Annotated in this window: 37 protein-coding genes and 1 other RNA gene (2 of these 38 only partly in view); 11 read left to right on the forward strand and 27 right to left on the reverse strand. The window is 42.5% G+C overall.

Annotation, left to right across the window (positions count from 1 at the left end; all coding sequences use genetic code 11):
- The 7 genes from DW036_RS25900 to DW036_RS03350 form a co-directional block, all read right to left on the reverse strand.
- Positions 1–312: the 5' portion of an alpha-L-fucosidase gene (locus DW036_RS25900; protein WP_233560274.1), read on the reverse strand. It extends 3,822 nt beyond the left edge of the window; only the first 312 of its 4,134 coding nucleotides appear in the window; it begins with the start codon at positions 310–312; its stop codon lies beyond the left edge, outside the window.
- Positions 313–324: 12 nt separating this feature from the next.
- Positions 325–3,309, reverse strand: a complete 2,985-nt coding sequence (locus DW036_RS03325; RefSeq protein WP_118462008.1) for a glycoside hydrolase family 2 protein — start codon at positions 3,307–3,309, stop codon at positions 325–327.
- A gap of 204 nt (positions 3,310–3,513) precedes the next feature.
- Positions 3,514–5,232 carry a RagB/SusD family nutrient uptake outer membrane protein gene (locus DW036_RS03330; protein ID WP_118461278.1) on the reverse strand — a complete coding sequence of 573 codons (1,719 nt, stop codon included), beginning with the start codon at positions 5,230–5,232 and terminating at the stop codon, positions 3,514–3,516.
- 7 nt (positions 5,233–5,239) lie between these two features.
- Positions 5,240–7,999, reverse strand: coding sequence for a SusC/RagA family TonB-linked outer membrane protein (locus tag DW036_RS03335; RefSeq protein WP_118461280.1), 2,760 nt, complete (start codon positions 7,997–7,999; stop codon positions 5,240–5,242).
- 31 nt (positions 8,000–8,030) lie between these two features.
- Positions 8,031–9,836 (reverse strand): RagB/SusD family nutrient uptake outer membrane protein, encoded by a 1,806-nt coding sequence (locus DW036_RS03340; RefSeq protein WP_118461282.1) that lies wholly within the window; start codon positions 9,834–9,836, stop codon positions 8,031–8,033.
- 13 nt (positions 9,837–9,849) lie between these two features.
- Positions 9,850–13,011, reverse strand: coding sequence for a TonB-dependent receptor (locus tag DW036_RS03345; RefSeq protein WP_118462010.1), 3,162 nt, complete (start codon positions 13,009–13,011; stop codon positions 9,850–9,852).
- Positions 13,012–13,075: 64 nt separating this feature from the next.
- On the reverse strand, positions 13,076–14,275 hold the full coding sequence (locus tag DW036_RS03350) for a glycoside hydrolase family 88 protein (protein WP_118461284.1): 1,200 nt from the start codon (positions 14,273–14,275) through the stop codon (positions 13,076–13,078).
- A 219-nt stretch (positions 14,276–14,494) separates the two neighbouring features.
- Between DW036_RS03350 and DW036_RS03355 the strand changes: the two genes are divergently transcribed.
- From DW036_RS03355 to DW036_RS03365, 3 genes are all read left to right on the forward strand, one after another.
- Entirely contained in the window at positions 14,495–18,550 is a 4,056-nt protein-coding gene (locus tag DW036_RS03355) for a hybrid sensor histidine kinase/response regulator transcription factor (protein ID WP_118461286.1), read from the forward strand.
- Positions 18,551–18,651: 101 nt separating this feature from the next.
- On the forward strand, positions 18,652–21,090 hold the full coding sequence (gene galA, locus DW036_RS03360; protein WP_233560277.1) for a beta-galactosidase GalA: 2,439 nt from the start codon (positions 18,652–18,654) through the stop codon (positions 21,088–21,090).
- A gap of 93 nt (positions 21,091–21,183) precedes the next feature.
- Positions 21,184–23,634: a hypothetical protein gene (locus DW036_RS03365; RefSeq protein WP_233560318.1), complete on the forward strand. Its 2,451-nt coding sequence runs from the start codon at positions 21,184–21,186 to the stop codon at positions 23,632–23,634.
- 196 nt (positions 23,635–23,830) lie between these two features.
- Here DW036_RS03365 and DW036_RS03370 read toward each other — a convergent pair whose 3' ends face one another.
- The 3 genes from DW036_RS03370 to DW036_RS03380 all read right to left on the reverse strand — a co-directional run bounded on the left by DW036_RS03370 (position 23,831) and on the right by DW036_RS03380 (position 26,482).
- A complete protein-coding gene (locus tag DW036_RS03370) occupies positions 23,831–25,492 on the reverse strand; it encodes a glycoside hydrolase family protein (RefSeq protein ID WP_187374557.1) in 1,662 nt (553 codons plus the stop codon).
- 192 nt (positions 25,493–25,684) lie between these two features.
- Positions 25,685–26,081: a transfer-messenger RNA gene (gene ssrA / locus DW036_RS03375) on the reverse strand.
- Between the two features lie 86 nt (positions 26,082–26,167).
- Positions 26,168–26,482, reverse strand: coding sequence for a helix-turn-helix domain-containing protein (locus DW036_RS03380; RefSeq protein ID WP_118462012.1), 315 nt, complete (start codon positions 26,480–26,482; stop codon positions 26,168–26,170).
- Positions 26,483–26,670: 188 nt separating this feature from the next.
- On the opposite strand from DW036_RS03380, the gene DW036_RS03385 reads away from it, so the two are divergent.
- The 3 genes from DW036_RS03385 to DW036_RS03395 all read left to right on the forward strand — a co-directional run bounded on the left by DW036_RS03385 (position 26,671) and on the right by DW036_RS03395 (position 32,174).
- Positions 26,671–29,499, forward strand: a complete 2,829-nt coding sequence (locus DW036_RS03385) for a beta-glucosidase (protein WP_118462014.1) — start codon at positions 26,671–26,673, stop codon at positions 29,497–29,499.
- Positions 29,500–29,606: 107 nt separating this feature from the next.
- Positions 29,607–30,722 (forward strand): lactonase family protein, encoded by a 1,116-nt coding sequence (locus tag DW036_RS03390; RefSeq protein ID WP_118461294.1) that lies wholly within the window; start codon positions 29,607–29,609, stop codon positions 30,720–30,722.
- Between the two features lie 390 nt (positions 30,723–31,112).
- Entirely contained in the window at positions 31,113–32,174 is a 1,062-nt protein-coding gene (locus tag DW036_RS03395; RefSeq protein ID WP_118461296.1) for a DUF4831 family protein, read from the forward strand.
- Here the strand turns inward: DW036_RS03395 and DW036_RS03400 are convergent.
- The 16 genes from DW036_RS03400 to ndk all read right to left on the reverse strand — a co-directional run bounded on the left by DW036_RS03400 (position 32,154) and on the right by ndk (position 48,779).
- Entirely contained in the window at positions 32,154–32,507 is a 354-nt protein-coding gene (locus DW036_RS03400; protein ID WP_118461298.1) for a PqqD family protein, read from the reverse strand. The two genes, DW036_RS03395 and DW036_RS03400, sit on opposite strands and share 21 nt — an antisense overlap.
- Before the next feature lie 18 nt (positions 32,508–32,525).
- Positions 32,526–33,917, reverse strand: coding sequence for an MFS transporter (locus DW036_RS03405; protein ID WP_007666182.1), 1,392 nt, complete (start codon positions 33,915–33,917; stop codon positions 32,526–32,528).
- Between the two features lie 141 nt (positions 33,918–34,058).
- Positions 34,059–34,445, reverse strand: coding sequence for a preprotein translocase subunit SecG (gene secG / locus DW036_RS03410; RefSeq protein WP_007666184.1), 387 nt, complete (start codon positions 34,443–34,445; stop codon positions 34,059–34,061).
- A 4-nt stretch (positions 34,446–34,449) separates the two neighbouring features.
- Positions 34,450–35,349 carry a tetratricopeptide repeat protein gene (locus tag DW036_RS03415; protein WP_118461300.1) on the reverse strand — a complete coding sequence of 300 codons (900 nt, stop codon included), beginning with the start codon at positions 35,347–35,349 and terminating at the stop codon, positions 34,450–34,452.
- Positions 35,350–35,357: 8 nt separating this feature from the next.
- On the reverse strand, positions 35,358–35,885 hold the full coding sequence (locus DW036_RS03420) for an LptE family protein (RefSeq protein WP_022392049.1): 528 nt from the start codon (positions 35,883–35,885) through the stop codon (positions 35,358–35,360).
- Entirely contained in the window at positions 35,872–37,116 is a 1,245-nt protein-coding gene (locus tag DW036_RS03425) for a sigma-54-dependent Fis family transcriptional regulator (RefSeq protein WP_118220814.1), read from the reverse strand. The genes DW036_RS03420 and DW036_RS03425 overlap by 14 nt, the downstream gene beginning before the upstream one ends.
- 1 nt (position 37,117) lies before the next feature.
- Entirely contained in the window at positions 37,118–38,215 is a 1,098-nt protein-coding gene (gene pdxA, locus DW036_RS03430; protein WP_118461302.1) for a 4-hydroxythreonine-4-phosphate dehydrogenase PdxA, read from the reverse strand.
- A gap of 174 nt (positions 38,216–38,389) precedes the next feature.
- Positions 38,390–39,451, reverse strand: a complete 1,062-nt coding sequence (locus tag DW036_RS03435) for a DUF4837 family protein (protein WP_118461304.1) — start codon at positions 39,449–39,451, stop codon at positions 38,390–38,392.
- Positions 39,452–39,520: 69 nt separating this feature from the next.
- Positions 39,521–40,561 carry a 23S rRNA (adenine(2503)-C(2))-methyltransferase RlmN gene (rlmN, locus tag DW036_RS03440; RefSeq protein WP_118461306.1) on the reverse strand — a complete coding sequence of 347 codons (1,041 nt, stop codon included), beginning with the start codon at positions 40,559–40,561 and terminating at the stop codon, positions 39,521–39,523.
- A gap of 156 nt (positions 40,562–40,717) precedes the next feature.
- A complete protein-coding gene (locus DW036_RS03445; RefSeq protein ID WP_118461308.1) occupies positions 40,718–42,856 on the reverse strand; it encodes a SurA N-terminal domain-containing protein in 2,139 nt (712 codons plus the stop codon).
- Between the two features lie 121 nt (positions 42,857–42,977).
- On the reverse strand, positions 42,978–44,234 hold the full coding sequence (locus DW036_RS03450) for a hemolysin family protein (RefSeq protein ID WP_118461310.1): 1,257 nt from the start codon (positions 44,232–44,234) through the stop codon (positions 42,978–42,980).
- Between the two features lie 2 nt (positions 44,235–44,236).
- The gene (gene lptC / locus DW036_RS03455) at positions 44,237–44,899 is read right to left on the reverse strand and encodes an LPS export ABC transporter periplasmic protein LptC (protein ID WP_118461312.1); all 663 of its coding nucleotides are present in this window, start codon (positions 44,897–44,899) and stop codon (positions 44,237–44,239) included.
- Between the two features lie 11 nt (positions 44,900–44,910).
- Positions 44,911–46,230 (reverse strand): tetratricopeptide repeat protein, encoded by a 1,320-nt coding sequence (locus DW036_RS03460; RefSeq protein WP_118461314.1) that lies wholly within the window; start codon positions 46,228–46,230, stop codon positions 44,911–44,913.
- Positions 46,231–46,268: 38 nt separating this feature from the next.
- On the reverse strand, positions 46,269–47,531 hold the full coding sequence (locus DW036_RS03465; protein ID WP_022392040.1) for a hypothetical protein: 1,263 nt from the start codon (positions 47,529–47,531) through the stop codon (positions 46,269–46,271).
- On the reverse strand, positions 47,518–48,249 hold the full coding sequence (locus tag DW036_RS03470; protein WP_118461316.1) for a type III pantothenate kinase: 732 nt from the start codon (positions 48,247–48,249) through the stop codon (positions 47,518–47,520). Before DW036_RS03470 ends, DW036_RS03465 begins: the two co-directional genes overlap by 14 nt.
- A gap of 65 nt (positions 48,250–48,314) precedes the next feature.
- The gene (gene ndk / locus DW036_RS03475; protein WP_118461318.1) at positions 48,315–48,779 is read right to left on the reverse strand and encodes a nucleoside-diphosphate kinase; all 465 of its coding nucleotides are present in this window, start codon (positions 48,777–48,779) and stop codon (positions 48,315–48,317) included.
- Between the two features lie 497 nt (positions 48,780–49,276).
- Here ndk and DW036_RS03480 point away from each other — a divergent pair, with 497 nt between their 5' ends.
- From DW036_RS03480 to DW036_RS03500, 5 genes are all read left to right on the forward strand, one after another.
- Positions 49,277–50,494, forward strand: a complete 1,218-nt coding sequence (locus DW036_RS03480; protein WP_187374543.1) for a DUF4105 domain-containing protein — start codon at positions 49,277–49,279, stop codon at positions 50,492–50,494.
- Complete coding sequence (locus DW036_RS03485) at positions 50,495–52,063, forward strand: alkaline phosphatase family protein (protein WP_118461320.1); 1,569 nt, start codon at positions 50,495–50,497, stop codon at positions 52,061–52,063.
- Between the two features lie 189 nt (positions 52,064–52,252).
- Positions 52,253–55,549 carry a preprotein translocase subunit SecA gene (gene secA, locus DW036_RS03490; protein ID WP_118461321.1) on the forward strand — a complete coding sequence of 1,099 codons (3,297 nt, stop codon included), beginning with the start codon at positions 52,253–52,255 and terminating at the stop codon, positions 55,547–55,549.
- Between the two features lie 130 nt (positions 55,550–55,679).
- Positions 55,680–56,789 (forward strand): DUF6340 family protein, encoded by a 1,110-nt coding sequence (locus tag DW036_RS03495; protein ID WP_118461323.1) that lies wholly within the window; start codon positions 55,680–55,682, stop codon positions 56,787–56,789.
- A gap of 66 nt (positions 56,790–56,855) precedes the next feature.
- Positions 56,856–57,302, forward strand: coding sequence for a hypothetical protein (locus DW036_RS03500; protein WP_118461325.1), 447 nt, complete (start codon positions 56,856–56,858; stop codon positions 57,300–57,302).
- Between the two features lie 160 nt (positions 57,303–57,462).
- Here the strand turns inward: DW036_RS03500 and DW036_RS03505 are convergent, their stop codons facing one another.
- Positions 57,463–57,671: the end of a valine--tRNA ligase gene (locus DW036_RS03505; RefSeq protein ID WP_118461327.1), read on the reverse strand. Its footprint extends 2,422 nt past the window's final position; 209 of the gene's 2,631 nt are visible here — the last part of the coding sequence; its start codon lies off the right edge, out of view; the stop codon is at positions 57,463–57,465.

Genomic DNA, 57,671 nt, shown 5'->3' on the forward strand with positions numbered 1-57,671 from the left:
AATATATTTTGCACCAGCTTGCTTGGCTATCTGCACCCAAGTTTCAGGCTTGCATTTACTTAAAGTAAAATCAGACAATAATTTTTCATATTCACGATTCGGCACCTTTGCAAAATTCTGTATCCACTCACCAATTCCTTCCACTTCTTTCCCATTCCATTCTCCGGCAGCTGCAGAGTATAATCCCAAGTGGATAAACATTCCAAAACGGGCCTCACGCCACCAATCCATACGCGAGGTGCTACTCTGCGCTTCAGTTGATAAAGCAATCCAGCTGAACAACAAAACATAGACTATTCTTCTCCAAATCATATTTAATTATATTTATAAGACAATTGTTAGTTTTCCAAAGCAGGGAGATGCCTCCAAAGTTTTGCAATAATTTCCCCAAGCTATTTCCGGATAATCCCACTTACTCATTATATACAAAACCAACCGCTCATCTGCCCCTTTACTCGTTCTGCAGGCCAATGAAGCATCAGGAGATATCACAGACAGATGAAGACCGGAACTATCTTTCTGTTGAGATAGTGTATAATAATAGATATTCTCCTTCAGTCCCTTAGCTATCTGCGTCAATGGTTGGTGACAATTAGCACCAGCATCAGCCCAGTAATAATAATTATGAGTATCCAGTTGCCACGCCTGCTGTGGATTTTCCCGATAGGCTACGCGATGGTTATTGTATAGAGGCGCACAACCATTATTACCTGCAAAAGCCCCTTCTTGGTAGTAGTCCCAATATCCCTTACGTTCCCATCTCAGATAATTGTAAATGTCAGGAAGAAGGAAAGAAAGTCCGGACTCACGTACATAGCCATTGGGAGCATCCGATACAATATAGTTCATCTCTATTTGTCCCTCCGGAAGAATTAGCATTTGGAAGTCAATCTTAACTCCACCATATTCTCCGGACAATGCGATCTCCGCTTTACCATCTTTCAATTGACACACAAAATCCCTTTTGACCCAGTTCTCTTTTGGAAGAATGAATTTCTTCGCGGCTTTTCGTACCTCGGCACCGGTCAGGTGATTTAAATTTGTATTCAAATTCAGAAAAGGTCCTGATTCCAATACTACCTTGCCGGCAGAAACGGCATTACAGATAAGCCCTGTATGCCTACTGAATGGGATTGTAAAATTATCACCTTCAACAATGACAAACTCATCCGTTTCTGTCACCCGCAACGCTCTTTTGTGACCACTATTGTAGGGAAGCGGAACTTTCTTCTCTCCTATAGTTATCAGATTGGCATCGATTAATTGGTCACCGGCAGTATAGAACTCCACCAAAATCCGATCACCATCCTGCCAATCTTCATCCGGTAAGATTAAATTCCCCTTCTCATGTGGAGCCAAATTCAGAGAAATCGTTTTCGGGACATTACCATTACGAGTATAACGGATATTTATTTCACTCAGGTTGGTGTGGTCAAAACGATTATGAACGGGAATTATCAACCGTTCTCCGGAAGTGATACTGGAAATCGGTTCAACCGACAATCTGACCGGAGAATATGCTTTTTTCGTAGACCAGAATTCCGGTTTTTCACGTCGCCACACATCTACAATTCCCCATTCTCCATAACCGACACAATTACCCTGAAACTCTTCCGGCTTTGCCGTTCTTGCAAAAGTCTTCCAGTAGGGTTCTCCTACTTTCAGTTCAGGAACCATAAAGGTTTCATCAATATATCCCCAAATAGCTCCTCCAAGTCCGCCGGAAGTATTAAATAATTTACTCCACATTTTATCCAATGAAGCTCCCCAAAATTCTCTGATATTAGGATCTTCCCTTAAAGTTTCATACGTATAGCATGCCGGATGTGCCCATTCATCAAACAAGGCAGGCACCCCATATCCTTCAAAGTTCTGTACAGTCATCCCGAACTGATTTAAACTTCCGTTTACGTTTGGATAGTGCATGCTCAATATGTCATAGATCTTATCTTCTCCTTTCACAGTACCCGGCCAGCTGAAAATAACAGGACGCGCCGGATCAGTCTTCTTCATCCAATCCCAGCTTGCTCTGAAATTATCGCCATATCTGCTCTCATTCCCTATCGACCAAAATATAATGGAAGAGTGTGACCGCAAGGATTTCACCATTTCCATACATTGCGATAAATAACGATGAGTAAAATCAGCATCATCCTGAGATTTTCCCGGTTTATAGTTCTTCTGACGATAGGTATCTACAAAGCAAACAGCCGTTTCACATTCCACATAAAGTCCCAGTTTGTCACAATATTCCAAGAACCTTTCAGTGGGAGGATAATGCGAAGTACGTACAAAATTCATATTCGCACGCTTAAACAAAACAGCATCCAGACTGTCCAGTTCTTCAGTCGTTGTCCGTCCCAAAGTGGGATGTATATCATGCCGGCAAGCACCGCGCAGCTTTATTGGCATACCGTTCACCAACATACGCTCTTTTACTATCCTCACCTCACGGAAACCTATTTTTTTGCAAAAACGGCTTATCTCCCTCCCCTTCTGCCAAATAGAAACAGTCAATGAATAAAGATTAGGATGTTCCGCATCCCATTTCAATACATTACTGACAGGAAGTTCGTCCATAACTTCCATATTTTCTCCTTTTTTTAATGGAAAGACCGATACAGGCAATTCTACACGTTTTCCCTGCGGAGATAAAAGCGTATATCTGATCTCCGCCTCCTCACTTGCAAACGCCGAATAACCGAGTTTAAGCACAGCATTCTTATAAGAAGCATCTAAAACAGTCTCAGCATAAAAATCAAAGATATGAGTTTCCGGCAGAGCAAATATAGTAACATCCCGCAAGATGCCTCCAATGGGGTGGTGAGCATAACCGGAAGCATAAGATATGTCATCCAAGCGATCAGTCACTTCCAGTTCTATTTCGTTCTTCTTTCCTATTTTTACATAAGAAGTTATATCCGTCTCCCAACGAGTAAATCCTCCAAAATGTTCTCTGACTTTCTTTCCATTCACCGCCAGACAAGCATGACTGTATACTCCGTCAAAACGGAGTATAACCCTTTTATTCCTATAACTATCCGGCAATACAAACGATTTACGATACCGAAAAGCCTGGTCGTGCTCAATGGCATAACCTTGCATCACCACTTCTCCGGGAACCTGAATGGTAGTCCACCCGCTTTTCAAAGAAGGCTTGAAATTCCAAGCTCCATTCAATAATGTTTCTATTTGCTCCATTCCCGGTGCTAACTGAGGTATCACATAACTCCGCTCTCCAGCAGAAAGTTGAAGTAGCATCAGACAGCTCAACGCATGTGCAAGCAATAATTTATAATAATTCCTCATTATTTTATCCATTAATTTAAACTCTATAACGAATCGTGCGGATAGCTTTGAAAGGCCTTAAATAGCATTTAAACGTCATTCACGAAACCTACCCGCACGAAGCGTACAAGAGACAAAAATACAATTTCTTTTTTACGAAAATTAGATCCAGGCATAATAAATACTACCTGAATCTAATTAAGAACTACATGTTATCCATTCTTTCTACCATCCTGTATTTTGTTTCAAATTAGAATTCTTAAAGACTTCTTCCTGAGATATGGGATATAGATACATCTTATCTTCCCATTTGCGCTCTTGTACTTTGCTCTTCTTGTACAAGAATCCGTCTGCTACCTTCTGTATGGTTACTCCATAAATATCTTTAACCACTTCTCCTGTTTTCCACCGGCGAATGTCCCAGAAACGATGATCCTCAAATGCCAGTTCTACACGGCGCTCACTACGAATACGTTGTGTAAAAGCCTCCCCTTGCTCCGTTACAGATGGCATATTAGCAGCAAAACGTATCTGATTGATAACTTCACGTGCCGATATAGGATGTGCGCCGTCTGTATAGTCCGGACCTTGCCATTCATTCATGGCCTCAGCATAATTAAGTAATATTTCAGCGTAGCGGAATATAACAAAATGATGGGGTTGCGAAATCGGTTTGGCAGGTGACAATGACACAGTCTCATTCATATATTTTCGTAAATAGTACCCGGTCAAAGAAGCACCTTCGATAGGATATGCATTCTTTCCGCCTATAAAAGTTTCTATCGCATTCTTCATGAAAACAGAACCATTGTAGAGTATGGTTGTATACAAACGAGGATCACGGGTCTTTTGTCCTTCCGCATCCATATACATATTCTGAACATGTTCCGGATTGTTCCAATCAAAAGGTGTTCCATCTGCCATTTCAAATGCATCCACTAAATTCTGGGTTGGAGTGTTTCCACTGTTTCCCCCCTCAAAACCAATGGGTAAGTTGTACCCCTCAAAAGAACTGGTGTTTCCATTGCGTTTCACAAATATGAGTTGCTTAGACTTAAGTACATCATGACCACCTCGGACATCGTATAATGGATCGTCTTCTATATTCGGCAATGAGTACCAATTCTCTTTGATAATGTCATAGGCTGCCGTAGCAGCTTTCTCCCATTTGCTTTTATCCCCTTCTGGATTATGTAACTTACTTGCTGCATACAAAAGGGCACGTGATTTTAAGGCTCTCACCATCCCACGGGTTACACGTCCTGTTTCGCCCAGACCATAATCATTCCATTCGGATTCGGGGACAGTAGTCCCCGGTGCATCCTGTGTAATAGGAAGCTCAGGAGCAACGTCGTCACACTCCCTGATAATGAAGTCAATCACATCCGCAAATCTCGCCTTCTCTACAGAGTTGATTTCCTCAATCGTATAAGTACGAGTCAGGAGAGGAATATCTCCGTATCTTTTGCATAACTCAAAAAAATAAAAAGCACGAAGTGCGCGTACCTCATATACGTAGCGTTTGGCACGTCTCAGGTTTTCTTCATAGTCCTCATTCCATTTAAAGTATTCAAGCTTTTCCAAGGAGTAATTTTCCAGAAATGAGTTGGCAGAACGGATGGCAGTATAAAAATCGCCCCACACATCATCTATGGTGTTAAGCGGTCCCCACGCGTTATCATAGATATCATAAATCTTGCTATTGCTCCAAGTGAACACAGCATTGTCCGTTGCTGCTTCGCGTAAAGCGCCACCTCCCATTACTCCAAAGTCCTGTGGCAAGAAAGAATAAACATAAGCCACCAATTTATTTACATTATTAAAATCATACGTATAAGCCCCTTCCTTCGTGATGTCCGTAGCTTCTTCCAAATCTAAGAAATCACAGCCGGACAGCGAAAGTGATATACATATAAAAGCAATATATTTCTTAAACATAATCATGTACTTTTTAGAATTTTACATTAAATCCGAAATAGACAGAAAGCATATCCGGATAGTTAACACTCAGATCCTCACAATTCGAGTACTTCACATGATCCAATGAAAACACATTGTTAGCACGTGCAAATATCTGACAGGCTTCCATCTTCGCCTTCTTTATCCACTGTTGCGGCAAGTTATAATATACATTCAGATTACGTAGCTTCAAGTATGAGCCATTAACCAACCACTGAGTACTGTTCTGAAAATTATTACTTGTATTCAGAGTTGTCAGACGGGGAAGATTGGCTATATCTTTCGTCTCTTCCGTCCAGCGTATATTGTCGTCCATATACCAGGTGGAAATATTGGTATTATTGCGCAAAGGCCAATATACATTTGCCGTATTCAGCATTTTGCTATATCCGCCAACACCCTGAAACAGCATATCCACGCCAAAACCCTTATATTCGAAACCCAAATTGATGCCATAATATAATTTAGGAATCGTAGAAGAGTGCCCGATGGCAATCCGGTCATTATCATCTATCTTCTGGTCATTGTTCTGATCTTTATACTTGATGTCACCGGGACGCACATCCGAGAATGTTTGTGTAGGGCTCTTCGCTATATCCTCTGCATCGCGAAAGTATCCAATTGCTTCCAAGCCAAATATCTGGCCGACAGGATAGCCCTTAGCGGATAAATAAGAATAAGGTTTATATCCTTCTCCATTTTCCACTATTTCCGTTTTGGCATAAGACAAATTGGCTCCAGCATGATAGCTGAAATCTTTCTTTGCACCATTCCAGTTCAGTGCCAATTCAAATCCCTTGGTATCGACAGCTCCCGTAAAAGTCTTGGCAATTTCTATACCCAATGCCGAAGATACCATATTGGCACCGTCAACCAGAATATTCCTTCTACGATCCATAAAATAATCGGCTGTGAAAGTCAAGTTCTTAAACAGACGCATGTCCAAACCTACATTGTATTTGTCAGAAACCTCGCATGACATATCCGAAATGGCCAACCGACCTTCTTTCAAACCACTTTGCGTACCTCCTGCATCATTCGTCACAAAACCGGCACCACCTACCCAGTACTGACGGTCTAAGTAATAATCAAAACCATCATAACCGGATCGCCCCCACGATGCACGGAGTTTTAGCAAATCGATGAAAGACGCAGACTCCATGAATGATTCGTTTGAAAGAAGCCAACCGGCCGAAACTGCCGGATAAGTACGAAAACGATCTCCTTTAGGTAATACGCTGGTTCCACTATGATTCACTACCACATCCAATAAGTAGCGATTGTCATAGCTATAACCTGCAGCAGCTGTAATATACTGACGATAACGGGATTGTGCCTTACCTGTAGGCGTCAACGACTCCTGACGGTACAGACCTGATATAGTAACAGCATGTTTCCCAAAAGTACGGTCATAAGCAACTTTAGTTTCCAGATTAGCACGTATGTATTGGTCAGCCAGTCCTTTATTATCAACTGTCAAAGCCTTATCATCTCCGAAACGTTCTGTATTAATCTGGTATTCGCCAGTTTCCGGATTCAATACCGAGGAATTTATCTCGTAGAGAAAGTTCTTGCTTCCGGTTTCCTGATAAGTTGCACTATTATCATAAGAAACAGCTATCTCTGCACTCAATCCTTTCGTTATTGCCGACAAATTCTGTATAATCCGCAAATCAGCCTGCAACATACGCTGATTCTCTTTATAATATCCGACATCGGCAATACGCGCAATCGGATTATCATTATACACAGTGTTACTACCCCAATAACCATTACTTGTTCTGACGGGAAAAGCAGCAGAAGGGGTTTTATATAAACCTGAAAAAATCTTATCTTCTGCCGTATTGGGACGTTTTCGCTCATATAGCATTCCCAGCATAGTCAACTTAACCATTGTTGTGGAAGTGACCTCCACATCCAGATTCATCCGAAAATTCAGATTATACTTCTTCATTTGTGTATTATAACGATCAGAATAATCAGTATAAGCCGAATTTAGTATGCCATAATCGTTTTTATAACTCAGCATTGTGAAATACCGGAGGCGTTTACCTCCTCCCTGAAACGTAAAATCCGCCTGGTTGTTAAAAGACTGGTTTCTCAATCCCTCACTCAGCCAATCCGTATCAGCATAGAGATCGCGGTTACTCCCATTCCTAAAAGCCTCTAAATGAGCATCGGTATACTGTGGTTGCAACCCATCCAGCAACAGCGCTTCATTCTTAGCCTGAGCGTAAGTATAAGCATCGACAAACTTGGGCTGATTTATAGGAAGTCCCATACCAAACCGATAGTTCACATCAATACTCATTTTAGCTTCTTTTCCACGCTTTGTGGTAATAACGACCACTCCATTCGCTCCGCGCGGTCCCCATACCGCTGTAGCCGCACCATCCTTCAATACGGAAACAGACTCTATTTCCGCTACATTCAGATACTCTAACGGACGGGGAAATCCATCGACTATTATCAATGGCTCTGCCCCATTCAGCGAGCCTCTGCCACGTACAATCAATTTAGCATTATCAGTCCAACCAGTCTGTTGCAGTACACTCAATCCCGGTAATAAACCATATAATGTATTATAAGGATTAGGAGTAGAATTCTTTTCCAATTCTTCTGATGTCACAGTAGAAACAGCCGACGTCTGACGTTCGTCAATATTTGATTTTGTTTTAATATCGCCATCAGCCATTGCCGAAACAGCATACAATAAAGCTATTCCGACTATATATACATTTTTCCTATTCATAAGTTTTCAATGTTTCTAATTAGATTTATTCTTATTCCCAACCCGGATTCTGCACGAGTCCATACTTCTTGTTTATTTCACCTTGAGGAATAGGAATCAGAAAATAACGATTATCCCAGCGTTCTATATATACACGTTTATGCAACATATCATATCTCACCTCATACGAAAGCTTATCATTTTCTTTGGTAATTCTTAATCTATGAAGTTTGGCTTTCAGATAGTCGTCTCTCTTCCACCGGTTTATATCAAAATAACGTATTTCCTCAAATCCAAACTCAACGGCACGTTCATGCAGAATAGCTTCGCGCAACTTCTCACCCGGCGTAACGATGCTTTCATCCAGTCCCGGCATATCCACACGATTACGTACCAGTTTCACATAATCATAGGCAGTTCTTCCGAATTTATCCGGAGTTGTGGCAAGTCCTAATTCGTTCATCGCTTCGGCTATATTCAAGTAAATTTCAGGCAAGCGCAACAATGGACAGGAATAGAATTTCTTCCTCATTTCAGTGCTCAAATCACGCTGAAATTTACGCATGCCATACCCGTTATATGCATTTTTCTGGAAAGAAGAAACCTTGGAGCCTTCACATGATTCACGACCACCCAACCAAACTTCAGCTGTACGCGATTGCCATTTATCACCATTTACAATCAAAGTTTCATACATCCGGATGTCTCGAACCGGCTTTCCGTTATCATCAAAAAACGGATGTGCTCTATGCACCGGATTATCCCAACTGAATGGAGTTCCATCTGCCATCTCAAACATATCCGCATAATTTCCAGTAACTCCGCTTGTTCCAAACTTAATTTGCTGGAAAGACTTACTGTTAGCATCATATGTGACGAAACGATGGGAAACAATAATGCACTCTCTATTGCAGCGATTGAAGTATGCCGCCGCAAAATCATCTCTCGGATTACCTGTATCGACTAAACGATAATAATTACCCTTAGCTTGGTTTGCTTCCAAAAAAGCCAATCCTGCATCTAAAGCATCTTTCCAGCGTGAAGCATCATAATTACCATACCAGGTATACAACTTATCAGACGCTTCTCCTTCCCTGAAAGGAGTTGCAAAATTAAACAACGGGCTTGCGGCAAACAATCGAGTCCGTGATTTTAGAGCCAGAGCGGCGGCGGCAGTCATACGGCCTTCGTCAGCCTCTTCCACACTCCACGGAAGAACTTGAGCCGTGGCATCCGCTATTGAATCTATTTTGGCAACCGTTTCTTCAACAGTCATACGAGTACAAGTCATATCATCATCTGCTTTAAAAGCATGATCAATCCATGGCATTCCTCCATAGTAGCGTAGCATTTGAGAATAATGAAATGCTATAATAAGGGCTGCCTCAGCCTTACGGACTTCTTTCTCCTGAGCAGACATATCCGGTACTTTATCCACATTTTCCAAATAAATCCATGCTTTGCGAATGCCATACATGGGCGAACATGCAGCGGCTTCCTCAGTAGTGCCCGCCGGATCTAGGCGATAAGGAAACTGACCGGTGTCTATCGCAGTCAACGTACCATTATAATATCCTTGTGCACCAGCTGCCTTTGTGTTTTCTCCCAAGTCGGTTATTGTTTCCAAAGTACCCCATGATAATCTACCATCGGTAGGCAAATAGTCCGGTAATGAGTGATATACTTCTGCCAAAGCTTGTTCTGCATACTTCTTGGAAGAAAAGACCGTATCAATAGTCACATCCGTACTAATAGGCTTTTCCAGGAAAGCATTACCAAACTTCAAATCTTCACATCCTGCTAATATGGATAAGAAACAAGCAGGAAGAAGTCCTATATATTTAAATTTCAATTTCATGTTATTCATTTATTTAGAAAGTAATATTAACACCTAAATTATAAGTCTTGGTAATAGGATAAGTATCTTGATTATTGGGTTTACATTCCGGGTCCATGATACCAAATTTATCGAAAGTCAGCAGATTATACCCCGACAGCTTAAGTCCCAGTTTACTGATACCTATTTTCTTCAATACTTGTATATCTGTAAACTCATACCCAATTGTCACAGATTTTAATCTTAAATAAGAACCATCTTTGACCCACAAAGTAGATTGCTTACTATTATGCGACAAGCTATTCTCTGAGAAACGGGGCATAGTTGCCGTCTCTGCCGTTTCGGGTGTCCAACGATTTTCTACATGATAAGAGAATAAGCCTAATGATTGTCCGCCTCCGTTACCGAAAGGTGTTCTGAACTCATTGGCCAGCACCAGCGAACGGTCCGTAACTCCCAACCAGTTCATTGTGAGGAACCATCCTTTGTAATTCACTCCGTAATTCAAACCGAATGTATAAGTGGGACGGGTCGGATATCCTATTTCGCATTGATCGTCCGTATCAATCACATCATCGCCGTTCAAATCTTTATATTTCACATCGCCTGGATATACAGGTACTTTTGGATCCGGCAATCCATCAATCAGTGTCTTTCCATCTTCTTTAAAATCAGCAGCCGAATAAAAGCCTTCGGATACATAACCGAAAATGGCACCTACAGATTTTCCGGTACGCCATAAATAAGGTTCATTGGGTTCTACCTCATCTTGTTCTATAATTTTATTCTTTGAATAAGATACATTACCATTGGCCCAATAACGAAAATCATTAATTCTATCTTCCCATTTCACTTCTACTTCATAACCATGATTCTTCACACGTCCCATGTTCACTACCGGCAAAATGCTTGATGTTAAACTAGAGATCATAGGAATAGTGGAACGACTGATTAAGATGTCCTTACGATCTTCAAAGAATATATCGGCCGTAACTTTAAGACGGCTCTTCAGAAAGTGAACATCAATACCGTAGTTTTGCTTCAAAGCTGTTTCCCAAGTCACGTTCCGGTTTCCAAGGCGTCTTTCTATCGCAGCGGGCGTCCAATAGGTCGAATTATAACCAAAATTATAACCATGAGGATATCCTTTCCACGCCGTTTGACTACCTTGCTGGTCCACCAAATAGGCATCCGACAGATAAAGAAAACGGTTATTATTCATATTGTCATTTCCGACCAATCCAACAGAAGCACGCAATTTTAAATAATCAACCACCTTTTGTTTCTTCATAAAAGGTTCTTCCGAAATTATATAACCAATAGAACCGGCAGGAAAAGCACCGAAACGTTTGTCCGGAGCAAAATTCTCCGAACCGTTGTAACCGAAATTAAACTCTGCCATATAGCGCGACTTATAATCATATGTCAAACGTCCGACAAGTCCTACGTAAGCAGCAGGAACATCAGAGTATTGAGCCGGATAGTATTTCTTACTTTGATTATACAGCAATAATCCGCCTACATTATGATTACCAAATTTACGATTGTAACGCAGACTTGCCTCCAGATACCAGTTACGCCCTCTTGTTGTCTCTTCGTCAAAGGCCAGAAACGGAGTAGCATAATCATTCAGCACTCTATAAACAACAGTCTTATTATAATTGGGATCATCAGTCAGCGGGTGGTCAGCTCCCGGCTGATATCCCTCCAACTCTGACTGGTAATGGGGTTCATATCGAATGGTTTGCGAACGTGTTCTGCTCTTCGAATAAGAGTAGGATGTATTATAGGCCCCTTTTACTTCAACAGAAAGCCCTTTGGTTACCATATCCAGTTTCTGAACCAGTGTCAAGTCCATATTCATGGTGTTGGCCGTCTTATCTTTATAACCTAAATCATAAAAACCCTTTAATACATTGTTATTCATCAAAACCCCTTCATATTTTTGAGAATTCATCACAATCAATTTCCCATCAATAACTCCCGGGCTACAGAAAGGCTGTGACAAATTGCCAAAACCTGCTCCCTTAGGTTCATGAGTCATACCAACAATTCCACCAAGCCCCAACTTTAAAACAGTAGACTTCGTCAAGTCCAAATCCAGATTAGCCAGATAATTATAACGGTTATAGGTATAATTATTCTTGTAGTCCAGTTCCTCAAATTGACGGAACAGACCATTCTGGTACAGGAATCCCAATGAAATAAAATAGCGTACTCTCTCCGTCCCCCCTGAGATATTGAGATTATGCTGTGTCTGAATGGATGTCTTATTCAGCAAATAATTCCTCCAATTCACATTGGGATACATGATAGGTTCATCATTTAAGCGAAATCTCTCTAATACATAATCATCAAATGAAGGTGATTTTCCGTCATGTGCTTTCATTTCATTATGGCATAAAGCATACGTATAACTATCCGCCATCTCCAACAAGCGCGTAGGTTGTGTCAAACCAAAAGAAGAAGACAGAGATATTTTCGCTTTTCCCTCTGCCCCTCGTTTAGTGGTTACAAGCACTACTCCATTAGCGCCACGCACGCCAAACACGGCTGTAGCCGAAGCATCTTTCAAAACGCTGACACTTTCTATCTCATTAGGATCCATCTGGAAGAAAGAACGCTCTACGCCATCTACCAATATCAATGGCTGCGAACCGGCTTCGGTCAACGAACCTACTCCACGTACATAAATGGAAGGATCTTCCGCACCCGGTTGCCCGCTTGTAGACACTGAAGAAAGACCGGTGATCTGACCAGCCAATGCATTGGCGACACTTGCATTGGGCGAACGTAACAAAGCTTCATTCTTTACAGATGAAATGGCTCCGGTCAATGTTTCCTTTTTCTGCACGCCATAAGCAACAACAGTTACTTCATTCAATTCATTCGCAACTTCAAGTAAAGTCACTTTTACATCTTTCTTGCCTTTCAAAGCCACTTCCTGCGTTTGATAGCCAATAAAGGAAATCACCAAAACCGCCTTCTCCGGGTTAGGGACACTCAGTCTGAATTTCCCGTCAAGGTCAGTAATTACTCCTATAGAGGAGTCTTTTAATCTTACGTTTGCTCCTATTACTTCCAAACCACTTTCATCGTATACAATACCTTGTACTGTAGTAACCTGAGCATGTCCTACAAGTCCGATACTGAGTAGAATCAGTAACCAGACCCATTTAAGAATCATTTTTTGCATCATAAAATTAGATTATGTATCTACCGCTTATGCAATAGACACGGTTAGTATTAAGATCAATTTTTCACTTTTCCAGATCACGCTTTCTCATCAATGCTTCCAAAAAATAATAATCTGCATAATTCAAGGGAACATCTATCTCTTGCCCATGAGGGATGCTTCCTACTGAATGTTTCAATAGAAAGAAACCATTCGTCCCTTCTTCAGCCCGATAAGCGGAAGTACTCAACGTTTCTATTATCAGATCGGCGGTTTCTTTGTATTTCGTACCGGGAAGATAGGTGTCCAGTTCATAGAGGGCAGAAGCTGTGATTGCCGCTGCTGAAACATCACGAGGTTCATTGGGGATATTCAATGCGTCATAATCCCAATAGGGTATTAAATCCGTCGGCAGATTTTTATTAGTGAAAATAAAATTGTAGATATTCTGTGCTTGCATCAGGTATTCAGTGTTATATGTATAGCGATAACACATCGTGTAGCCATAAAGAGCCCAAGCCTGTCCTCTGGCCCAAGCAGATTCATCTGCATATCCCTGCGCAGTTTGTTTGCTTCTCACTTCACCGGTTTCCGGGTCATAATCAACTACATGGTAACTACTGTAGTCGGCACGAAAATGATTCTGTAGAGTCTTATCTGCATGACTGACCGCCATAGTATAATAGATGGAATCCCCAGTCAGTCGTGCCGCTTCAAACAGGATTTCCAGGTTCATCATATTATCAATGATAACCGGACATTTCCAGCCCCGCTTGGCTTGCCAGCCCTTATCCGCATCCCATGATTGAAATACCCCTGCTTTTCCACGAAAGCGAGTGGAAAGCGATTTTGCCGCCTGCACAATTACCGAACGATAATCCATTCCTCCTACCCTCATACCATTCAAAAAGCTGCATCCTATCATAAACCCTACATCATGATGCCAGGTCAGGTATTGAGCAGAATCCAAAGCTTCAGTATACTTCACTGCCAGAGTTTTCCACTCCTCATCTTCTGTCAGATTATATAAATGCCATATACTACCCGGAAAGAAACCGCTGGTCCAGTCACTATAAGAGACATACACTATGTTTCCTTCCTTATCCAGCGTACGGGGATTCAAAATCTCTTTAGTATTCTCTATTAATTTAACTTGCGAAGAGTACTGCGCTACTGCATTTCCGATATTATCAGAAATAATATCGCTTACTGCAACGGGGGTCGGTCTACATCCCCCTAACACAAATAGCAGAAATCCGACTAATGTTAACAAAGAGTTTCTCATATACAAATTATTAATTAAATGCTGCTGCAAAAGTAGATCACTCGTAAAAAACAGAACCGTAGCCGCTATACAGAAAACATACATTGTCAGTACATGCGCCCTCAATACAAATAATGTACTCAGGAAGCACCTATTTTGTACATAAACGACAGCTGCGACATCTTTATTTTTAATTAAAAAGAAGTACATTTGCATTATTGTCTAATACTCAAAAAATACATGATGAAATTAAAAAGCTTCTTTCTTCTAATTTGCTGTTGCATTTTAGCTCTATCCGGCAGCAAAGCACAAGATATTTCTTTCAATCATCTGACCATAAACGAAGGATTGGCACATAACTCCGTCATGTCCATTTATCAAGATCCAAAAGGATTTATATGGATTGGCACACGCAATGGGGTCTGTTCATACAATGGCAAAGAGTTTACCACATACAAATATCGTAAAGACACCCCCAACAGCCTTATTTACAATAACATCTCTCAAATCACCGGCAATGGTGAGGATGAGATTTACTTCATGACTTCCAAAGGTATATCTGTTCTTCAGCTAACAAAGAACCAGATATCAACCCTGATTCAGGGAACTGTGCGTTCCATGTATTATCATAAGCAACTCTACATTACCCTGAATAATATAATCTACCGCTATGATGGCAAGCAATTCAAGGAGTACTATAAAATAAAAGAATTAGATAGCTATATCACTTCTTTGTACATTTGTGATGAATTCATGCTGATAGGTACTGTAAATCAAGGACTCTTCCGCTTAGATTGCCACAATCAAAAGCTTAGCAGGCTCTTACCGGAAATTTATGTTGAAGATATATTTAAAGACTCTACCGGTAAGTTCTGGATTGGCACCATGAACCATGGCATTTATATAATGAAAGAAGATTCATTTACCAACTTCCAACATAAACAGGATGACCCTTCCAGCATCAGCTCCAACTTCATCCGATGCTTTTGCGAAGACAAGCAGGGCAACGTGTGGATTGGCACATTCAATGGGCTCAATAGATATAATGCTTCCAGCCAGACGTTCACCAACTATCAAAAACAAAATAAAGAAAGAAGTCTTACCCACTCTTCCATCTGGGCTTTACTATGCGATAAGCAGGGTAGCATTTGGATTGGAACCTATTTCGGAGGCATTAACTATTTTCATCCGGAAAATCAGGTATACCGTCATTACCAGATTTCATTTCGAGAAGGAGAAGGACTCAGCTCTCCTATTGTAGGCAGTATTACCGAAGACAGTCAACAGAACTTGTGGATTTCAACAGAAGGAGGAGGAATAAACAAATACGACCCCAAAAGCGATAAATTTCAATGGTACAAACATACTGAACATTCAAACAGCATCTCGCACGACAATGTAAAAGCCATATATTATGACAAGAACAAGGAAGCTTTATGGATAGGCACTCACATGGGAGGACTCAACAAATTAAATATTCAAAACGAACGCTTCACCTACTATCCTTTCGAGAATACTCAATCGGAATCCTCTCTTTCAAGGACAATTCGAGATATTATACCTTATAAGGACAAGCTTATTCTAGCTACACACGGTGGAATAAGCATATTTAACACGAAGACCGGCCAATACAAGCCTCTTTTTCAAGATAAATCCAATAAAATTCATTTTGCCACTTCTGTATGTGTGGATCATCACAACACTCTTTGGATTGGCGGTGATGGAAAAGCTGTATACAGATATTCATTCACTAATAAAGCTTTACAAACCTACAAGCATAATCATGCTTTAAAGCAAAGCATCAGTAGCAATAGCGTCAACCGAATCTATGAAGATAGCCAGAAACGCTTATGGTTCTGCACTAATGAAAGTGGCATAGACTTATATCGATATGAAACAGATGATTTCGAAAATTTTGATGAGCAACATCATGGATTAGGGAGTAATTATGTATATGATGTATGCGAACTCTCACCTGACAAACTGCTATTCATTACCGATTCCGGTTTTTCCATATTGGATTATCCCACCCGCAAATTCCAGAATTACAATAAGAAAAACGGTATACCGCTATCAGCACCTAATGAACGTTCCGTTTATAAAGCAAGTAATGGAAACATATTTATTGGAGGTGTAGATGGTATGATCTCATTTAAAGCCGAAGCTATTAACTACATCCCACAAAGTTATGATATTTATCCCTTCCGTTTATTAGTAAACGGTGAAGTAGTCCAAGTAAATGACAAGAGTCAAATACTCAATAAAGATTTAACGTATTCACCCAAAATTACATTGAAATCCAGTCAATCCATGTTCAGTATTGAATATACCACTACAAATTATATACCTTTCAACCAAGATAAAATAGAGTATTTCCTAAAAGGATTCTCACAAAACTGGACTCAGATGCGTAATCAACAGGCTATCACGTATACAAACCTGAATCCAGGTAAATATACACTCATTGTACGCGCCAAGGGTAACCCGATTGTTTCAGAGAGCAGGTTGGATATTGAAATTCTTCCCCCTTTTTATCGCACGGCATGGGCCTATCTATTATATACACTATGCATATGCAGCATCCTCTATTACCTGATCCGCATGTATAATAACCGCATCAAACTACAGGAATCTCTGAAATATGAAAAGAGGCATGCTGAAGATATAGAAAGGCTCAACCAAATTAAACTGCGCTTCTTTACCAACATTTCACATGAATTCCGTACCCCACTCACGCTAATTATCGGACAAATGGAAATGCTGTTACAAATGCGGTCTTTTGTCCCAACTGTCTACAACAGGATATTAGGAGTCTACAAGAGTAGCCTGCAGCTAAGAGAGTTGATTACCGAGTTACTTGATTTCCGCAAACAAGAACAAGGCTATATGACAATAAAAGCCAGTGAATCAAACCTTGTCGATTTCGTATACGAAAACTTCCTACTTTTTCAAGAGTATGCCATACAGCACAAAACATCCTTCCATTTCCACAAGACACATGACAATATCCCTATCTGGTATGACCCGAAACAGATGCAAAAAGTGATGAACAACCTTCTCTCAAATGCGTTCAAGCACACGAAGGAAGGTGGTTGCATTTCGGTATCTGTAAGAAAAGGAAATCATGAAGCCATCATTGAAGTAACTGATAATGGAACCGGAATCCTGCCTCAGGACATCGATAAGATTTTTAACCGTTTCTACCAAACCGAGCAAATAGAATCGCCCACTTACACAGGAACCGGAATCGGTCTTTCACTGACTAAGGGCATTGTGGAGCTACACCATGGTACAATAGAGGTTTATAGCGATCCGGGAGAAATAACAACTTTTAGTGTACATCTGCCCAGTGGCAAAGAACATCTGACGCCTGAGCAAATGAACGAAAAGAAAAGTGACTTGCAACTTACTTTACCAAACGACACTAATCCGGCTTTTTTTCTGGATGAACATGAATTTGACATACTGAATACAGAGTCGGCCATCGAAAAGAACAAAGAAGCCAAAATATTGATCATAGAAGATAATGCCTCCTTACGTGAAATGCTTAAGAAACTATTTGAAACATTCTATAACGTAATGACGGCTTCTAACGGAGCGGAAGGTTGGACTATTGTTCAAGCAGAGCACCCTAACCTTGTATTAAGCGATGTAGTGATGCCTATTTTGTCAGGAACGGAACTGTGCAAACTGATCAAAGAGAACATCGATACCTGCCACATCCCGGTTGTCCTGCTGACTGCGCAAACTGCTGTCGAACACAATCTGGAAGGACTACGCATTGGAGCGGACGACTATATTACCAAGCCATTCAACATTAACATCCTGCTATCCCGCTGCAACAATCTTGTCAACAACCGGATTATGCTGCAAGAGAAATTCAGTAAACAGCTTCAAGCAATGCCGCAGATGCTGGCGACAAACCCTTTGGACAAAGCACTCATAGACAAAGCTATGAGTATCATAGAAATACATCTCGATGACACCAATTTCAATGTAGATGTCTTTGCACGCGAAATGGGAATCGCCCGCACCAAACTATTCAATAAATTAAAAGACATTACCGGGCAAACGCCTTACGACTTCATAATCACCGTTCGCCTGAAACGGGCAGCACTCATGCTGAAAAATAATCCGGAACTAAACATATCGGAAATTGCAGACCATTTAGGTTTCTCTTCACCCAGGCAATTCACCAAATGCTTTAAGGCTAAATACCACATCATCCCACAAGCATACCGAAAGAATAAAACGCCCGGTGACGAAAAGGATGTAGAAAACGGAGAAGAAGAGTAATATGTACTCAACAAGCATGTTTCATGTATAGTGAATACACGTCTCCATAAGAATGTTTTCATTCCTTTGCCGGTGATAAAAACTTAACCGGTAATATGAATATGAGAACATTTTATCTAATAACTTTATTGTTATGCGTATCTCTTGCCAATGCGCAAAACATGCGAAAAAGAATTTCGCTTAATTCGGACTGGCGCTTCGCCAAAGGACATGCTGCCAATCCCGAAAAAGATTTCAATTACGGGCGAGCACTCTCTTTTTCAAAAATAAATTTCCTGCAAGAAGCTACTTTGCTTCAAGCCGATCAGAAAGCTCGTTTTACGATTCCTCACACCGAGATTTATGACGATAGCCAATGGGAAAAAATATCCTTACCTCACGATTGGGGAATGACACTGGGCTTTGCTCAAGATCAATTAAAAGTAAAAGGCTATCGTAAACTGGGAGGACTTTCGCCGGAAAACAGTGTGGGCTGGTATCGGAAAAACTTGAAGCTTCCACTCGTTAAAGGCTGCCGTTATCACCTGGAATTTGAAGGCATATTCAGAGATGCACAAGTATGGATGAACGGCATCTACCTTGGAAGAAACGAAAGCGGCTACACACCTCTGTTATTCGACATAACAGAGTGCTTAAACTATGAACCGGAAAAGGAGAATGTGATAACCGTGCGAGTAGATGCCACTCAGTCGGAACTATGGTCTTACGAAGGAGCCGGTATTTATCGTAATGTATGGTTGACCCAAACGTCCTCGGTATATATCCCTCAATGGGGCACCTTCGTCACCAGTGATGTAGACCTCACAAAACGACAAGCTGTTATAAAAGCATCAATTGAAGTTGCCAATGAATCAGACAAGACCGTAGATGTTTGCATAAAAAACAGCATTACAGACACAGAAGGGAAACAAATAGCTTATACAGAAAAACATCTAAACATTCATTCGCTCGAAAAAAATGAGATAAAAACTCAAATGCAGGTAAATAATGCACACCTGTGGTCACCGGAAACACCCCATCTCTATACACTACGCACAGAAATAGAAATAGGCAATACGGTTATTGACAGCTATATTACCCGCTTCGGAATCCGCACCATTGCTTTTAGTCCCGACCAAGGTTTCCTTCTGAACGGCAAACGCGTACAATTGCAAGGAGTATGCTGCCATCAAGACCATGCCGGAGTAGGCATAGCAGTTCCAAACCGCTTAAATGCCTGGCGCATTCAGAAATTAAAAGAGTTCGGTACCAATGCTTATCGTACTTCCCACAATCCTCCTACAGTTTCCCTGTTGGATGCATGTGACAGTTTAGGAATGATGGTAATAGATGAAATGCGTATGATGAGTTCCAGCAATGAGGGACTTCAGCAGATGAAAACCATTATCCGACGTGACCGGAACCATCCTTCTATCATCCTTTGGAGCTTAGGGAACGAAGAGCCAGCTATCCAAAAAACAGAAAAAGGAAGAATGATAGCCGAACGTATGAAAAACATACAACATAAACTCGACCCGACCCGCATGTGCACAGCAGCCATGAACGGCGGCTGGGGAAGCGGCTTCTCTTTAGCCGTAGATGTACAGGGGGCCAACTATTTCAAAATAGGAAACTTAGATGATGTACACAAAAAACTACCCCAACTTCCCTGTATACTAACCGAAGAAGCCAGTACACTAACTACTCGGGGAATTTATAGTACAATAAAAGAAAAGGATCATCATCAGTCTTATGATCATGACCGGCCTAACTGGGGAGCTACTGCACAAGAATGGATGCGTTACGTAGATACGCGCAAATATATCGGAGGTGCATTTGTCTGGACAGGCTTTGACTATGGTGGCGAAGCCTTGATGCACTATTGGCCGGGCGTCGTCTCCAATTTTGGCATTCTAGACTATTGTGGTTATCCAAAAGATGCATTTTGGTACTATAAAGCCTGGTGGACAAATGAACCTGTATTACATATATTACCTCATTGGAACGGAATAGGTACCGATTCAGTGGATGTACAACTATATACCAACATGAATGAAGTTGAACTATTTCTTAATAATAAAAGCCTCGGAAAGAAAACAATAGGTAAATATGATATACCCACATGGCGGGTGAAATATACACCGGGAAAACTTACTGCCAAAGGTAAAATGGGCAGCAAAAAGTATGTAACAACTGTAGAAACAACAGGAAAAGCGACATCATTACAACTAACCAGCGAAACCGGAAACTCCATAAAGGGAGACGGCAACGACATAGCTATCATTACAGTAAAAATTGTCGACTCAAAAAAGCGTTTAGTTCCTACTGCCAATCATCGCATTTGCTTCAAAGTAGAAAATGGCATTGTACTGGGCGTAGGCAATGGTAATCCTTCCTGTCATGAACCCGACGTCTTTCCACAGGGAGTACTGGTAGAAAGGAGTGCTTTTTCTGGATATGCACAATTAATCATCAGATCCGATCGTTCAGGGAAACCTATAAATATAGTTGCCACTTCCGAACACTTGAACGAGAGTCAGATTCAAATAAGTATTCGATAAATCCCCAAAGCAATAAAACTAGATATGAAAGATTATAATTTTATCAAAACACTGCTTATTACCGCAAGTTTCCAGCTATGTCTATCAACTTCTATGTCCGCAAGGCCATATCTATGGAAATCTGATAATGAAAAGAAAACAATTCCGGCTTCCTTATCCGGCATCTACCCACATCTTGCCTATTATAATAATGAAGGTGAATGTGGCACAGGAGCTGTCGTTCCCTGGTCAGGGCATTTATGGATAATAACCTATGGGCCCCACTTGCCCAATGGCTCATCAGACAAGTTATATGAAATCAGTCCTGAATTGATTTTGAAAGTTCATAAAGAAAGTATTGGGGGAACTCCAGCCAACCGTATGATACATCAAGAAAGTAACCAGCTTTTCATAGGTCCGTATGCCATTGACGGAGATAGAAAAGTCAGAACTATCCCTCATACCATCATGCCCGGCCGCCATACGGGTAATGCACGTCATCTGACTGATCCCGCTAACAAAATTTACTACGGAACCATGGAGGAAGGATTCTATGAAGTAGATGTACATACATTATCCGTAAAAACACTCTACACTGATGGAAATTTATTACCCAAAAACTCGGACAGGCAAGCGGCAGGTCCACAAAATCCGCTGCTTCCCGGTGTACACGGCAAAGGGCTCTATTCCGGGCAAGGAGTTATGTTGTTTACCAATAATGGAGAAGGTACTAAAGAAGCACTGGAGAAATTTGACATACCAGCCGGAGTTTTGGCCGAATGGGATGGAAAAAACTGGAAAGTAGTCCGCCGTAACCAATTTACGGAAGTGACTGGTCCCGGAGGCATTTATGGAAATCCCAATCCGGCAACAGACCCGCTCTGGGCTACCGGTTGGGATCATAAATCCGTCATTCTCGGCACACGTGATGCCAAGAAAGGCTGGTCATTCTATCGCCTGCCCAAAGCCAGCAACACCTACGACGGAGCACATGGGTGGAATACAGAATGGCCACGCATCAGGAATATTGGTACTGAAGACAAGAAAGATTATCTGATGACTATGCATGGCATGTTCTGGCGGTTCCCGAATGACTTTTCCATTGATCATACAGCCGGTATACGTCCACGGTCTGCTTATCTGAAAGTTATAGGTGACTTTACCCGCTGGCAAGACCGGCTTGTTTTCGGGTGCGACGATTCTGCTCAAAAAGAATTTTTGAATAAACGGCAGGCAAAAGGAGAAATCGTCGGACCTGGACAGTCTAATTCAAATCTATGGTTTACCTCATTGGCTACTCCTGATGAATTGGGGCCGACCACAGCCAATGGAGCCGTATGGATTAAAGAAAGCATCCCAGGCAATACTTACTCAGAACCTTTTCTCTTTGCCGGTTGGAACTACCGTACAAGCTGGTTGAAAAATGATGGAGAACAAGATGTTACCTTTACTTTCGAAATAGATAAAGAAGGAAAGAACCAGTGGAAAGAATTGAAGCAGATAAACGTAACGGCAGGAAATACTGCTTTCATAGAGTTTAGCTCTTCAGAAAAGGGAGAGTGGATTCGCGTTAAGTCCGATAAAGCAACAATAGCTACCGTCAGTTTTAATTATAGTGCCAAGGAAAAACGAAGCACAAAAACTCACAAAATGTTCAAAGGATTAGCCCTTGTGGAAAAGAGTGACCCGATAGGAGGGCTGATGTACAGTTTAGGCGAGAACAAGCGTTCATTGGGCATTGTTTCACAGTCTTTTGCAGATGATAAAGTAATAGAAAATGGCTATTATGAAATGGCCGACTCTTTCCGATTAGTACGCAAAGAAAATCAGAATATGAGTGCTGAAATAAAAATGAAAGTACCCATTCCCCAACAAGTAGTCACCGTGGAAAAAGGCTCTATTCTAATTGTTGATGAACAAAAAAGACGTTGGAGGCTTCCTTTGGGCCATAAAGCATACACAGAGTTGACAGGATCTCTCACTCTCCGCATTTGTCGGGAAGTGGCAACAGAAAGAGATTTATTCAATTGCCATGGCACATTTTATGAACTCCCTGCCGAGAATGCCGACGGATATGCTAAAATCAGGCCTATAGCCAGCCATTCTTTCCGTATTCATGATTACGCATCGTATCGCGGACTGTTAGTTATGACCGGAATAGACATCAAAAAGGCAAAAGGTAACAAACATATCATTGTTTCGAATGACAAGAAAGCTGCCATTTGGGCCGGTGCTATTGATGATCTATGGAAAATGGGAAAACCAATCGGTTCTGGTGGTCCTTGGATAGACACTGATGTGAAAGCTTGGGAGAAATCAGACCCCTATCTCATCAGCCACTATGACAGAAAAGAACTCTCACTATCACATAGAGGAAACGATATCGTGAAGTTTACTATAGAAGTAGATGCTACAGGAAATGGTGACTACATGGAATATAAATCTTTTAATGTCGCACCGGGCAAAACATTGAACTATACTTTCCCTAAAACATTCCATGCCCGCTGGATACGTTTCTTTACCAATAAGAATACTACAGCCACAACTTGGCTAAACTATAAGTAATAATCCCCTCTCTAATTATATGTCCGCAAAAAAGAAAGATCTTTCATAGACGAACTGTCTGTTTAAGAAAGGGATTATTAATCAACACATTACACGGTCTTAACTTCTTGTCAACAAAGTCTTAACTTCTTGTGAGCAGGAAGTTAAGACCGTGTTGAGAGAAAGTTGATATCCTCCCACACATACTTCTTCCAAACTATTCAACGACCTTCTTTTTCTGATAAAATGTAGATATATTTTTTTTGCCGGAGTATATTGTCACCACTTGTTCATACTCTTTTCCTTGTTCAAATACACCCTTACCGGAAAGTTGCAAAGTCATTTTCTCATAAGGTTTCAAAGGCGGAACAATGCCGGAAGCTACTTTTATCGTTTTCCCATTCTTTTTATATCCTATTGTTATCGAAGCCTTTTGCGAACTGACCTGCCCAAAGTTCTGCACTTCTATATCGCAAATTAAGCCTTTACCAGATGCAGAGAAGACAGGTGCACGAGCAGAAAGGATGGGTTCTATATAATCAATGTATGGCAAACGCGCATATCCGTAAAGCATCTTTCCATTTTTATACTTCCCAATCAGTTTCGGGGCAAATTCATTCTCGGTAATGCCATTCCCTTTACCTTCAAAAGTTACAATCAAGTCATTACCATCATTCTCCGTTTTCAGTACTTTGCTTCCTCTACCATAATTAACTTCTTCAGAAGCGCCAAAACGCAATGAATTTATGTCCATATCCGTCTGCGGATGAAAGCCTTCCTCTGCCTGTACTCTCACACGAATGGTTTTGGTACCGGCAGTAATGGGCTTTTTATCCAGAATAGTCAGTAACAATCCCGGATTCAAGGGGATGCTGATATTCTTCGAACTATGGTGATCAAAAGGTTTATCTTCGTGTTTAAGCGTATCAATTACTGCAAAGTTGGCCTGAATGGCACGTCCGTATTGATCCTGGTACACTTTAAGGCGTTCATATTTAAACCAGTCTTCCGCATGTCCATCCTCGTGTATAGCGATTCCAGGCATATAGGCTTCACCCGGATCAACCACCCAGTTCACCCCGTCTTTTGAACGAAGATAGAAAGCGATACGCCCCAGCCAGTCGTTTACAATCATGTGATACTGAATATGATCGCGCCAGATTACGGGATCTTCAAAACGTCCGTCCACATCCGGATAAACGCGTTGGTCAGTCAGCTGGTTATATTCTGATAATCCGTCCTGACTGATCCAGATGCCACCACCACGACAAACCATCACATACGAGCTGTCTTCGCGCTGGGCAAACGAAAGGTTGGACAAACCTTCGATGATACGGCGGTCGCGTGCATTGAAATCGAACTTCCCGTATTTCCATTTCCCGTTCAGATCATCGGAGACATAACGTCCGCCAATCACATAGACAACATACCGCCCGTCCTTTGCCCGGAATATTTCAGGATTATGCCCTTTACCGATTATATTGACAGGTTTGAAAGGACCCGTCAGATTATCGCTTACGGCATTAAATACATAAGAGTTGGGCCATTCCATATGTCCTTTTGGGGAACATCCCAGCCAACCGCATACAAACAAGTGATATTTACCGTCTTCACCTTTTCTGATGTTTCCACCCCAATAGGACCAGATACCATCTTCGATGCCATTATCAACGTAGCGCGGACGCACACAGCCGGCCCCCCAAGTATCCGATGAAAGCACTTTGCCTTTCATGGGCAGAAAGCGATCCATAAAGCGGGCTCCTTCTGTCAGTTGATTCCATTCCTTAGGACGCTCACGTTCTGTGACTTGTGAGAACATGAAATTACTCATTAGAAGCATAACTCCCATCAAGGTTAGTTTAAATAGATTCTTTTGCATATTCATAGTTTCAAATCTGTTTATACTGCCAAAAATAGGAGAATTATGCGGATGAAGAATAAGGATGTGGTCGGAAAAGGTACGTAAACCTTTACGTAAATAGTTCTTATATGTTATTCATATAAAGATGTACCGGTCAGTATACAAAGAAAAAGAGCCCCCTGTTGTACGAGGACTCTTCTAATTCTTTTTTTGTGGAGCTGGAGGGAATCGAACCCTCGTCCAAACGAGGAAATCATAAGCTTTCTACATGCTTATCTTTGCCTAATTTTTCGAGCAACGGCAGAACCAAAGCCATCAACCATTGCCTTATCCTTTAAAGTTTCATTCTCGCCTCAAGGCCGACAAGAACTATCCCCGATGTAACTGCACCACTGGATCGGAATGCTTCGGAGCAACAGCTTCCGAGTGATGTCTCGTCCCAGCACCTAGTGCCGGGATTAAGCTAATCTACTATGATTCGATTAAGCAGCAAGAGCGTATTGTCTTTCGCCAGATAAAATTTTGAAGACTGAGATTAAAGTGCAAATCAACGACGCACTGCATGCTTACTTACTATTTCTACCCGCTGTCAAATCCAGTCAACCCCAGAATACATACGGTTTTTAGAAATCGTGGGGCAAAGATAAGAATTCTTTTTTTATCGAATGCTTTTTCTTTGCAAATATTAAAGCCTTAACACAAAGCTATCTTTCCCAAGCTATCTACTTCTAACCTGGCACTCAATCCCATTGCCTTGAAAAGCTTTATTACTGTAGCAAAAGTTAAGTTCTTACCATTTTCAATCCTTGATATTTGGGCTTTCTGTACACCAACAAGTTTACCTAAATCTTCTTGAGTTAAGTTCTTGGCTTGTCTCGCTTGCTTAATGGCTTCTCCGATGAGGAATAGATCCAGCTGTTCCTCATACCTGTCACGCTCCGGAGTACCTCTTTTGCCTATCAACTCATCCTCAATCTCCTCTTGCGTATAAAATTTCATTTCTTTCATGTGTTTATGATTGAACACCGCAAAGGTAGCAAATGTTTCCATAAATAGAAACTTCACAAGTCTTTTTTAAAATAAGACAAGCCGTCCGGACAATAAGGGCCATTGTAATGAACAATATTACCCTCTCGCCTTAGACAAAAACCGTACCTTTGGCAACAGAAGATAATATACACAAAAATATAAATATCATGAAGAAGCTGATTGCAATGACACTGCTGCTCGGAGGCAGTACTCTGCTCTGCGCACAAAAGACCGTGAAGATACCAGCTGTGTACAAACCCGTCAAAAGCGAGATGTACAAGAAAGGCTGGATTGATTTCAACAAAAACGGAGTGAAGGATGTATACGAAGATCCGAATGCCTCACTGGATGCACGTATCGAAGATCTGCTCAGCCAGATGACGCTGGAAGAAAAGACTTGCCAGATGGTAACCCTCTACGGTTACAAACGTGTGCTGAAGGACGACCTCCCCACCCCCGAATGGAAACAAATGCTTTGGAAAGACGGCATCGGTGCCATCGACGAACACCTGAACGGTTTCCAACAATGGGGACTTCCCCCATCGGATAATCCCTATGTATGGCCGGCATCCCGCCATGCTTGGGCACTGAATGAAGTACAACGCTTCTTTATAGAAGAAACGCGCCTCGGCATCCCCGTAGATTTTACAAACGAAGGCATCCGCGGAGTAGAAAGTTACCGTGCCACCAATTTCCCCACACAACTGGGATTGGGACATACCTGGAACCGCGAACTGATACGCCAGATAGGATTAATCACCGGACGGGAAGCCCGTATGTTGGGATATACCAATGTGTATGCTCCCATCCTCGATGTCGGTCGTGACCAGCGTTGGGGACGCTATGAGGAAGTATATGGAGAATCTCCTTACCTCGTTGCCGAACTGGGTATTGAAATGGTACGCGGCATGCAACATAACCATCAGGTAGCAGCAACCGGAAAACATTTCGTTGCCTACAGTAACAACAAGGGCGCCCGCGAAGGTATGGCACGTGTAGACCCGCAAATGTCACCACGCGAAGTGGAAATGATACACGTCTACCCTTTCAAACGGGTGATAAAGGAAGCGGGACTATTGGGAGTGATGAGTTCGTACAATGATTACGACGGTGTCCCCATACAAGGCAGTTATTATTGGCTGACTACACGCCTGCGTGGCGAGATGGGTTTCCGGGGATATGTGGTTTCGGACAGTGACGCCGTTGAATATCTCTATACCAAACACAGCACCGCCAAAGATATGAAAGAAGCCGTGCGCCAAAGTGTAGAAGCCGGTCTGAATGTACGTTGCACCTTCCGGTCACCGGATTCATATGTATTGCCTTTGCGCGAATTGGTTAAAGAGGGCGGACTAAGCGAAGAAGTGATTAACGACCGTGTACGCGACATTCTGCGTGTAAAATTCCTCGTAGGGCTGTTCGATGCTCCCTATCAGACTGACCTTGCAGGAGCCGATAAAGAAGTAGAGAAAGCCGAGAATGAAGCTCTTGCACTGCAAGCCTCACGCGAAAGCCTCGTCTTGTTGAAGAATGAAAACAACGTGTTGCCATTGGATATCAACAACGTGAAGAAGATAGCAGTTTGCGGCCCCAATGCAGACGAAGAGGGATATGCACTGACACACTACGGTCCTTTGGCAGTAGAAGTAACCACAGTACTGGAAGGCATTCGCCAAAAAACTGAAGGCAAAGCAGAAGTGCTCTATACCAAAGGCTGTGACCTTGTAGATGCCAACTGGCCGGAAAGTGAACTTATCGACTATCCGATGACAGATAGCGAACAAGCTGAAATCGATAAAGCAGTAGAAAACGCACGCCAGGCAGATGTAGCCGTAGTCGTATTAGGAGGCGGACAACGTACCTGCGGTGAAAACAAATCGCGCAGCAGCCTTGACCTTCCGGGACGACAACTGAAACTGCTTCAAGCCGTACAGGCAACCGGAAAGCCCGTCGTACTGGTGCTGATTAACGGTCGCCCGCTATCCATCAATTGGGCAGACAAGTTCGTTCCCGCTATTTTAGAAGCATGGTATCCGGGCTCCAAAGGTGGAACAGCAGTAGCCGATGTGCTCTTCGGAGATTATAATCCGGGCGGAAAACTGACAGTCACTTTCCCGAAAAGCGTTGGACAAATCCCGTTCAACTTCCCCTGCAAACCCTCTTCACAGATTGATGGTGGAAAGAATCCGGGACCGGATGGAAACATGTCACGCGTCAACGGACCACTCTATTCATTCGGCTACGGTCTGAGTTACACCACCTTTGAGTATTCCGACATCGAAATCAGCCCGAAAGTGATTACACCAAACCAAAAGGCAACTGTACGCTGCAAAGTAACAAATACCGGAAAACGTGCAGGCGATGAAGTGATTCAGCTGTATGTTCGCGACATCCTGAGCAGCGTTACCACTTACGAAAAGAATCTGGCAGGCTTTGAGCGTATCTACCTGCAACCGGGAGAAACGAAAGAGGTAGTCTTCACCCTCGACCGCAAACAACTGGAATTACTGGATAAGCACATGGAATGGGTGGTGGAACCGGGAGACTTCAGCATTATGATAGGTGCTTCTTCCGAAGACATCCGACTGAGTGGAAAATTGACAGTAGAAGATCCCAACGCCCCCATGCAAGCACAGGCAAAAACGGATGCTCCCGTAACTGCCAGCACCAATCCGGAAAGTGCAATGAACGTGCTCGATAAAAAAATGAATACTGTTTGGGAAGGAAATAAAGGAGATTATATTACCTTTGCCTTGGAGAACGGCTCCAAAGTAGACGGTGTTTCCATTGCATTCAGCAGAGGCAACGGTCTGCCCGCGGAGTTTGAAATCCAGCTTTCAAGTGGCGGCGGACAATTCCTGACAGTTTATTCGGGTACAGTCAGCGAGTACGGAAAGCTGATTTCATATACGTTCAAAGGAACTACTGCCAGCGACTTGCGCATTGTGCTGAATGACGATCGTGTAGGAGTGGCAGAAGTGAAAATTAACAGATAAGTGATTAGTGATTAGTGATAAGTGATTAGTACCGTGTACAAAACGGAGCCAACCAATTATCACTTATCACCAAATACTAATCACTAATCACTAAACACTAATCACTAATGAAATCTCTTCTTTTCTGTATGCTTGGATTAGCAATGACAGCCTGCGCACCCCGCAAAGCGGGAAACGTAAACAACGGAAGTGACGAACTTGCCATGCTGGTAGGTACGTACACCGATGGAAACAGCAAAGGTATTTACACCTTCCGCTTCAACCAGGAAACGGGACTTGCCACTTCGCTCAGTTCCATCGAAGTGCTCAACCCGTCTTATCTCATCCCTTCGGAAGATGGAAAGTTTGTCTATGCCGTCAGCGAAATGAACGACACAACAGCTGCTCTCAATGCTTTCTCCTTCGATAAGGAAACAGGGAAACTCAGCTTATTGAACCGCCAGCCCACTATGGGAGCCGATCCCTGCTACGTTGCCACCAATGGAAAAGAAGTACTCACAGCCAACTATAGCGGAGGTAGCATGTCCATCTTCCCGCTGAAAAAGAACGGTTCATTAGAACCTGTCGATACGCTTTTTGAAGGCAGTACCGGCGGACCGGACACTGAAAGGCAGGCAACACCCCACGTGCATTGCACTGTCTTCTCTCCGGATGGAAAATATATCTTTGCCACTGACTTCAGTGCCGACCGCATCCTGCGCTTTGTCATACATCCGAAGAGCATTATCCCCCACCCTTCTGCCGAAGCCATTGACGTAGATCCTAATTCCGGTCCACGTCATCTCACCTTCAGCCCGAACGGCAAGTACGCGTATCTTATCAGCGAATTATCCGGCAACATCACCGCTTTCAGTTACTTGGACGGCAAACTGGAAAAGATACAGACCATTGCAGCCGACACACTCCGTGCACGTGGCAGTGCCGATATACATCTCAGTCCCGACGGGAAATACCTGTATGCCAGCAATCGCCTGAAAGGTGACGGCCTTGCCATCTTCGAAGTAAATCCGGAAAACGGCATGTTGGCAAAAGTAGGCTACCAGTTGACGGGAATTCATCCGCGTAACTTTATTATCACCCCGAACGGGAAATATCTGTTGGCCGCCTGCCGCGACAGTCATGTCATTCAGGTATTCCAACGGGATTCCGTAACAGGTTTGTTATCAGATACGCATCAAGACATCAGCATCGATAAACCCGTTTGCATCCAATTCGTAAAATAACCGGGTAAAAGCTTGACTTCCGGTTTTTAATTTCGTATATTTGGCATCGTAATCCTGATTTAGATTCGGGTTCACAGATAGTAACAGGGAAAAGCATTTGCTTCTCCCTGTTTTTTTATATCCGATACCTTTTCAGGCGAAAGATAAGATACTTTGAGGCAAAATACATCATCTATTGAGGTAAAACAAACCATCTATCGAGATGAAACATACCATCTAATGATACAAAAGAAATGATCTATTGGGACAAAACACACCATCTCATGGAGCGAAAAGAGCCGCTAACTCACCCAGACAGCCTATTCTGTTAATATTCTATAATCTTACTCTTGACAAAAATAACTTCATTAACTTTGTCCCTCAACCGAAATTGTTTAAACAACGCGACTTATGAAGAAAAAAAATATAGTATTACTCTCAGCACTGTTGTTCTCCGTTTCTGCCATAGCGCAAACAGAAGTGACAATAGGTATCATGCGTGGCAAAGACTACGGCGTTACTTATGTACTTCCGAAAACAGAAATCGAACTTACCGTGCAAGCCACTAAACATATCTATACTCCCGGAGAATTTTCCAAGTATGCTGACCGTTATCTGCGATTGAATAATGTCTCTTCCGAACCGGAAACTTACTGGACATTGGACAAGATACAAACAGCAGTAGTCGGTATACCTGATAAAGAGAATATATATTTCGTGAAGATGAAAGACAAAACCGTGGCTCCTCTTATCGAATTGAGCAAAGACGGCATCGTCTACTCCATCAACATGCCGTTGGGCAGCGGACAAAAGAAAGCAACTCCTGCCACTCCCAAGGCAGCAGACAATACTCCTAACGTCAATCCCCGTAGCTTCTTGACAGAAGAAATCCTGATGGCAAATTCAACGGCAAAAATGGCGGAACTGGTTGCAAAAGAAATCTATAACATCCGTGAAAGCAAAAATGCCCTGTTGCGCGGTGAATCGGACAACATGCCCAAAGACGGTGCACAACTAAAGCTTATGCTGGATAACCTGACCTTGCAGGAAAATGCTATGACCGAAATGTTTGCAGGTAAAGTGACCGATGAAGAGAAAATATATACTATACGCATCGTCCCCAAAGAGATGAAGAATGAAGTTGCTTTCCGTTTCTCTAAGAAGTTGGGTATTGTAGCTAACAATGACTTGGCAGGCGAACCTATTTATATCACGGTAACTGACCTTAAAAGCATAAAAATCCCTGAAGTCGATCCAAAGAAGAAGGTGAATGAAGGGGTTGCCTACAATGTACCGGGCAGAGCTCACGTTACATTAAGTTATAACAATAAAGAATTGTATAATTCAGAAATCCCTGTCACACAATTTGGTGTAGTCGAATATCTCGCTCCTGTACTGTTCAATAAGAATTCCACAATAAAGGTATTATTCGATCCTGAAACAGGGGCTTTATTAAAGGTTGACAGAGAGTAATTTTATAAATCCATCCTTTCGTAATTGCATCACATAAGTCGTGACTCGTGAAGCATAATTCTCATCAGGATGGAAATGATCGGCAAGCTGGGAAACAATCTCCCGTACCGTACGCCGCCCGTCTATCAGACGCCACACTGCACTGCCGTGTTCTTCAAGGCGGACATGAATATCAGGAGACATGCTTTTCGGTAACAAAAGCCGGCGCATCCACTCATACTTGAACCGGGGATAGGAGATTACAGCGTAATCTCCCTCCCATTCGGTCAAGATGTGGTCACAACGAACCGGAACAGCATCCAACAGACTGACTTTTCCTTCTGGTGTTTCCATACTCGCATCAGTTTATACTTACTTCTGAATATTGGGTTCTTCTAGTTGATAACCAAACTTTTTATCGGCCCTCTTCAGCATAAAGGCTACCACAAGAGACAAGCAGGCAATACCTGTAAATATACACATAGGTATCGTATAGTCATACAAATTCGTTCCATCCGCCTTCTTGCCCACGATACAATAAAGATCAAGTACCTTACCAATCAGCGTAGGAATACCCCACAAACCAATATTCTGAATAAAGAAAATCAATGCATAAGCTGTACCCAACTGGCTTACAGGGAATATCTTAGCAACCGCAGGCCACATAGCAGAAGGTACCAACGAAAAAGCAATACCCAGAATAATCATCAAACCAATAGCCACTAACCAGTAATTAATGGCAGGAATGGCATAAATAAAGTGCACACCTATCAGCATTGCAGCACCCAGTATCATAATAGAAGCTGACTTACCGCGTTTATCTATAAATCCACCGAATATTGGAGTAAGAATCAAAGCACCCAAAGCCGGCAATCCGGCAAAAGTACCCGCTACATTCTCATTAATACCATATTTGATAATCATCAACTCGGAAGCAAACTTCTGGAAAGGGAATACACAAGAATAGAATAATACGCACAGCAAAGCTATCAACCAGAAGCCCGGGTTTACGAGGATATTCTTCACATCTTTGAAAGAGAATTTCTCTTCCTCCCCTTCTGTACCTGCTGCTATGGCTTCTGCTTCCATCTGTCTGTCAAGCTTCTTATCCATTACTGAGAAAATAAAGAAAGCAACCAGACCACCTAAGAGAAGAATCAACCCTACCAATACCGGAGTAGTGATACCGAAAGCACGTGCCAAAGGAATAGCCACTGCATAACCGGCTTGCGAACCGATACGTGCCAGTGCTACCTGTACACCCATAGCCGTAGCCAGTTCTTTACCCCTGAACCACTTGGCTATAATTTTAGAAACAGTGATACCAGCAACTTCCGCACCTACACCAAAAATAGAATAGCCGGCAAATGCAACGAATACGCCTGCTTTATAACCGAAAATCTCGTTAAGACCGAAAATCTGTGCATCCGGACCGGCAAGCCCTGTCATGGCATAATATTCAAGTGCCGTACCTCCCACCATCAAGATAGTTGATAATTTACCAGTGAAACGGATACCAAAACGGTCAAGGATTAATCCACCCCAAATCAGCATCAGGAAGAATACATTCAGGAAACTATATCCACCTGTAAAGAATCCAAAATCACTACTTGTCCAAGCAAGATCCGACTCCAACATTGTTTTCAGTGGTGCTACCACATCGTTTACATAGTAAGCTGCCATCATGGTGAAAGCAACAATTACCAATGCTCCCCACCGGGTAGCTTTGGAGTCATTCAATTTAAGTTTTAATTGTTCTGTCATTGTACTATTTAGATTAATTATTAGTCAGACTGCATAATCCCGACAAAGGTAGTTAAATCCGTCATAAAAAGAAAAAAGGCTGACACCTTTTCGGCATCAACCTCTTTCTTATTTCTTTTGCGGGCTCATCCGCGCTTAGCTTTAGTTAGCTGAATCTTCAGCAGCCGGAGCAGTTGTAGCAGGAGTTTCTGTTGTAGCAGGAGCTTCTGTCTGCGGAGCAGCTGTACCAGTAGGCATGTTATACGGATTGGTCTTTTCTTCTTTTTGAGCTTGCTCCAGAATCACATCGCCTCCCTTACCGGAAGAAGTAGGAACCACATAAGCAGTAGCAATACTCATTACGACCATGAATCCTGCCAAGAACCATGTTCCTTTTTCCAGAAAGTCAGTAGTCTTGCGCACACCCATAATCTGATTGGAAGAAGAAAAACCGGATGCTAAACCGCCTCCTTTGGAATTTTGAATCAATACAATGAAGCACATCAGCAAAGATGCAACCACCATTAAGATAACTAAGAATAAATACATTTTGTTATTTTGATTTAGCGTTAATAATCAATTTCTCCAAAAATCTGATTTGGTCTGCAAAGTAAGCATTTTTTTTTGGATAATTCAAACTTAATTTTTTAATAATTTCAAGAGCCTTGTCATATCGGCGCTGTTTGATATAAATTTTCGCCAAAGTTTCAGTAAAACAACTGTCATCCAGCTCATCCGAAGCTGATTGATGAGTCGTCTCTTCATCAGTATCCGTATCTTCGGAATCATCTTCCTCTTCTGTTTCTACCTCTGTGGGCTGAGGAATCTCTTCGGCTATAACCGATATTTCTTCTTCGACTTCGTCCTCTTCCTCCTCAATCAATGGAAGTAGAAGCGGATTTTCCTCTTTCAGCAACTTCAGGCTGATGCCTTCCTCGGTTTCACTCTGCCGGATAAATCCGTCTATCAGATCCTGTCCACGCAACTTGGGAACTTCTACCGAAACAGTCGATGATGTATCCACTTCGTCTGTATCTTCATCATCCTGCATCAGATAGGTGGTATAATCCATTGCATAATCCAACTCTGTCGTTTGGGAATGTTCTTCCGGCACAGTAGCAAGGAAAGCATCTATTAATGAGAGGGTACGGTCGATACTCGGCTCTTCCTCCAGTTCCTTTCCGACAACAGATTCTGAAGTATAAGGATGAAGGGCATACCGGTCACCTTCAATCAGATAAAACAATACACGGCGGTCCGATACATACAGTACGGCCTTACGTAATTCTGCACCGAAGTTAATATCGTGCAGCACATAGAGGTTCTTGAGATAGAGCAAACGCAGCGACTGAAAGTAAGGATAGCGGGTTACCAACGTACGAAGTTCGTATAAGGTATCCCGATTCAACGCCTCGGGATGCTGTATCCATTGTTGCAAATGTACAGGCGTCATTCCTACTTCTACCAGTTAGCTACGGTTGCGTTAAATATTTGTTCCGTTATGTCTTTCACCATCAGTTTAATTAACTCATCCTGTACTTCGGTCAGCAATTTGGAAGAGTCATAAGTCTGGAAAGCGGAGAATTGTTGGTCAGTAAAATCGTCTTTGTGATCCGTATTATTCACAAAAGAAACCTTCACAGTCAAGGTGACTTTTACTTTTGAAGAATACCCACTGGCATCCACCGCTTCGTTATATTGGTTATAACCGGTAATCTCGCCATCAATTTCAATATCAGCATTGCCATTCACAAGTGATAAACGGGTCTGACGAATGAACAAATCTTTCAGCCCCTGATTAAATTCAGTAGCCAGCGGAGCATAAACATACTCTGCACGATTCTGGAAATCAGCTATCGAGACTGTCTTTACCTTGGAGTAGTCAATCGAACTAATCGGTGCCAGTCCTACTTTAATACTACACGAATTTACTATCAGTAACACGCTCAACAACAATGCTGTCGAAGCTATTTTTTTAATCCAATCCATATTCTTTAATCTTTCTGTATAAGGTACGCTCGGAAATATTCAGATCCTTTGCCGCACTCTTGCGTTTACCATGATGTTTTTCCAGGGCTTTTCGTATCATTTCTTTCTCCACCTCATCCAGAGAGAGAGATTCTTCTACATATTCTTCCGTGTCCTGTATGTCATCATCAATATCATGAGACGACTTTATGGAAGGATGAATGATGGTAGGCACACTCTGAGAAACCGGAGTTACCACAGCAGGCGGTTGGGCGAAATAAGTAGCAGGCACAGCCGGAGCAGCAGCTTTCCCACGTTCAGTCATGATCTCATGCACAAGCTTTTTCAATTCCGTCACATCCTGGCGCATATCGAAAAGAACCTGATACAGGATTTCCCGCTCACTTTCAAAACTCTTGGATTCCTTCACACCAAACAAAGCGGGAAGGCGTTGCATACTATTCTGCGCCGGCAGGTATCCACTCAAAATGGCAGCATTGATTTCACGGTTAGTTTCAATGATGGAAATCTGTTCCGTGATGTTCTTCAACTGCCGTACATTACCGGGCCATGAATAAGAAATCAATAATTGTTTAGCATCTTCTGTCAACTGAATGGCAGGCATACGATACTTTTCAGCAAAATCTGATGCAAACTTGCGGAATAACAGGAATGCATCCTCTCCACGCTCACGCAGAGGGGGTACCTGAATAGGTACAGTATTCAAACGGTAATACAAATCTTCACGGAAACGTCCTTCGGAAATGGCCTGTGTCAAATTTACATTAGTAGCTGCCACAATGCGCACATTGGTTTTCTGCACCTTAGACGAACCGACTTTTAGAAACTCTCCACTCTCGAGCACCCGGAGCAGTCGAGCCTGCGTAGGTAAAGGCAATTCTCCCACTTCATCCAGGAAGATTGTTCCACCATCCGCCTCACCAAAGTATCCTTTCCGCTCACCGATGGCACCAGTAAAGGCTCCTTTCTCGTGACCGAATAATTCCGAGTCAATGGTTCCTTCGGGAATGGCACCACAGTTCACTGCAATGTACTGACCGTGCTTACGTCTACTGTATTGGTGAATAATCTGGGGAAAGCTCTCCTTACCCACACCACTTTCTCCGGTTATCAGTACAGACAGGTCGGTAGGCGCTACCTGAATGGCAACGTCTATCGCACGCATCAATGCTTCATTGTTACCAATGATGCCGAATCGTAATTTTACTTGTTGTATTTCCGCTTTTGTCATTCTATAAATCTTCTTCCACACTGTCAAGTTTCAGCTTATCGCTGTCATCACGCTTTTCGTAATATTGTTTTCGTAAGGGATTGGCATGTGCTTCCTTATCGCGCAGGCGATTACGGAATACATCGATAGCCACATAAATAGCCTGACGGAAAGAATCCTCACTGGCCAATCCTTTTCCAGCAATATCATAAGCAGTGCCGTGAGCCGGTGAAGTACGTATCACAGGCAATCCAGCAGTGTAATTCACACCTTCATCCATTACCAGCGCCTTGAACGGAGCCAATCCCTGATCGTGGTACATGGCAAGCACTCCATCGAAATGAGTAAAATTACCTGAACCCATAAAACCGTCAGCCGGATATGGACCATAGCACAATATGCCCCTTGCAGCCATTTCTTTCAATGCCGGAATAATAATCTCTTCCTCTTCTTTTCCCAACAATCCTTCGTCACCCGCATGCGGGTTCAGAGAAAGCACAGCTATACGCGGTGCACCGATAGCAAAATCCTGCTTTAATGAATGATTGAAGATAGCTAATTTCTCCTGTATCAATTCTTTCGTTATAGTCGATGCAATCTGGCTGACAGGAATATGACCTGTAACCAAAGCCACCCGGAAATCATCTTTCATCAGAATCATCAGTGACTTGGCACCATTACCCAGACGTTCTTCTATATATTCCGTATGACCGGGAAATGCAAAAGTCTCCGACTGAATGGTATGCTTATTGATAGGAGCAGTAACAATCACATCGACCAGTCCCTCCTTGTATTCTTCAATAGCTCTTTCCAGTGCTCCAAGTGCAGCTTTTCCGGCTTCAGGATCTGCTTTCGAAAATTCCACCTTCACTTCATCATCCGTACAGTTCACTACGCTCAGACGATTATGAACCGCTTCTGCAGCAGAGTTCACGATACTGAAGTTTGTCGGCAAATCGAGTGACTTACGATGATAAGCAGCCACTTTAGGCGAACCATAAATAATAGGTGTACACAGTTCCAACATAACAGGGTCAGAGAATGTCTTCAAAATAACCTCATAACCCACGCCGTTTATATCACCTTGTGTAATGCCGACTCTTATTTTATTATCTTCCATTTTTCAATATATATCATTTTTAGATGAGAATGCGTCAGGAGTCCCAGTGATAACTTTTCATCCGCAGGTTACACAGATTACACAGATTCATTAAAATCCCAATCTGCGTTATCCACGTAACCTGCGGATGAAAAATATTTCTTTAATAATGATTCTCCTTATACATTCTCAATATTATTTTTCTTGATCAGCAATTTGAGCTTGCTCTTTCTTCACCCCCAATGGTATCTCTGCACTTGTTTGCTTGTCACCCGGAACTCTCAATGTATAAAGAGATGCTTCCATCTGACGCATCAGATTACGTTTCAGCTTATCAGGTGAATAAATGAAAGCTTCTACAACAATGATACGCTGGTTCACCGGATCCAGACGCATGTGCGATACATACGGACCACCCATAAAATCACCTTTCATACGCCACAAGCCACGAGCTTCCAGTGCATATTCTCCTTGAATATTAAGAGGACGTACATCAGTCATCAAGGTATCAGTAGCCATATACATACCTTCCTTAGCTCCCGGAATGTTAGCTTTCATAACAGAGTCACGCATCTGCACAAAATATTCCTTAGTAAAAGTATTCTTGTCTCTATAAGGGAAAGAGTAAATGACAAAGTTCTGATCAGCGGTAGCTGCATTCGTACCTGCCCAGAAGAAATTCTCTCCTTGCTTGGTAGAAGAAAGCTCTGCCGGCACCCATACATCACAATCAAACATACTCTTAACCTTTGTAGACACATAATCATTATGTTTCTTTTCCAGCTGTGTAATCTGACGGTTCATCTCTGCACGTGTAAAGAAATCAATAATGGTCTGCTTGTTTTCCGTCACAAACGTCTCGAATGAAGCTTCATCAGGCGCCTGTATCGTCAGGATAGTCTGCGGAGATGCATATACATCCTTCGCATATTTAAATTTAGGCTGAGTATAAATATCCTGCACATCAGCAATGATAATATTGCGAATCAGCTTTAATGTAGCATCATAATTTGCAGGAGAAGTATACATCATGCGGAATGAACGCTCAGATTGGGGAAGCCCCGGCACATCCGTATCAAGTACATCATAAAGTGCCCTACCGGCAGGACGTTCCCACATAGCTGGATCTACTACTACCAGGATTTCATACGCACGACCACTTGAAGTCGCACCAAACACGCCCTTCTTACCGCTACTACATGCGGAAAAGGCTATTGCTACAAGAGCTAAACTTAGATAAAACAGGTGCTTTCTCATATACTTACCAGTTAATGTTTTTACAAAACTACGAAGAATACGTATATCATCCGAGCCAAAGTTAATAATTTATATTAATTCTTGTTTATTCTCTTCCTGTTTGGCAGTAGAAAGCATACCACAGGCAGCGAATATATCTTCACCCCTGGAAGCACGTATCGTAGTAAACAAACCGTGGGAAGTCAGGTAATCACGGAGTTTAGTCATCGTTTCCATATCCGCCCCTTCCAGGTCTACCCCGGGAATGGCATGAAAACGAATAAGATTGATACGGCAATCCAGCCCGCGCAAGAGTTTCAATAATTCTTTAGCATAGAGCAACGAATCATTCACGCCTTTAAAAACAATATATTCAAAAGATAGTCTACGCTGTTTACTAAAATCATAGTTTTTTAACAAGTCTACCATTTCTGTAATGGAGAAAGCCTTCTCGGCAGGCATCAATTCCCGGCGCTGCAAAGCAACCGGAGAATGCAGGCTGACAGCCAGATGGCATTCAGATTCCTCAATAAAGCGTTGAAAGCCTTTGCGCAGACCAACAGTAGAAAGAGTAATCCGTTTAGGACTCCATCCATACCCATAGGGAGCAGTCATAATTTCCAAAGCTTTCAGTACCTCGTCCAGATTATCCAGAGGTTCTCCCATCCCCATCATTACCACATTGGTCAGCTTGTCCCGTTCAGGGAGAGAATTGATCTGATTGATAATTTGGTTGGCAGTCAGGTTAGCGGTAAAGCCCTGCTTACCTGTCATACAGAATTTGCAATTCATCTTGCATCCCACCTGGGACGAAACACAAAGTGTGGCACGGTCTTCATCCGGAATGTAAACCGCTTCAACAAAATGTTTATCCCCTGCCCGATACAAGTATTTCACCGTACCATCCACCGAGCGCATAGCTTCCACTGGTGCATCTGCTCCCACTTCATAGACATCTTTCAGGAGGTCACGGTGTTTTAACGACAAGTTGGTCATGTCATCTATGGAATTCACTTTCTTGTCATACAGCCATGAAGCTATCTGCTTAGCGGCAAATCCGGGCATTCCCAGTCTCTTCACCGCTGCTTGCAATTCAGTGAGTGTTAGTCCTAAAAGAGTTTGTTTCGGCATAATTATCTATCAATCTATCAAATTTATCTTTGCAAAGGTAGGAATAAAGTTGCATAAAGGCAATTACAGACACAGAAAATGAGATACACCCCCTAAAGAAAAAGCCGTCTGACATTACATCAGACGGCTTTTCTTATATTATTATTCTGTAAATTCTTAGAAGAACAAATAACGACTGTCTTTCACATCAGCCTTCAGATACAAGTCGTTGAGGAACTGGCTTGCCATGCGGGCATGCATATTCTGCAACGTAGCTTCTTCAGTTTCCTGGTTGAAAGTCTCATTCAGCTTTTCTTTAGCATACGGCTGAAGAACGAATACACCACCATTACCTTTAATCGGAGCACTCAGTTTATTCAGTTCAGCAATAGATGCATAAGCACCTACCAACGGTTCGCTGGCACGTAATGCCGAAACATAAGCAGGAGCTGCAAAAGTTACATGCTTCACAGAGTCGCTTACTGCTTCAGCCATAGATTTATATTGGTCGAATGAAGTTGCACCGGCAGCTTTCATATCAGCCATGATCTTCTCAGCCTTCTTATCACGGATCAATTCCAGTCTCAGTTGGTCTTTTACCAAAGCCAACGGACGGTAACCTTCCGGAATAACAGCAGACACAGCTACAACCAACATACGGTCGCTTTCACCACATTCATACAAACCGGATACTTCACCTGGTTTTGCAGAGAAAGCCCATCTCAAAGCTTCCTTAGTACCTCTGATACTACCGATACCATGTTCAGAGCTATACAAGTCATTTCTATCTAACAGTTTATATCCTGCATCTTCAGCATTAGCAGTCATCTTCTCCAATGTCGGATTGGAAGCAATGAACTGACTGAAATCATTGTATGCTTTGCTATAAGTTTCCTTGCTAAATTCTACCGGACGTTTGATAACAGCTACCTTATATTTATCTTTAACAGCTTTCTTGTCCATTACCTGTAAGATAATGTTTGCCTGTGCCAAAGAAAGGTTAGCCATTTCATTCTTACCAAGAGTAGTAACAGTATTCACATACTTCAGATTGTCACCATCCAACTGCGCACCTTCATAGTTAGCAGAAGAAATCCAGGTAGACTCACCTGTCTGACCGTACTTCTTAGCAATCTCTGCAAAGTCAGCACCACCCTTGATAGCAGTATAGATACTGTCAGCCAAAACCTTTGTCTTAGCAGCATCTTCTGCCACTACCTGTATCTGACGATACTGAACAGAGTCCGGCATAGAAGCTGTAGCCAATTTCTTGAATGAATTGATTGTATTATCTGTTGCATTGTAGTAAGGACCATATACGCCACCTACGGAAACAGAGTCCAGACGAGCAACTACATCAGTAGGCAATGCCTTAGAAGTATAATACAAATCAATATAAGGAACTTCCGAACCTGCTGCACGAACCAGAGTAGAATAATCACCCGGAGTACCTGCAAGTTGTTCTGTATATTCCATAACTTCCTCTTGGATAGCATTTCTATCTTCAGGACTTGCAGTTACCTGTACATCAATAAACTTGATGTTACGAGTTTCTACATATTGTCTGAATTGTTCTTTCTTCTTGTCGTAAGCAGCTTTCAGGTCTGCATCTGTGATGGTTACAGTTGAATCTTCAATAGAAGAATAAGGAATAGCAGCCAGCAACAAATCTGATTGATCTACTCTTGCATTGAAAGCATCCTGAGCCTCTACCGGATTAGAGAAAAGAGACTTGGAAACCAGAGCCTGATATTTCTCTGCCAAACGAGTCTGAATCAGTTGTTTTTCCAGGAAAGACCAGAACTTGTACATAGACTGATAATATTCAGCGTACTGTGCCGGCATCTGGGCTGTATTCATCTTAGAGTAATCCACCAAAAACTTCTTCAACATATCTTTATCAAAAGCACCGGTTTGCGGGTTACGGAACGGAGTTTGTTGCAACATCGGGTGTACACCTGCATCGATGATTGCCTGAATTTCTGCTTTAGAAACTGAAATACCAAGTTTCTTCGCTTCGTTTTCAATCAACTTATTGTTAACGTAGTTTCTCCAAACTTCATCTTTAATCTGATTGTTTTCTTCATCGGTAAGTGCGCTTGTACCTCTCGAGAATTTCACAACTTCAGTATATTCTTCTACCAAGTTCTGATAATCCTGAGCGGAAAGTGCCTCTCCGTTAACCTCTCCTACATCATGTGACTGGTGTGGCTGCAATACCTTCCAAGCATCTCCTGCAATGAAAGCGAACAGCGCCAAACCAATAACAATCACCAATAAGGGTCCTTTAGACCGAATGTTTTGTAATGTTGCCATTTTAGTTAATATGATTTATTTGTTTATTATTATTTTCTCCAAACTTCATTTTAGCGCACGAAGATACAAAAAATGCTAATACGCATCTATTTATTCTTTAAAAAATTACGCCATTCTGTTATTATTCCACCACTTTCAGGCGTACTAACTCTATTTTTGTGGCCGTAACCTTAATAATTTTAAACTGAAATTTATCAATCGTCACTACTTCATGCAATTTCGGGAAACTCTGATAACGATTCAGAATCAATCCGCCTACCGTCATATAATCATCTTCTTCCGGTAGATCCAGATTGAATGTCTCATTCACCTTTTCTATTTCCAAACGACCGGAAAGTACATATTCATCTTCTCCTATCTGTTTGCATACATACGAAGTGTTATCGTGCTCATCTTCGATATCACCGAATATTTCTTCCACCAAGTCTTCCAACGAAACAATGCCGGACGTACCGCCAAACTCATCCACCACCACAGCAATGGTTTTCTTCTGCTGCATAAACAGCTTCATTAACTTATGCGCTGCCATTGTTTCGGGCACAATGGGCACCTCCTTTACATTATTCCGCCAATCAGCAGGATTACGGAACATTTCAGATGAATGAATATATCCTACTACATTATCTATATTTCCGTCATAGACTATAATCTTAGAAATACCGGACTCCACAAAAAGAGTCTTTAATTCTTCCAGAGAAGTCGTCAGATCCACAGCAACAACTTCTGTACGTGGCACAATGCAATCGCGTATCTTAATGCTGGAGAAGTCGAGTGCATTCTGAAATATCTTCACTTCGGTATCCAGTTCCTCTTCATCTTCAGCATTATCAATACTGCTCTGAACAAAATAATCCAGATCCACTTTCCCAAAAGCCTTATCGGATGCCTCCTTGTTGATCTTCATGCCAAACATGCGCAAAAAAAGATAAGACAGCCCGGAAGCCAGTTGGGATATCGGATATAGAATGACATAACAGATGAGTAACGGGAAAGCACAGACTTTCAACACAAGATTGGGATTAATCTTGAATAAGGTTTTAGGAAGGAACTCACCTGTTACCAGGATAATAAGTGTGGAGATGACTGTTTGTAACAATACTTCTACAAAATCATTGGAGATTAGATCTCCCAGTAAATGTACTTTGATAACTTGCGCCATGAGGATACCATAAATAACCAGCGCAATATTATTACCTACCAGCATGGTAGATATGAAGTTATTTGAATTACGGAAGAAATAAGAAAGGATGCGTGAAGTCACACCGTCCTTACGCTCCATTTCAAAACGTAGTTTATCTACGGAAACAAAAGCAATCTCCATACCCGAAAAAAAGGCGGAGAAGGCCATAGTAATCAATAAATAAATATAGGTATCCATAATTATGGTTTGATACTATCGGTTCGCACACTTCCAGTTTGCACACTATCGGTTTGCAAGCTATCTGCAGGCGCTGTGGCATCATCATCCACATAGAAAATGCCTTCCGGCTTTCTTATTGTATAAATAGTCATTTGTTCATTGGAGTCAAAGCCATGTCCCGTGATGATCCGGTCAGGCTGCTCAATGCGGATAAACTGGTCGGAATAGATAGTGTGCTTATTCTGGTCCCAATATAACAGGTCAGTCTCAAACCTTTCACCTTTCAGATTCTGAATATCCACATTACTCATCAGTTTCCACAGCTTTTGCTTCTCATAATAATATGCTGTATCTGCCTTTACACTCGCCTCCACGTTGAATACCGAGTCGAATTTCTCCAGATAAACACCTTTTTCAAATGCCCAATAGGGCGGATTTTTTCGGTCGAAGACCAGCCACTCTTCCGTATTGATACGATAACGGGTGACACCCGAATCAGAGATCAAAGTCATAACTCCTTTCGTATCCATCACAGGCAATGAATCACGCTCTGTTATAGCATCTCCCATATCCTTATGACGTCCGGAACAGGCGGAAAATAAAAGAAGCATAACCACTGCCCCACAGGCAATGGTTATGCTCAAACTTCTACAAAATAGAACGTTACTTCGTTTTGGTAACATATTAATATTTCTTATCGAACCGTTGTGCTTTCACCGATCCAACCACCTATTGTAACGCGGTCTCCAGCTTTAATACCTAACATAAAGAGGTCTTCAGCTTTCGGCGTATAACGTGCATACGTTGAAATCAATTCGTTTGCCTTATCAGCTACACTCGGATCTACGGCTTTAGCACGTTGCAACTTATCAATAACAACGAAGTATGTACACTTATTCAAAGCAGACTCGTCATTCCAGTTCGGGCTGGAAGCATAAAGCTGTGCAAGCAAGATGTAAGCATCTCCAAAGTTTTCCTTGAAACCAATGGCTTTCTGCAAATAGCTTCTCGCCTGTGACAATTTCTTACTATTAAACAAAGATGCAGCAACAATATAACATAATTGAGCTTTCTTTTCAGAGTCGCTTTCAAGACTTAATGCCTCATCAAAGTATTTGATAGCTGTATCAAAGTCACCTTTCTTATATGCCATATATCCACATCCTGTAGCAGCGTCAGCAGTAGGATTGATCTTATACATATAATAAGAAGCTTGGAAGTATGCTTCGCTTTCAGTACATTTCATCATCTTCAAGATAGAAATGGCTTTCTTCAGATAAGCCGAATCCGTTTGATTGCTTTCAATTTTAGGACCATAAATTTCCTGCAAAGACTCACAATCAGCAGTACCACTATTGATAAACATGGCAACAAGATTATCTTTTACTTGTTGCAAAGCAGCTTTCTTTTTCGCATCATCTTCTGCGGCAATAGCAGCATCAGCATATTCTGAATCTGTCAGATAATCCTGGATAAATTGTTCTTTATGATTAGGATCTATCTTCAGCTTATTCAAGGACATCTCCAGGAAATAATGCAAAACAGCACCCGCTGAATTTCCTTTTTCTGCATCAACAGATTCTTTAAGCCACGCGTATGCCTGATTTACATCTGGGTTAGGAGCCCAGCTCATATAATCCAGAGCCTTGGTACCCAATGCAGCTTCCACAGTCGGAACTTTCATTCCCTTTGCTGCAAATTCCGGTATATACTGTGCTCTCAAATCATATACTTCCATTAATTCATCGAAATACTTCTTGTAATCAGCAGAATTACGATCTTTTATATCACTCAAAAAAGAACGCAATATTGAAATACCATCAGAAAAAGTATAGTATCTCAATGTCGGACAATCCTTGAGAACCTCTTTCCACGGTAAATAAGCATCTTTAAAATTATTAGCTCTTACCGCTTCATGAGAAATACTACTGTTCTTGTTACAATCTTCCTGTGCCAGGACACTGGTTACTCCACCCGAAAGGAGCAAGACAGCTACAAGCGTTTTAATCTTCATTGTATTTAAATTTTAGTTGTTATATTGTCTATTCTTCATTATTGCACTTTACGTTTCCAGAACCATTGTTCATTGAATGTCACGCCAATACAAAGACGCAATGTGTTCTCATTCAAGAATTTACTTTCCGTACCTTGCATTCTCACATATTGTGCTGAGATGCTCAATACAGAACGGCTACGTGGCAAAGGCAATCCAAAACCGGCAGTTACTCCGTACTCATTCGCAGCACGTGCCCCATCTATCTTATAATAAGGTTTGGAATAATAAGCTCCCAAACGATATTTAATATGTGAGAGATAGCTTCTTCCCAACAAGTTAGGAACATACTCTGCACCCACAGCAATCTTGGCACGATTACAGAAAGCATCCGGATTATTCATAAACGTCGTACTACTCCATTTCTGAAACATCACATCCGCCCCCACTGTAAGGCGATCATCATATACATATGTCACACCGGCACCCAATGTCATAGGAATGCCCATTGTCAAGATTGTATCTTTTTGCGATGTAGTATACCCTGTTGAGCTATTACCCTTCTGATTTTGTACATACGCCTCATTATTCAAGTCATGTCCCGGTGAAAAAACAACACCTAAAGTAGCAACATGCTTCTTGCTGAATTGGTGTGTATACTGTGCACCGAAATCAAGTTTATAACTTGTAATTTCCATGCCCGTAGCTGTAATCAAAGGCATTACAGTCGAATTAGACGGAAATGACTGACTACGGGTATGTGTGATATCCCCCCAAAGATACGAAATATTCGCACCAACAGAAAGATTTTTAAATATTTTAAAACCTGCACCCAAATAAAGTTGATGTAAGCCACCTTCACCGGCATAAGTCGTACTGGCAGAATTCTCCGGATATTCCGTGTTTTCCTGATAACTGGCCATTGTATAGCCAACGTTAGAATAAGGCAACAACCCTATGCTCATCGCTCCCCATTTGGAAAGACGGAATTGCATAGTGATATAGTCAAAACTGGAGTTTTTGGCATTCTTTTTAACAGTCCCATCACTGAAGTTGGTATTCTGCATGGAAATACCCCCATCAAACATAAAAGTCAACGAATCGACCGCCGTATAGGATGCCGGATTCGCAAAATTAGTCTGATACTTGTCACGTAAGCCATAAGCAATGCCACCCATTGCCTTACTATTACCCGACCCTTGGTCTGCCAGCTGTCCGTATCCATATCGTGTATAGGGAGAATTTGTATTATTTTGAGCGACCGTCGCCCCAGATAATATCGTGAGCAAAAGCACCAAAAGTGTTTGTCTAAATCTTGTCATTATTATAGTTTAAAATTCGATTTAATCCTTTCAACACTAAAAATCTGTCTGCAAAGATGATACTTTTTAAGTTTGTATCAAAAGAAAAATCATCCCCGCCCGTTAAAAAAACCAAAAGTTCAGGATATTTATGTTTCATAGCCATTATGTAACCCAAAATTTCATATTCCATACCTTTCAGCACCCCAGCGCGGATGGCAGTCTCAGTATCCTTTCCCATCGGGAGTTCACACCCTTCACGTTGCACCAACGGCAAACGTCCAGTAAACTGATGAAGTGCACGAAAACGCATTTGCAAACCGGGTGAAATATTCCCGCCGTGATAGCGTCCTTCAGCATCCACAAATTCGTACGTAATACACGTGCCGGCATCAATCACCAGAATGTCTCTACCTGGGAACTGTTCGTTAGCAGCTACCACAGCCGCCATGCGGTCATAACCCAATGTCTGAGGAGTCTCATACAGGTTTTCCACCGGAAGCGGAGTCTTTTCATTCAGCCAAAGCACCGGTATAGGAAGTAATGCCAACTGCGCCAGCACCTGTTCGCTCAGGTCTATTACGGTTGCAACAATCGCCTTTTCAAAGTGATATTTATGATAAACATCTTTCAAATGCTCCAAATTCTGCTTGGAGTCATATACCACTTCTAAAAGTGAAAAGCCGTCAAAGACAGCTACTTTTGCTACCGTATTTCCAATATCAATAACGAGATTCACTGAATACTGATTATTTTTCCGGGCGCAAAGATACTATTTTAATTGAATTGGTTTTCTTTTTTCTATCAATATTCGTCATTAGCGTAAAGGAAGTCGAATGTAGCTTGATTATACTCAAATATTTCTTCTGGTTTAAAAAATCTTTTCAACTCCACTTCTGCTGCTTCAAGCGAATCGGAGGCATGCACTATATTCTCCTGAAAACTCATGCTGTAATCTCCACGAATAGTACCGGGAGCAGCCTTCCTGCCGTTGGTGAGACCTGTCAGTGTTCTTACAGCTTCAATCGCATCCACTCCCTCAAAACAACACACAATGACCGGGCATGCCATCATTGAATCCTTCACGCGCTGAAAGAACGGCTTTGCACTTAAGTGAGCATAATGCTCATTGAGTATTTCATCCGTCAGCTGCACCATCTTCATACCGGCTAAACGTAAGCCTTTGCGTTCAAATCTATTTGTGATCTCACCTACCAAGCCTCTTTGCAGGGTACATGGTTTTAAAATGACCAGTGTTTTCTCCATCATAATAGTCGATTCTTTTTTTTAAAAGTTATAAAACAACTCTCTCCAAAAATACTACTTTTCCATGAAATACGATCTTCGTTGGGTCTTTTTTATGTGAATCAGAAGAAAAAGAGATAAATAAGTAATGCGAATCAGGAGTTGAATTGATTCATATCTTTTCGGTTATGAATTAAATGGGTACGCGGACAAGGCGGACGAACGCGGATTTAAAAAGCTGCGCTATACTATTATAAATAATAAATTAAAGTCCGCGTTCGTCCGCCTTGTCCGTGTCGTCCGCGTATCTATTCATTCATTACCATATAGTTTTAACACTTTAGAAATGTCTCGTCCCCCCAATCACCTGAATTTCCGGTCTGATATTGAGTCAGCAGAAAAGAGATAAATCTCTAAAAAAATGCCTAAGAAATAAAGGAATACCTCGTCAGCCGAAGATAAACTAAAGAAATTGCTATAAGAATGAAAAAGATTACAGTCTTTTTGCCTAATTTTGCAGCATGAAACGAAAACTACTCATTTTCATATATTTCATACTTTATTCTCTTTACCCGCATATAACCACTGCTCAAGAGCAAACGTTGCAGGGAAAGACATCCGACTCGATCCGCATCAGCCTGCTGACCTGCGCCTCGGGTGGAGAAATATATTCTCTTTTCGGGCATACTGCCATCCGCTACGAAAACTTTACCCGGAATATCGACGCTGTTTTCAACTATGGCATGTTCAATTTCAATGCTCCCAACTTCATTCTCCGCTTCGCTTTAGGAGAGACGGACTACCAGTTAGGAGCTACCAATTACGAGCACTTTGTAGCCGAATACAACTACCTGGGGCGGGACGTATGGCAACAAACACTGAACCTTACTCCGGACGAAAAGGAACATTTGTTTAATCTGCTTCAGGAAAACTATCGCCCGGAAAACCGTGAGTATCGTTACAACTTCTTCTACGACAACTGCGCCACCCGACCGCGCGACCAAATAGAGAAAGCCATCGACGGCTCTCTGCGATATGCTGACAATATGACCGACAATGACACGGGAGTTTCTTTCCGTGATTTACTGCATAAATACAGCGAGGGGCATCCTTGGTCACGTTTTGGCATGGATATGTGTATGGGTAGCGAAGCTGACAAGCCTATCAACCGAAGACTGATGATGTTCGTCCCCTTCTATGTACAGGAGTACTTCAATACAGCCCAAATCATAGACAAAGAAGGAAAAGCACGCCCGCTGGTATCCTCTGAAGAGAAAATAGTGGAAACCGGACTGACAGCTGCCGACCACCGCTCCGGTGGTATTACCCCGATGCAATCGGCCTTGCTGCTGTTCATCCTGGTAACTGCCGCCACCATCTACGGTATCCGACGCCAGAAAACCCTCTGGGGACTGGATTTAATTTTGTTCTTCTGTGCCGGAATAGCCGGATGTATCCTTGCTTTCCTGGCCTTGTTTTCCCAACACCCGGCAGTAAGCCCCAATTATTTACTGTTTGTATTCCACCCGTTGCACCTATTTTGCCTCCCGTGGATGATAAATAAGGTGAGAAAACGACAAAAAAGTCGATACATGGTACTTAATTTTATCGTTTTAACACTTTTTATACTGCTTTGGGCGATAATACCGCAAAGATTTGACTTAGCTGTATTACCTTTGGCACTTTGTTTGCTGGTACGTTCAGCAAGCAATCTTATTTTGACATCGAAAAAGAGATAAATGAAAAAGGGACTGATAACTTCCATACTCGCATTAACTTTCACCGGTCTGCAAGCCCAACCGCTACCTGCCACTCCTAAATTAGTGGTAACGTTGACGATTGACCAGCTGCGCACCGACTACATGGAAGCATTCTCTTCCCTATACGGAGAAAAAGGGTTCAAAAGACTGATGCGCGAAGGCAAGGTTTTCTATCAAACCGAGTTTCCCTTCAGCGGAACAGACCGCGCCTCTGCCATTGCCGCCATTTACAGCGGTACGACGCCCTCAATGAACGGCATCATCTCCCAGCAATGGATGAATGCCAATACATTGCGCCCGATGAATTGCGTGGACGACCCCGCTTTTATGGGAAACTTCACCGACGAGAGTTCCTCTCCTTCCCAATTACTGACTTCCACCATTGCCGATGAACTGAAAGTAGCCACCCGCAACAAAGGTATGGTATATGCCATTGCCCCCTCGCGCGATGCAGCTATCCTTGCCGCCGGACACTCCGGAAACGGTGCGTTCTGGTTGAATGAAAACACCGGTAAGTGGTGCAGTACTACATATTACAGCGAATTCCCATGGTGGGTGAGCCAATACAATGAACGGCAATCACCCGATTTTCGCATCCGCGATATGGTGTGGGAACCGATACATCCTATAAATAGATATACGTTCCTGCCCGAATGGCGGGATCAACCCTTTAAATATAAGTTCGACAGCGAACGGATCAATAAATTCCGCCGGCTGATTACCAGTCCCTTCATCAATGATGAGGTAAACTTACTCACAGAGGAACTCCTGGAAAAGAGTACGATTGCCAAAGATGAGATACCAGACTTGCTGGCACTGACTTATTACGCAGGAAACTACAACCATAAGAGCACACAGGAGTGTGCCATGGAAATGCAGGATACTTATGTACGCCTGGACCGCAGTATCGGCTCCCTACTCGACCTCATTGACCGCAAAGTAGGCTTGCACAATGTCATTTTCTGCATTGCATCTACGGGATATGCCGACCCGGAAGCACCGGACCTGGGCCTGTACCGCATCCCGGGCGGGGAATTCTACCTGAACCGCTGCGCTACCTTGCTGAATATGTATCTCATGGCTACGTATGGCGAAGGACAATACGTAGAAACCTACTATAATCAGCAGATTTATCTTAACCATAAGTTAATAGAGAATAAGCAACTGAATTTAGCGGAGATACAAAATAAATCCGCCGACTTCCTGATACAGTTCAGCGGAGTGAATGAGGCTTATTCCGCCCATCGCTTATTATTAGGTCCTTGGTCACCCCAGATTGAACTGACACGCAACGGTTTCCATCGTAAACGTTCCGGTGACCTGCTGATAGACGTGCTGCCCGGCTGGACTATCGTGGAAGAAAATGTCACAGATAGCCGCGTAGTACGTCATGCAGATGTGCCTGCTCCACTCATCTTTCTGGGTGGTGGTATAAAACCCGAAAACATACGGGTTCCTGTCAATATTACCCGCATAGCCCCTACCCTGTCAAGTGCGATGCGCATCCGCGCCCCGAACGCTTGTACAGCTACTCCACTGAACTTTTAAGCTGAAAACACATCTTACTTGGTAAATCAAGTGACATGTTAACGAAGTGAATCGAAAGTTGAGTGTTTTACTCAAAAAACAATTCGTAAACTTCTCGTAAATCAGCATTTTAATGTAACTTTGTACCCGCATTTAAGGCAAAGTTACGCCCGAACTAATTAAGCAAATAATAATAAAAACAGATATATAATGGGATTTAATGAATTTTTAAGCTCGATTTTCGGCAATAAATCCACGCGCGACATGAAAGAAATTCAGCCGTGGGTGGAAAAGATCAAAGCCGCTTACCCGGAAGTTGCCAAACTCGATAACGACGCTCTACGCGCCAAGACGGAAGAGCTGAAAACCTACATCCACAATTCGGCTACAGAGCAACGCGCTAAGGTAGAAGAACTGAAGGCAGGTATCGAAGCTATTGAACTGGAAAACCGTGAAGAGGTTTTCGCACAGATAGACAAACTGGAGAAAGAAATACTGGAATGCTACGAAAAAGCACTCGATGAAGTACTGCCTGTAGCTTTCTCTATTGTAAAAGAAACAGCAAAACGTTTCTCTGAAAACGAAGAAATTGTAGTGACAGCTACTGAATTCGACCGTCATCTGGCTGCTACGAAGGACTTCGTACGTATTGAGGATGATAAGGCTATCTATCAGAATCACTGGTTGGCCGGTGGTGCGGAAGTTACCTGGAACATGGTACACTACGATGTGCAGTTATTCGGTGGTGTGGTATTGCACAAAGGTAAGATCGCCGAAATGGCAACGGGTGAAGGTAAGACATTGGTGGCTACCCTCCCGGTATTCCTGAATGCATTGACCGGAAACGGTGTGCATGTGGTAACTGTGAATGATTACCTGTCTAAACGTGACTCCGAATGGATGGGGCCTCTTTACATGTTCCACGGTTTAAGTGTGGACTGTATCGACAAGCATCAACCAAACTCTGACGCACGTCGCAAGGCATATCTGGCAGATATCACATTCGGTACAAACAATGAATTCGGTTTCGACTACCTGCGTGACAACATGGCTATCAGCCCGAAAGACCTTGTACAACGCCAGCACAATTATGCCATCGTCGATGAGGTGGACTCCGTATTGATTGACGATGCCCGTACACCGTTGATTATTTCAGGTCCTATCCCTAAAGGTGAAGAGCAGTTGTTTGAACAGCTTCGCCCGCTGGTAGAGCGCTTGGTAGAAGCACAGAAGAAACTGGCTACCCAATATCTGGCCGACGCCAAACGCCTCATTGCTTCCAGTGATAAGAAAGAACAGGAAGAAGGTTTCCTTGCCTTATTCCGCAGCCATAAAGCTTTGCCGAAAAATAAGGCATTGATCAAGTTCCTGAGTGAACAGGGCATCAAGGCTGGTATGCTGAAGACTGAGGAAATCTACATGGAGCAGAACAACAAACGCATGCACGAAGCAACCGACCCGTTGTACTTCGTCATCGAAGAAAAGCTGAACAGTGTAGACCTTACAGATAAAGGTGTGGATTTGATTACCGGTAACTCGGAAGATCCTACCCTCTTCGTATTGCCCGACATCGCCGCACAACTTTCCGAACTGGAAAACGAAACACAGTTGACAGATGAAGAACGTCTGGCTAAGAAAGACGAATTGATGACAAATTATGCCATCAAATCCGAACGAGTGCACACCATCAACCAATTGTTGAAGGCATACACCATGTTCGAGATCAATGATGAATACGTTGTACTCGACGGACAGGTGAAGATTGTGGACGAACAGACCGGACGTATCATGGAAGGTCGCCGCTATTCCGACGGTTTACATCAAGCTATCGAAGCCAAGGAAAACGTGAAAGTGGAAGCTGCTACGCAGACATTCGCTACCATTACGTTGCAGAATTACTTCCGTATGTACCACAAGCTATCGGGTATGACCGGTACTGCCGAAACGGAAGCAGGTGAGTTTTGGGATATCTACAAACTGGATGTAGTAGTGATCCCGACCAACCGCCCCATTTCCCGTAAAGATATGAACGACCGCGTTTATAAGACGAAACGCGAGAAATATAAAGCTGTTATCGAAGAGATCGAACAGTTGGTACAAGCCGGACGCCCTGTACTGGTGGGTACTACTTCTGTAGAAATCTCTGAAATGCTGAGCAAGATGTTGTCTATGCGCAAGATTGAGCATAGCGTACTGAATGCCAAGCTGCACCAGAAGGAAGCAGACATCGTAGCTAAAGCCGGTTTGAGCGGTACAGTTACCATTGCTACCAATATGGCCGGTCGTGGTACGGATATCAAGCTGAGCCCGGAAGTGAAAGCTGCTGGTGGTTTGGCAATTATCGGTACGGAGCGCCATGAGTCCCGTCGTGTAGACCGCCAGTTGCGCGGACGTGCCGGACGTCAGGGTGACCCGGGTTCTTCTGTATTCTTCGTATCACTGGAAGACGAATTGATGCGCCTGTTCTCCTCCGACCGTATTGCCGGTGTGATGGACCGCCTCGGTTTCAAGGAAGGTGAGATGATTGAACACAAGATGATTTCCAACTCCATCGAACGTGCACAGAAGAAGGTGGAAGAAAACAACTTCGGTATCCGTAAACGCTTGCTGGAATATGATGACGTAATGAACAAACAACGTACCGTTGTGTATACCAAGCGTCGTCATGCCTTGATGGGTGAACGTATCGGCATGGACATCGTGAACATGATCTGGGATCGTGTTGCCGCTGCTGTTGAAGCTCCCGACTACGAAAACTGCAAAATGGACTTCCTACAAACACTCGCTATGGAAACTCCGTTCAGCGAAGAGCAGTTCCGCAACGAAAAGAAAGAGAAACTTGCAGAAGAAGCTTTCAATGTAGCCATGGATCTGTTCAAGCGCAAGACTGACCGCATGGCACAGGTTGCTTATCCGGTTATCAAGCAGGTGTATGAGACTCAAGGACATATGTATGAAAACATTCTTATCCCCATTACGGATGGTAAGCGTATGTACAACATCTCCTGTAGCCTGAAAGCCGCTTACGAAAGCGAATGTAAGGAAGTGGTGAAAGCTTTTGAAAAGTCTATCCTGCTGCACGTCATCGACGAATCATGGAAAGAAAACTTGCGTGAGCTGGATGAATTGAAACATTCTGTGCAGAATGCAAGCTACGAACAGAAAGACCCGTTATTGATTTACAAGCTGGAGTCTGTCAATCTGTTTGATACAATGGTGAATAAGATCAATAACCAGACTGTTTCTATCCTGATGCGTGGACAAATTCCGGTACAGGAGCCACAGGAAATTCAGCAAGCTGCTCCTGAACAGAAGCAGGACATGAGCAAATACCGCGAACAAAAGCAAGATCTGAGTGATCCGAATCAACAGGCTGCCGCCCAACAGGATACACGTGAGCAAGTGAAACGTGAACCGATTCGTGCGGAAAGAACTGTAGGACGTAATGATCCTTGTCCTTGTGGAAGTGGTAAGAAGTATAAGAACTGTCACGGAAGGAATATGTAATGAGTGATTAGTATGCTAATCACTTATCGCTAATCACTAATAAAAGCCTCAAACGGTTAAAATCTGTTTGAGGCTTTTATATATCCATACAAAAGTGTATTTTTGTTATTCTTAGATAAAGAACAAGCCTATGACTAAGTATTCGCATCTCTTAGGGATCTGTTGCGCTCTGCTACTTGGCGGTTGCCAGACCGTAGAACAATTATCCATCGACTATATGCTGCCGGCAGAAGTCAGCTTTCCGCCCAGCCTCAAACGTGTAGCCGTAGTAAATAATATGCCATCCATCCCGGACAACAAGTTGATCGTAGAAGAAACGGATGAAAAGAACAAAGATGAGACGGAAATAGCCCGCAAAACAAAATACTTCAACGGAAATGCTAAAATAACCACTGAGGCACTGGCTGAAGCACTTGCCAACGAAAACTATTTCGATGAAGTTGTTATTTGCGATTCTATGTTACGGGCCAATGATATGATTCCCCGCGAAAGTACCCTCAGCAAAAGTGAAGTGGAAAGTCTTACCAAAAGCCTGGATGTCGATTTCCTGATAGCTTTGGAAAATATACAACTACGCTCCCTCCGCAAAATTGAATACCTGCGCGAGTGGGGTGTTTATGCCGGAACCATAGACGTAAAGGTATACCCTACCGTAAAAGTATACCTGCCTAACCGAAATGGTCCGATGGTAACAATCAATACCAACGACAGCATTTTCTGGGATTATGCTGCCCCCAGTATAGCTCAGGCCGGTGCAGGGCTCATCAGTGAAACAGAAATGCTGAAAGAAGCTTCTGAATTTGCCGGCACTGTGCCTGTAAAGTATATGCTGCCATACTGGAAGACAGCTTCCCGCTACCTGTTTACGAGCGGTTCGGTAAATATGCGTGATGCAGCCGTTTATGTTCGTGAAAACAACTGGGAACAGGCCATTGAGCTTTGGAAACAGACCTACGAGAAGAAGAAAAAAGGAAAACAGAAAATGTATGCTGCCTATAACATAGCTCTAGGATATGAGATGCAAGATAGCATTCAGGCAGCAGAAGAATGGGCACTAAAGGCACAAAAAGAAGCATACGACATAGACAAGATCGAAGAGAAAAAAAAGCAGGGAGGAATAGATGTCAGCGACGTTCCCAATTACTTTGCAGTAACCCGCTACCTGAATGAATTGCAGGAACGAAAGGAGGGAATGACCCGGCTGAATGCCCAAATGGAACGATTTAAGAATGATTTTTAGAGAAATGATGCAGAGGTAATTATTTTTTTTATACCTTTGAACGTCCATTAAGAAAGAATATCTATTATGAAACTGAGCCAAGCATCATTATCACTCCTTGAAAAGGCCATTAAACAGGCGGTCGCCAAATACACTTGCGGCTGTGAGCAAACTATTGTGACCGACATTCATCTGCAAGCCAACCAGAATTCCGGCGAATTGTCCATCTTTGACGATGAAGACGAATATCTGGCATGTGTCTCTATCGAGGAATGGATGACGTATGACGGAGATGATTTCTACGAAAGTGCAGAACGTATTCTTTCCACTTTACTCCACAACATGAAGAACGGAGGTGACTTCGACAAACTGGCCATCCTGAAACCTTACTCTTTCGTATTAGTGGATGATGAAAAGGAGACAATTGCAGAGTTACTGCTGATGGATGATGATACGTTGCTTGTGAACGAAGAATTGCTGAAAGGTCTGGATGAAGAGTTGGATTCTTTTCTGAAAGAACTGCTGGAAAAGTAATAGCATTTGATTTATAAAAAATAAATTAGCCCTTGCAGTAATCGGATATTGCAAGGGCTAATTCATTTAGTGATAAGTGATAAGTGATTAGTGATTAGCACCATGCGGAATAATAGCGCAGCCACTTATCACTTATCACTAAACCTTAATCACTAATAAATCATTTCTTCAGCGCAGCAATGCTCTCTTTCAGAGAGTTGATAATACTTTCCGCATCCGCCTGTTTCTTACGTTCCAGTTCGAGGACAGCGGCAGGAGCATTATTCACAAACTTCTCATTGCCCAGCTTCTTCATGACGCCTTGCAGGAAACCTTCTTTATGCTTCAGTTCTGCTTCCATACGAGCTATTTCGGCTTCCACATCAATCA

The sequence above is a fragment of the Bacteroides sp. AF39-11AC genome (genome assembly GCF_003474285.1).
Taxonomy (GTDB): Bacteria; Bacteroidota; Bacteroidia; order Bacteroidales; family Bacteroidaceae; genus Bacteroides.

Excerpts from the sequence above, each read along its gene's own strand:
- DW036_RS03325 (WP_118462008.1), bottom strand. The coding sequence starts at position 3,309 with ATGAGGAATTATTATAAATTATTGCTTGCACATGCGTTGAGCTGTCTG.
- DW036_RS03330 (WP_118461278.1), bottom strand. The coding sequence starts at position 5,232 with ATGATTATGTTTAAGAAATATATTGCTTTTATATGTATATCACTTTCG.
- DW036_RS03335 (WP_118461280.1), bottom strand. The coding sequence starts at position 7,999 with ATGAATAGGAAAAATGTATATATAGTCGGAATAGCTTTATTGTATGCT.
- DW036_RS03340 (WP_118461282.1), bottom strand. The coding sequence starts at position 9,836 with ATGAAATTGAAATTTAAATATATAGGACTTCTTCCTGCTTGTTTCTTA.
- DW036_RS03345 (WP_118462010.1), bottom strand. The coding sequence starts at position 13,011 with ATGCAAAAAATGATTCTTAAATGGGTCTGGTTACTGATTCTACTCAGT.
- DW036_RS03350 (WP_118461284.1), bottom strand. The coding sequence starts at position 14,275 with ATGAGAAACTCTTTGTTAACATTAGTCGGATTTCTGCTATTTGTGTTA.
- DW036_RS03355 (WP_118461286.1), top strand. The coding sequence starts at position 14,495 with ATGATGAAATTAAAAAGCTTCTTTCTTCTAATTTGCTGTTGCATTTTA.
- galA (WP_233560277.1), top strand. The coding sequence starts at position 18,652 with ATGAGAACATTTTATCTAATAACTTTATTGTTATGCGTATCTCTTGCC.
- DW036_RS03365 (WP_233560318.1), top strand. The coding sequence starts at position 21,184 with ATGTCCGCAAGGCCATATCTATGGAAATCTGATAATGAAAAGAAAACA.
- DW036_RS03370 (WP_187374557.1), bottom strand. The coding sequence starts at position 25,492 with ATGCAAAAGAATCTATTTAAACTAACCTTGATGGGAGTTATGCTTCTA.
- DW036_RS03380 (WP_118462012.1), bottom strand. The coding sequence starts at position 26,482 with ATGAAAGAAATGAAATTTTATACGCAAGAGGAGATTGAGGATGAGTTG.
- DW036_RS03385 (WP_118462014.1), top strand. The coding sequence starts at position 26,671 with ATGAAGAAGCTGATTGCAATGACACTGCTGCTCGGAGGCAGTACTCTG.
- DW036_RS03390 (WP_118461294.1), top strand. The coding sequence starts at position 29,607 with ATGAAATCTCTTCTTTTCTGTATGCTTGGATTAGCAATGACAGCCTGC.
- DW036_RS03395 (WP_118461296.1), top strand. The coding sequence starts at position 31,113 with ATGAAGAAAAAAAATATAGTATTACTCTCAGCACTGTTGTTCTCCGTT.
- DW036_RS03400 (WP_118461298.1), bottom strand. The coding sequence starts at position 32,507 with ATGGAAACACCAGAAGGAAAAGTCAGTCTGTTGGATGCTGTTCCGGTT.
- DW036_RS03405 (WP_007666182.1), bottom strand. The coding sequence starts at position 33,917 with ATGACAGAACAATTAAAACTTAAATTGAATGACTCCAAAGCTACCCGG.
- secG (WP_007666184.1), bottom strand. The coding sequence starts at position 34,445 with ATGTATTTATTCTTAGTTATCTTAATGGTGGTTGCATCTTTGCTGATG.
- DW036_RS03415 (WP_118461300.1), bottom strand. The coding sequence starts at position 35,349 with ATGACGCCTGTACATTTGCAACAATGGATACAGCATCCCGAGGCGTTG.
- DW036_RS03420 (WP_022392049.1), bottom strand. The coding sequence starts at position 35,885 with ATGGATTGGATTAAAAAAATAGCTTCGACAGCATTGTTGTTGAGCGTG.
- DW036_RS03425 (WP_118220814.1), bottom strand. The coding sequence starts at position 37,116 with ATGACAAAAGCGGAAATACAACAAGTAAAATTACGATTCGGCATCATT.
- pdxA (WP_118461302.1), bottom strand. The coding sequence starts at position 38,215 with ATGGAAGATAATAAAATAAGAGTCGGCATTACACAAGGTGATATAAAC.
- DW036_RS03435 (WP_118461304.1), bottom strand. The coding sequence starts at position 39,451 with ATGAGAAAGCACCTGTTTTATCTAAGTTTAGCTCTTGTAGCAATAGCC.
- rlmN (WP_118461306.1), bottom strand. The coding sequence starts at position 40,561 with ATGCCGAAACAAACTCTTTTAGGACTAACACTCACTGAATTGCAAGCA.
- DW036_RS03445 (WP_118461308.1), bottom strand. The coding sequence starts at position 42,856 with ATGGCAACATTACAAAACATTCGGTCTAAAGGACCCTTATTGGTGATT.
- DW036_RS03450 (WP_118461310.1), bottom strand. The coding sequence starts at position 44,234 with ATGGATACCTATATTTATTTATTGATTACTATGGCCTTCTCCGCCTTT.
- lptC (WP_118461312.1), bottom strand. The coding sequence starts at position 44,899 with ATGTTACCAAAACGAAGTAACGTTCTATTTTGTAGAAGTTTGAGCATA.
- DW036_RS03460 (WP_118461314.1), bottom strand. The coding sequence starts at position 46,230 with ATGAAGATTAAAACGCTTGTAGCTGTCTTGCTCCTTTCGGGTGGAGTA.
- DW036_RS03465 (WP_022392040.1), bottom strand. The coding sequence starts at position 47,531 with ATGACAAGATTTAGACAAACACTTTTGGTGCTTTTGCTCACGATATTA.
- ndk (WP_118461318.1), bottom strand. The coding sequence starts at position 48,779 with ATGATGGAGAAAACACTGGTCATTTTAAAACCATGTACCCTGCAAAGA.
- DW036_RS03480 (WP_187374543.1), top strand. The coding sequence starts at position 49,277 with ATGAAACGAAAACTACTCATTTTCATATATTTCATACTTTATTCTCTT.
- DW036_RS03485 (WP_118461320.1), top strand. The coding sequence starts at position 50,495 with ATGAAAAAGGGACTGATAACTTCCATACTCGCATTAACTTTCACCGGT.
- secA (WP_118461321.1), top strand. The coding sequence starts at position 52,253 with ATGGGATTTAATGAATTTTTAAGCTCGATTTTCGGCAATAAATCCACG.
- DW036_RS03495 (WP_118461323.1), top strand. The coding sequence starts at position 55,680 with ATGACTAAGTATTCGCATCTCTTAGGGATCTGTTGCGCTCTGCTACTT.
- DW036_RS03500 (WP_118461325.1), top strand. The coding sequence starts at position 56,856 with ATGAAACTGAGCCAAGCATCATTATCACTCCTTGAAAAGGCCATTAAA.